Source organism: Streptomyces sp. T028 (assembly GCF_048159505.1).
Taxonomy (GTDB): Bacteria; Actinomycetota; Actinomycetes; order Streptomycetales; family Streptomycetaceae; genus Streptomyces.
The window spans coordinates 1-56,966 of record NZ_JBLRVZ010000057.1; the positions used below are offsets into that span (position 1 = coordinate 1).

The window sequence follows — 56,966 nt, forward strand, 5'->3', positions numbered from 1 at the left end:
CAGCACGCCAGGACTCCCCCATCAGCTCAGATGGGGCCGTGCCACACGTTCCGGGGACGCTAAAAGCGACATCTCGTCACGTACCGCCCTCTGACGTCCTCGGCGCTCCAGCGCAGCCGGTCCGCGTACCGGATGTCGAAGGGCTGACGGCGCGCCATCCGCTCCAACTGCTCGGGCAGTGCGCCCAGATGTGCCCGGATCTCCTCCGTGACCGTCGGCAGGGACTCCGGGCCCGGGACCTCACGGGCCGGCGGCAGCTGGTGCTCGAAGGGGCCTTCCTCGGGTTTGTGAAAGGAGGCGGTGAGATTGAAGATCGTGCGGCCCTGCTGCACGGCGGTGACCCGGCGCGTGGTGAACGACCGCCCGTCCCGCACCCGTTCGACCTGGTACACGATCGGCACCCCCGGTCGTCCCGGGCGCAGGAAGTACGCGTGCAGCGAGTGCACGGGCCGGTCGCCCTCGGTGGTCCGGCCGGCCGCGACCAGCGCCTGGCCGGCCACCTGCCCGCCGAAGACCCGCTGCAGGGACTCGTGCGGGCTGCGACCGCGGAAGATGTTGACCTCGATCTGCTCCAGGTCGAGCAGGTCGACAAGCCGGTCGGCGGGGTTCGTCATCGGTGTGCTTCTCCTGTGCCTCGCGCCGTTCTCACAGTTGGCCCACGTCCGTGACGCGGACGACCGCCCGGCCCTCCGCGTCGGAGGCCGTGAGGTCGACCTCCGCGCTGATGCCCCAGTCGTGGTCGTCGTTCGGGTCGTCGAAGATCTGTCGGACCCGCCACAGACCGTTCTGCGGCTCCTCCTCGATCACCAGCAACTTGGGGCCGCGGGCGTCGGGGCCGGTGCCCAGGTCGTCGTACTCGTCCCAGTACTTGTCCATCGCCTCGCCCCACGCGTCGGCGTCCCAGCCGGACTCCGCGTCCATCTCGCCGAGTTCGTCGACCTGGTCGAGAGCGGCGAGCTCGACCCGCCGGAACATGGCGTTGCGCACGAGGACCCGGAACGCCCGCGCGTTGGCGGTGACCGGCTTGACCTCGTCGGCCTTCTCCTGGGCCTCCTCGGCGGTCATCTCCTCGGGATTGGCGAGCTGCTCCCACTCGTCCAGCAGACTGGAGTCGACCTGGCGCACCATCTCACCCAGCCACTCGATCAGGTCCTGCAGGTCCTCCGACTTGAGGTCGTCGGGGACGGTGTGGTCCAGGGCCTTGAAGGCACTCGCCAGGTAGCGCAGCACGATCCCCTCGGTGCGGGCCAGCTCGTAGTGGGACACCAGCTCCGTGAAGGTCAGCGCCCGCTCGTACATGTCCCGGATGACGGACTTCGGCGACAGGGGGTGGTCGCCGACCCACGGGTGGCTCTTGCGGTACGTGTTGTAGGCGTGGAAGAGCACTTCCTCGAGAGGCTTCGGGTAGGTGATGTCCTGGAGCCGCTCCATGCGCTCCTCGTACTCGACACCGTCCGCCTTCATCGCGGCCACGGCCTCGCCGCGCGCCTTGTTCTGCTGGGCGGCCAGGATCTGCCGGGGGTCGTCCAGCGTGGACTCGACGACGGAGACCATGTCCAGCGCGTACGACGGCGACTCGGGGTCGAGCAGCTCGAACGCGGCCAGGGCGAACGTGGACAGCGGCTGGTTCAGCGCGAAGTCCTGCTGCAGGTCCACGGTGAGGCGGACGATCCGGCCGGTGGCGTCCGGCTCGTCGAGCTTCTCGACGATCCCGCCGTCCAGCAGCGAACGGTAGATCGCGATCGCGCGCCGGATGTGCCGCAGCTGCTGCCGACGGGGCTCGTGGTTGTCCTCCAGCAGATGGCGCATCGCCTCGAAGGCGTTGCCCGGCCGGGCGATCACCGACAGCAGCATCGTGTGCGTCACCCGGAAACGGGACGTCAGCGGCTCCGGCTCCGACTCGATCAGCTTCTCGAACGTGTTCTCCGTCCAGCCGACGAAGCCCTCCGGCGCCTTCTTGCGGACCACCTTGCGGCGCTTCTTCGGGTCGTCGCCCGCCTTGGCGAGCGCCTTCTCGTTCTCGATGACGTGCTCGGGCGCCTGCGCCACCACAAAGCCCGCCGTGTCGAAGCCGGCCCGTCCGGCACGCCCGGCGATCTGGTGGAACTCACGCGCCCGCAGCGTGCGCACCCGGCTGCCGTCGTACTTGGTCAGCGCCGTGAACAGCACCGTGCGGATGGGCACGTTGACACCGACGCCGAGCGTGTCCGTACCGCAGATCACCTTCAGCAGACCGGCCTGGGCGAGCTTCTCCACCAGGCGCCGGTACTTGGGCAGCATGCCGGCGTGGTGGACACCGATGCCGTGCCGTACGTAACGGGAGAGGTTGCGGCCGAACTTGGTGGTGAAGCGGAAGTTGCCGATCAGGTCGGCGATCTGCTCCTTCTCCTCCTTCGAGCACATGTTGATGCTCATCAGCGCCTGCGCCCGCTCCACCGCCTGCGCCTGCGTGAAGTGCACGATGTAGACGGGAGCCTGCTTCGTCTCCAGCAGATCGGTGAGCGTCTCCGTCAGCGGGGTGTAGCGGTATGCGTACGACAGCGGTACCGGCCGGGTCGCCGAGCGGACCACGGCGGTCGGGCGGCCGGTGCGGCGGGTGAGGTCCTTCTCGAAGAAGGACACGTCGCCGAGGGTCGCCGACATGAGGACGAACTGCGCCTGCGGCAGCTCCAGGATCGGGATCTGCCAGGCCCAGCCGCGGTCGCCCTCGGCGTAGAAGTGGAACTCGTCCATGACGACCTGGCCGACGTCCGCGTGCCGGCCGTCGCGGAGCGCGATGGAGGCGAGCACCTCGGCGGTGCAGCAGATGACCGGGGCGTCGGAGTTGACGGACGCGTCGCCGGTCAGCATGCCGACGTTCTCCGTGCCGAAGATCTTGCACAGCTCGAAGAACTTCTCCGACACCAGCGCCTTGATCGGAGCGGTGTAGAAGGTGACCTCGTCCCGGGCGAGAGCCGCGAAGTGCGCGGCCGCCGCGATCATGCTCTTGCCGGAGCCGGTCGGCGTCGACACGATCACGTTCGCCCCGGAGACCACCTCGATCAGCGCCTCCTCCTGGTGGGGGTAGAGCGTGAGACCGCGCTCCTCGGCCCAGGACTCGAAGGCTTCGTACAGGGCGTCGGGATCTGCGGTCGGCGGCAACTGATCGATGAGGGTCACGACCCCATCTTGCCTGCACGCGAGCCCGATGGGGGAATCGGCTGCCGGACCGAAGATCACGGCCGCTACGCTGTGTCGCCGACGGAGCGTCATCGCACCCGGTCAACTGGACAGCGGCACACGAGGAATGGGGCGGGCAACGGCCATGATGGGACCAGCACACTCACTGTCGGGCGCCGCCGCCTGGCTAGGCGTCGGCGCGGCCGCCGCCGCGGCGGGGCACACCATGCCCTGGCCGGTCCTTCTCTGCGGTGCGCTGATCTGCGCCGGTGCGGCGCTCGCACCGGACCTCGACCACAAGGCAGCCACCATCTCCCGCTCCTTCGGCCCGGTCTCCCGATGGCTGTGCGAGATCGTCGACAAGCTCTCCTACGCCGTCTACAAGGCCACGAAGAAGCAGGGCGACCCGCGTCGCTCCGGCGGGCACCGCACCCTCACCCACACCTGGCTGTGGGCCGTCATGATCGGCGCCGGTGCCTCGGCGCTGGCGATCGCCGGTGGCCGCTGGGCGGTGCTGGCGATCCTCTTCGTGCACATGGTGCTGGCGATCGAAGGCCTGCTGTGGCGGGCGGCGCGTGGCTCCAGCAGCGATGTGCTGGTGTGGCTGCTGGCCGCGACCAGCGCGTGGATCCTCGCCGGGGTCCTGGACAAGCCCGGCAACGGCGCGGACTGGCTGTTCTCGGACCCGGGTCAGGAGTACCTGTGGCTGGGGCTGCCGATCCTGCTGGGCGCGCTGGTGCACGACATCGGGGACGCGCTGACGGTCTCCGGCTGCCCGGTCCTGTGGCCCATCCCGATCGGGCGCAAGCGCTGGTATCCGCTGGGTCCGCCCAAGGCGATGCGGTTCCGGGCGGGCAGCTGGGTCGAGCTGAAGGTGCTGATGCCGGTGTTCATGCTGCTCGGCGGAGTCGGCGCCGCGGCCGCGCTCAACGTGATCTGACGCATGTCCGTGGCGGGGGCGACGGCTCAGCCGGTTCCGCCCTCGCCGTAGCGGCGCTCGAAGCGGGCGATGCGGCCCTCGGTGTCCACCGTGCGGGCCTTGCCGGTGTAGAAGGGGTGGCTCTCGGAGGAGATCTCCACGTCCACCACGGGGTACGTCTCGCCGTCGTCCCACTCGATGGTCTGGTCGCTGGAGGCGGTGGACCGGGTGAGGAAGGCGTAGCCGGCGGCGCGGTCGCGGAAGACGACCGGGTGGTAGTCGGGGTGCTTGTCCTGCTGCATGGGTGCTCCTCGTCGTCCTCGTCCTGGTGCTCGGGCGGTGCCGGCCGCGGAACCGGGGGTGGCGGGTCAGCCGGACAGGCTGTCCTCGTCGACGATGTGCATGGCCGCCTCCTCGGCGGACGCGGCCGCGCCGTCGATGCCGACGTCGCTGGCGACCATGGCGCTCTCCTCGTCCTCGTGGGCGCCTTCGTCCGGTGCCACGAGCCGGCCCGACCGGGACGCGCCGACCTCGTTGTCGAGGAGTTCCCCGTCGGTGCCGTCGCAGTCGCCGAGGCCGTCCCCGTCGGGCACGGCGAGGTCGGGCAGCTCCTCGGCGAGCCGCTGGTCCAGGGTCTCGCCCTGGCGGCGCTCCGCGGCCGTCACCCCGGTGTGTTCCACGGCCCAGGGCCGCTCGGGAGGGGACCAGCCGCGGTCGAGGGGGTCTGTGACGCCGTCGTCCACGAGTGTGTCCTCGGCGTCGAGCAGTCCCGAGTCCTCCTGGATGTCGGAGGCGTCGGGCTGGTAGACGTCGTCCCCCCATCCGTCGGCGCTGTTCACGGGTACCTCCAGGGGGTGACCGGCCCGTACTCACCGCGGTCGGCGGTGGGGCACCGCCGCACGGGACACCGGCCGGGCCCGGCGTGCGCCGGACGGATCCGGGCAGGTTCCCACGCGGGTGCCGGTATCCAGCGTTCCATCCCGCTTCGGCACCGCGCAACGCCAGAGTGGGAGCGGATTGCGGATGCGGCCACGGGGGCCGGAGCACAGGGCGGTGCACCTGCGAGGACCCGCGAGCGCCCGGCACCCGGGATGCGCCGGGCACCGAGCCTCGGCCGGCGGGGAGGACCCGCCCGCGGCCTCCCAGAGCGCCTCCGCGCCCCACAGACGCACCCAGCGGGTCCCGGCGGTCTCCTCGTCTCGCACCGCGCCCCACAGATGTGCTCGCCGGGCTCCTTCAGCCGCGCCGCGCCGCACCGCGGGCCGCGGGCATGCTCACCGGCCCCCGCCGGGCCGGACTCACCCGTGCCAGGACCGCCACAGCGCCGCGTACGCACCGTCCGCCGTCACCAGCTCCGTATGGCTGCCCAGCTCGCTGATGCGGCCGTTCTCGACGACGGCGATGAGGTCGGCGTCGTGGGCGGTGTGCAGGCGGTGGGCGATGGCGACGACCGTGCGGCCGTCCAGGACGCGGGCGAGGGACCGTTCCAGGTGGCGGGCGGCACGCGGGTCGAGCAGCGAGGTCGCCTCGTCGAGGACCAGGGTGTGCGGATCGGCCAGCACCAGCCGGGCGAGCGCGATCTGCTGGGCCTGGGCCGGGGTGAGCGCGACACCGCCCGAGCCGACCTCGGTGTCCAGCCCCTCGTCCAGGGCCCGGGACCAGCCGTCCGCGTCGACCGCGCCCAGCGCCGCCCACAGCTCGTCGTCCTCGGCACCGGTCCGGGCGAGCCGCAGGTTGTCGCGGAGGGAGCCGACGAAGACGTGGTGCTCCTGGTTGACGAGGGCCACGTGGGAGCGGACGTGCTCGGCGGTCATCCGGGACAGTTCGGCGCCGCCGAGGGTGATCCGGCCGTCGCGCGGCGCGTAGATCCCGGCGAGAAGACGGCCCAGCGTGGACTTGCCCGCGCCCGACGGGCCGACGAGGGCCAGCCGGGTGCCGGGGGCGACCTCCAGGGACACCTTGCGCAGTACGTCGACGCCCTCGCGGTAGCCGAAGTGGACCCGCTCGGCGAGCACGTCCCGCCCGTCCGGCGCCAGCCCGGTGTCCCCGGCGTCCGGCTCGATGTCCCGCACCCCGACGAGGCGGGCCAGCGACACCTGGGCGACCTGCAACTCGTCGTACCAGCGCAGGATGAGGTTCACCGGGTCGACGAGCATCTGCGCGAGCAGCGCGCCGGTCGTGAGCTGGCCCACCCCGATCCAGCCCTGCAGCACGAACACCCCACCGAGCATGAGGACCGAGCCCAGCACGGTGACGTGCACCAGGTTGATGACCGGGAACAGCACCGACCGCAGCCACAGGGTGTAGCGCTCCCAGGCGGTCCACTGCCGGATCCGCAGCTTGGACAGTTCGATCCGGCGGTCGCCGAGGCGGTGGGCCTCCACGGTGCGTCCGGCGTCCACGGTCTCGGCGAGGGCGGCGGCCACGGCGGCGTATCCGGCGGCCTCCGAGCGGTAGCCGGAGGGCGCCCGTTTGAAGTACCAGCGGCAGCCCGCCACCAGCAGCGGCACCGCGACCAGCACGGCCGGTGCGAGGGGTGGTGCCATGACGACGAGGCCGCCGAGCAGCAGCGCGGCCCACATCACGCCGATCGTCAGCTGGGGCACGGCCTCGCGCATGGCGTTGGCCAGCCGGTCGATGTCCGTGGTGATGCGGGACAGCAGATCGCCGGTACCGGCCCGCTCCAGCACACCGGGCGGCAGCCGCACCGACCGTACGAGGAAGTCCTCGCGCAGATCGGCCAGCATCCGCTCACCGAGCATGGCGCCGCGCAGCCGCACCTGGCGGACGAACGCGGCCTGGACGACCAGGGCGAGCACGAACAGCGTGGCGACGAGCCCCAGATGGAGCTCGCGCGCCCCGTCGGAGAGCCGTTCCACCAGGTCGCCGAGGAGCCAGGGACCCACCATCGAGGCGACCGTGGCGACCGTGTTGACGAGCAGCAGGAGCAGGAAGGCGCGGCGGTGCCGGCGCAGGAGTTCGGCCACGTAGGCGCGTACGGTCGCGGGGGCGCCGACGGGCAGCGTGTTCGCCGTCGTCGGTGCCGCCGGGTCGTACGCCGGTGGCGGCACGCCGATCATGCGGTCTCCTCGATCTCTTCCAGTACGTCCAGCTCGGTCTTGTCCAACTGCGTCAGCGCGTCGTCGAGGGCCGTCTCCTCGTCGGTCTCGCGGGTGACCACGGCCCGGTACCGGGGCTCGGTGTGCAGCAGTTCGCGGTGCTCACCGACCGCCGCGACCTCGCCCTCGTGCACCAGGACCACCCGGTCCGCCCGGTCGAGCAGCAGCGGCGAGGAGGTGAACACCACGGTTGTGCGACCGGCCCGCAGCCCGCGCACGCCCTCGGCGATCCGGGCCTCGGTGTGCGAGTCGACGGCGGAGGTGGGTTCGTCGAGGACGAGCACCTCCGGGTCGGTGAGCAGCGACCGGGCCAGGGCGAGCCGCTGCCGCTGGCCGCCTGACAGGGAGCGGCCGCGTTCGGTGATGCGGGCGTCCATCGGGTCGTCGGCGTCCAGGGAGCCCTGCACCAGGGCCTCCAGGACGTCCTCGCACTGGGCGGCCGCGAGCGCCGCGCGCGCGTCCACGGCACCCGAGGCGGGTACGTCGAGCAACTCGCGCAGCGAACCGGACAGCAGCACCGGGTCCTTGTCCTGGACGAGGACGGCCGTGCGCGCGGTCTCCAGCGGGAGTTCGTCCAGCGGGACACCGCCGAGCAGCACCGAGGGGCCGTCCTCCGGAGGGTGGCCGCCCAGCCGTTCCGCGAGCCGTCCGGCCGCGTCCGGGTCGCCGCACACCACCGCGGTGAGCCGGGCGGCCGGCGCGAGCAGTCCGGTCGCCGGGTCGTACAGGTCGCCCGAGGGCACGTCCCCCGCGCGCGATCCACCGATGTCCGTGACCCGCTCCAGCGACAGCACACCGGCCGCGCGCCTGGCGGACGGTCGCGAGAAGGAGTACGCCATCGCGATCTCCTCGAAGTGCCGGAGGGGATACGTCAGCACCATGACAGAGCTGTAGACCGCGACGAGTTCGCCGACGGTGATGCGGCCCTCGTGGACCAGACGGACGCCGTAGCAGACGACCACGATCAGCAGCAGGCCGGGCAGCAGCACCTGGATGGCGCTGATCAGGGACCACATGCGGGCGCTGCGCACGGCCGCGTGCCGGACCTCCTGGGAGGCGCTGCGGTAGCGGGCGAGGAAGAGTTCCTCGCCGCCGATGCCGCGCAGCACCCGCAGGCCGGCCACGGTGTCCGAGGCCAGTTCGGTGGCGCGTCCCGCCTTCTCGCGCTGGACGTCTGCCCGGCGCGTCGCGTGCGGCAGCAGCGGCAGCACCGCGACCGCGAGGACGGGCAGGCCGACGGCGACGACGATGCCGAGGGCCGGCTGGTAGACGACCAGGCCGATGCAGACCAGCACGACGGTCAGGGCCGCGGCGGTGAAGCGGGAGACCGCCTCGACGAACCAGCCGATCTTCTCGACGTCACCGGTGGACACGGCCACCACCTCGCCGGCCGCGACCCGCCGGGTCAGCGCCGATCCCAGCCGCGCGGCCTGGCGGGCGAGCAGCTGCTGGACGCGGGCGGCGGCGGTGATCCAGTTGGTGACGGCGGTCCGGTGCAGGAAGGTGTCGCCGATCGCGGTGGCCGCCCCGAACAGGGCCATCAGCCCGCCGGCCAGGGCGAGTCGGCTGCCGGAGCGGTCGACCACGGCCTCGATGGCGAACCCGACGCAGAACGGCTGAGCCGAGACGGCGACGAAGTGCAGCAGTCCCCAGGCCAGGGATTTCAGCTGGCCGCCCAGTTGGTTGCGGCCGAGCCACCACAGGAAGTGAGGCCCCGAGCGCGCGTCCGGCACACCCGGGTCGGGATACGGAAGGTCTTGGATCTGCATGACGTCCCAGTGGCTCGTGTCAGGAGGGGAAGGGGGAGGGGAGAGGGGGGAGGGGAGAGACAGGCGGGCGGAGGTACGAGAAGAACCCGCGAGGCGCGGCAACAAACCGTGAAAGGTTCGCGTCGCAGCGTGGTCGGAATCAACTGGTTTTCTGCTGAGGCGCAGGGATCCGGTTGCTTGCCGACACGGCTTCCATGTCCGGGATCTGACGCATATGCCGGGAAAGTGGTGCGAGCATGAGCGGATGCGACATGGCGGTGTGCGGCCCCGGGTGGCCGCGACGTTGGCCGGAGTCCTCCTTCTCGCGGCCCTGTCCGCGTGCGGCGGCGCGGACACGGGACGAAGTGGCGGCAGCAGGGCGGCGGCAGGGGCCGAGGGGAGCGCGGTCGCTTCCGGTGCCGGCGCATCGAGCGCGGCGTCGAGCCCCGCGGCGCCGACCCGGATTCCGGATGTCGGCGACCGGCTGCACCGGCGCATTCCGGCCACTTCCCGCCAGGTTCTGGCGGTGTACGGCGACGGAGCGGACTCCGCCGAGTCCACTGCCGTGCTGTACGCCAGACGGGGCCCGGTCTGGGAGCGTCTGCGCAGCTGGCCCGCACACAACGGCAAGAAGGGCTGGACCCCGGACCACCGTCTCGGGGACAACCGCAGCCCCGTCGGGGTCTTCACGCTCACCGCCGCGGGCGGCGTCCTGGACGATCCCGGGACCAGGCTGCCGTACACGCGGTCGGAGGACTACGCGGCACCGCGCTGGTGGGACGAGTCGCACTGGCACGACTTCGACTACGTCATCGCCATCGACTACAACCGGGTCCCGGGTACGCCGCCCGACGACGGGGAGCAGCCCTTGGGTGAGGAGAAGGGTGGCGGGATCTGGCTGCACCTGGACCACGGTGACGGTACGTCCGCCTGCGTCAGCCTGTCCAAGGAGGCGATGGAGTACCTGCTGATCACGCTCGACCCGGATCACGATCCCGTGGTGGTGATGGGGGACAGGGAAGCGCTGAAGGCGTAGTACCGGCGGGGGAGGCGTCATTGCGGGCGTGGGCCGACTCCCCGTAGAACACCGGCCATGAAGAGACGGTTAATCATGTCCATGCTCGCCGGGGCGACCCTCCTGGTGGGCACCCTCCTCGGGGCGGCTCCGGCTCGATCGGCCGACGTCCCCGCCGAGTTCGGCACCGACTGGCACGACCCGGTGACCGCGGCGCCGCCCGTGGACAGGCCTTCGGGCAGATCCTGCCAAGTCACCATCGCCGAGGCGCAGTTCCGGGACTTCACCCCGTACAAGGGCACCTACACCCCGCCGGACGGCTGCGGCGACCGCTGGAGCAAGGTGGTGCTGCGCCTCGACGGCAAGGTCAAGGGACGCCAGTTCGACCGGCTCGGCTATCTGCACGTCGGCGGCGTCGAGATCTTCCGCACCTCCACGCCGGAGCCCTCGCCCGACGGCATCGCATGGTCCGTGGAGAAGGACGTCACCCGCTACAGCGACACCCTCCGCGGGAGCCAGGACGTCGAGATGCTCATCGGGAACGTCGTCGACGACACCTACACCGGCGTGATCGACGTCAAGGTGACGCTGACCTTCTACGCCGGGAAGCCGGCCGAGATCCCCGACCGCGTCCTCCCCCTGACCGACGGCGCGACCCTCACCACGCCCCGCAACAGTGAACGCGTCGTCGCCGAGGTGTACGCCACCGGCTCCGGCGGAGGCTGCGAGGAGTACTGGTATCTGACGGTGCCCGCGCAGGCGCCGTACTCCTGCCGGGCGGACGACGGCCCGTACCGCGAGGTGCAGGTCAGGGTCGACGGGCAACTGGCCGGAATCGCCACCCCGTTCCCGACCGTGTGGACCGGCGGCTGGTCCAACCCCTTCCTCTGGTACGTGATCCCGGGCCCCCGCGCCTTCGACATCAAGCCGATCGAATACGACCTGACGCCCTTCGCCGGAATCCTCAACGACGGGCGCCCACACCGCGTCGAGGTGTCGGTCGTCGGTGTGCCCGCGGGGCAGAGCGGCTGGAGCACGCCGGTCAACGTGCTCGTCTGGCAGGACCACGGCAAGGCCGTCGTCCCCGGGAAGCTGCTTCGCGGGGACGTGGGTGACCTCGCCAACTCCACGGCCTACACGCCCGGTACGGAGCACCGCCTCGACACCGAGGGCGGGCACCGGCTGACCGTCGCCGGCTATCTCGACACCTCGCACGGCCGGGTGAGGACCACCGTCACCCGCACCCTGGCCAACACCTCCGCCCACCGCTGGACCGACGGTGAGACCGTGGACGGCCTCGACGCCACCTGGACGGACGACGAGAAGGTCACGGTCGACGGCCGAGGACGGACTGTCACCACCCGGATCCACCGCACCTACACGATGAACGGCACGACCACCCTCGGCGCGGACGACCGTCTGCGGACCGTCCTGACACTGGGGGACCGGGCCGGCGCCGTGACGACCCGGAACGGCCGGCGCGCACAGTGGTCGCGGCTCGACGACACGTACACGGGTGACGCCACGTACACCGTCGGAGTGCCCCGCGACCAGCGTCACGCGGTCGGCACGACGAGCGAGCACTACCGGCTCCGCGGCTCGGACGGCTGTCACGACCGCCGACTCACCACGATCCAGGGGGTGCTGACGGAGGATCACAGCGGCTGCTGAGCCGACAGGCGTGCGACGCGTCACGCGCGACGCTTCACGCGCGACGGGATTTACACGGCCGAAACGCGGCGGTCTTGTGCGCGATCAACGGCACCTCCAAAGTGATCGCAGCGGAAGCTGCTTTCCGCATCGCAGAAGTCCCATGTCCCCCGGGGCTTCTGCGTGCCGACGACCCCCCACAAGTCGTCGCCCCAACGAGCCGTCGCCCCCACGTCGTCCCCACAAGGAGTGCCCGTGCCGCCGTCCGTCCCGTCCCTGCCGCGACGCGTCGCACGCATACTGCGTACCTCACTCTTCGCGCAGGTCGCCTGCGCGCTCGTACTCGGCATCGTCGTCGGAAAGCTGTGGCCCGGCGTGGCCACGGACCTCCAGCCGCTCGGCGACGGATTCACCCGTCTCATCAAGACGATCATCTCGCCGCTGGTGTTCTGCGTGGTCGTCGTCGGCATCGCCAAGGCCGGTGACCTCAAGGCGTTCGGCCGGATCGGGCTCAAGGCCCTGATCTGGTTCGAGGTCGCCAGCACTCTGGCCCTCGTCATCGGGCTGCTCGCCGCCAACGTCGTCCAGCCCGGCTCCGGGATGAACGTCGACCCGTCCACCCTTGACACCTCGGCGGTCGACGCGAAGACGGGCGGCGGCTCGCTGCCCTCGACGACCGAGTTCATCGTGAACGCGCTGCCCACCAGTTTCATCGGCGCCTTCGCCGAGAACGCCCTGCTCCAGGTGCTCGTCCTGGCCTGTCTGGTGGGTGCCGCGCTGCTGCACCTCGGACACACGAAGGTGCCGCAGGTGCTGCCCGCGATCGAGCAGGCCCAGGAGATCATCTTCGCGGTCGTCGGCTTCGTCATGCGCCTGGCGCCGATCGCGGTGTTCGGCGCGATGGCCGTCCTGATCGGCAACTACGGGCTCGGTGTCATCGAGACCTACGCCAAGCTGATCATCCTGTGCTACGCGGCCGCCGCCTTCTTCATCGCGCTGCTGGCCGTGGCCCTGCGTCTGGTGACCGGGCTCAGCCTCTGGAAGTTCCTGCGCTACATCCGTGAGGAGATGCTGCTCGCGCTCGGCACCGCCTCCACCGAGGCCGTCATGCCGCGGGTCATGCAGAAGCTGCGCAAGGCGGGCGCCCGCGACGACGCCGTGGGTCTCGTGCTGCCCACGGGCTACTCCTTCAACCTCGACGGCGCCTCGCTGTACCTGTCCATCGGCACGCTGTTCATCGCCCAGGCCGTGGGTGTCGACCTGAGCCTGGGGCAGCAGATCACCGTGATCCTGGTGCTGATGCTGACCAGCAAGGGCATGGCCGGCATCCCCGGTTCGGCCTTCCTCGCCCTGTCCGCGACGGCGTCCTCCCTGGGGGCCATTCCCGCGGGCGCGGTCGCCCTGCTGCTCGGTGTCGACCGGATCATGGACTCGATGCGCGTGGTCACCAATCTGCTCGGCAACTGTGTCGCGGTCTTCGCGGTGTCGCGGTGGGAGGGGGCGCTGGATCTGGGGCGGGCGAAGAAGGTCCTGGACGGCGAGGCCGTCGCGGAAGTCGAGGAGACGTCGGTGTCCGAGCCGACGGCGCCTGTCGCCCCATAGCTCGGGGTGTGCCGGGTCGCGGGCGGCTGCGGGTGGTTTCGTGGCTGGTCGCGCCCATGCGGCGGAGCCGCATATGGATACGGCCCCGCGCCCCTTGTGCGTCGGCCCAGTGGGCCGGCTTTTCAGGGGCGCGGGGAACTGCGCGACCAACCCCCACGCACCCGCAGCCGCCCACGACCCGTCGTGCCCCTACCCGCGGCGCGCGTCCGGCACCCCGTCCACCAGCGTGTCCAGCAACCCGCCCAGCACCTCCCGCTGCCCTCCCGACAGCGGAGCCAGAATCTCCTCGGCTGCCGAACGCCGAGCGGCCCGCAGTTTGCGCAGGGCCTCCCGGCCGTCGTCCGTGAGCTCGATGCGGATCACCCGGCGGTTCGTCGGATCGGGAACCCGCCGCACCTTGCCGCCCGCCTCCAGCCCGTCGACCAGCGTCGTCACCGCGCGCGGGACCACCTCCAGGCGCTCGGCGAGATCGGCCATGCGCGGCGGTGAGCTGTAGCAGGCCAGCGTGCGCAGCAGACGGGACTGCGCGGGCGTGACACCGAGGCCGCGCTGCTCGATGTGCCGCTTCTGGATCCGGTGCACGCGGCGGGTGAACCGCAGCAGTTGCTCGGCGAGCACGCTGTCGGAATCGGGGGTGGTCATGCGGGAACAATATCAGGATGCCGTTCATTGTGAGTATAGGTAACAATGAGCTATGGTCAGCTCGTCCCGCCCGCTCACCTCCCGTAGGAGCCCATGCACCCCGACAAACCAGACTCCTGGATCCCGTCCGCCGAGGCCGAGGGGCACCCCCGGCAGGTCCGCCGCATCCTCGGCCTCTTCCGTCCCTACCGGGGCCGGCTCACGGTCGTCGGCCTCCTCGTCGGCGCCTCGTCACTGGTCTCGGTCGCCACGCCGTTCCTGCTGAAGGAGACCCTCGACGTCGCCATCCCCGAGGGCCGCACGGGTCTGCTGAGCCTGCTCGCCCTCGGCATGATCCTGAGCGCCGTGCTGAGCAGTGTCTTCGGCGTCCTGCAGACGCTGATCTCCACGACCGTCGGCCAGCGCGTCATGCACGACCTGCGCACCGCCGTCTACGGCCGGCTGCAGCGCATGTCCCTCGCGTTCTTCACGCGCACGCGTACCGGCGAAGTGCAGTCCCGCATAGCCAACGACATCGGCGGCATGCAGGCCACCGTCACCTCCACGGCCACGTCCCTGGTCTCCAACTTCACCAGTGTGGTCGCCACGATCATCGCGATGATCGCCCTCGACTGGCGGCTGACGGTCGTCTCCCTGCTCCTGCTGCCGGTCTTCGTGTGGATCAGCCGCCGTGTCGGCAACGAACGCAAGAAGATCACCACCCAGCGCCAGAAGCAGATGGCAGCCATGGCCGCCACGGTCACGGAGTCGCTCTCGGTGAGCGGCATCCTGCTCGGCCGCACCATGGGCCGCGCCGACTCGCTCACCCGCTCCTTCGCCGAGGAGTCCGAGCAACTGGTCGACCTGGAAGTGAAGTCCAACATGGCCGGCCGCTGGCGCATGGCCGTGATCACCATCGTCATGGCCGCCATGCCGGCGGTCATCTACTGGACGGCCGGCATGGCCCTCCAGCTCGGCGGCCCGGACGTCTCCCTCGGCACGATCGTCGCCTTCGTCTCCCTCCAGCAGGGCCTGTTCCGCCCCGCGGTCAGCCTGCTCGCGACCGGTGTGCAGATCCAGACCTCCCTCGCGCTCTTCCAGCGCATCTTCGAGTACCTCGACCTGCCGATCGACATCACCGAGCGCACCGACCCGGTCCACCTCGACCAGGTCAAGGGCGAGGTCCGCTTCGAGAACGTCGCCTTCGCCTACGACGACAAGGGCGCGCCCGTCCTCGACGGCATCGACGTCACCGTGCCGGCGGGCGGCAGTCTCGCGGTCGTCGGTCCGACCGGCGCCGGCAAGTCCACGCTGGGCTACCTGGTGCCGCGTCTGTACGACGTGACCGGCGGCCGGGTCACGCTCGACGGCGTCGACGTCCGCGACCTCGACTTCGACACCCTCGCGCGCGCGGTCGGCGTCGTCTCGCAGGAGACGTACCTCTTCCATGCGACGGTCGCCGACAATCTGCGCTTCGCCAAGCCGGACGCCACCGACGAGGAACTCCGTACGGCCGCGCGGGCGGCGCAGATCCACGACCACATCGCCGCCCTGCCCGACGGGTACGACACAGTCGTCGGCGAGCGCGGCCACCGCTTCTCCGGCGGCGAGAAGCAGCGTCTGGCGATCGCCCGCACCATCCTGCGCGACCCTCCGGTGCTGATCCTCGACGAGGCGACGAGCGCCCTGGACAACCGCACCGAGCACGCCGTGCAGGAGGCCATCGACGCGCTCTCCGCCAACCGGACCACGCTCACCATCGCCCACCGGCTGTCCACCATTCGCGGCGCCGACCAGATCGTGGTGCTCGAGGCCGGCCGCCTGGCCGAACGAGGCACGCACGAGGAGCTGCTGGAGCAGGACGGGCGGTATGCGGCCCTGGTGCGGCGGGATGCCAGCCTGGAGCCGACAAGATGACAATAGGCAAGCCTATGACAGGTTATGCCGGGTTTATAACGATATGAGGGTTACCGTGCCCGCATGCAGATGAACACTCCGCCACGGAGCACGATTCGACTGACGCGCCGGGGCCGGCTCGCCCTCATCGCGACCGGAGCCGTCGTGGCCGGTACCGCCGTGGCGGTGCCGCTGCTGAGCACGGAGCACAAGGCGCCCGAGGCACCGAAGAAACCCACCGCCCTGGTCATCCCGGAGGGCTGGCGCGCGAGCCAGATCTACGAGGCCGTCGACAAGGCCCTCGCCCTGCCCGCCGGCACGACCAGGAAGACGCTGCCCCAGGCCGGACTGAAGCTGCCGGAGGATGCCGAGGGCAACCCGGAGGGCTACCTCTTCCCGGCGACGTATCCGCTGGACAAGAAGACGACCCCCCGGTCGCTGCTCGCCTACATGGTCGACACGGCGAACAAGAGGTTCAACGGAGCACCGGTCACCGCGGGCGCCCAGCGCAACGCGATGAACGTCTACCAGGCCGTCACGATCGCCAGTCTGGTCCAGGCGGAGGCCGCCACCAAGGCGGACATGGGGAAGGTGGCCCGGGTCGTCTTCAACCGGCTGGAGCGCGGCATGCCCCTGCAGATGGACTCGACCATCAACTACGCACTGAACCGTTCGACGGTGCGGACCACGGAGAGCGACACCCGGATCGAGAGCCCCTACAACTCCTACCAGCGCATGGGCCTGCCGCCGACGCCGATCGACAACCCCGGCGAGGAGGCGATGCGCGCCGCCATCCACCCCACCCCGGGCGACTGGCTGTACTTCGTCACGGTCAAGCCGGGCGACACCCGTTTCACTGCGAACTACCAGGAGCACCAGCGCAATGTCGCCGAGTTCAACCGGAACCAGCGAAGCCCGTCGGCGAAGGCGGCCGGATGACGCGCCGGGACGTCAGGCGGCGGCCGGTTCCCGCTCGGGCGCCCCGGCCCCCTCGGCCAGCAGTCGCCTGATGTCCCGTACGGCCGCCCGGCCCGCCCGGTTGGCGCCGATGGTGCTGGCGGACGGCCCGTAGCCGACCAGATGGATCCGCGGATCGGAGACCACGCGCGTGCCCTCGACCCGGATCCCGCCGCCCGGCTCGCGCAGCCGCAGCGGCGCGAGATGGTCGATGGCGGCCCGGAACCCGGTCGCCCAGAGGACGACATCGGCGTCGACACGGTGCCCGTCGTCCCACTCCACACCCTGCGGGGTCATCCGGTCGAACATCGGCAGCCGGTCGAGGACCCCGTCCGCCAGCCCCTGCCGGATCGCGTCGTTCAAGGGCAGCCCCGTCACGGACACCACGCTCTTCGGCGGCAGCCCCTGGCGCACCCGCTCCTCCACGAGCGCGACCGCCGCACGGCCCGCCTCCTCGTCGAACGGCCCCTCGCGGAACACCGGAGGCCGCCGCGTCACCCATGTCGTGGCGGCGGCGTACGGCGCGATCTCCAGCAGGTGCTGTGTACCGGACGCCCCGCCGCCCACCACGATCACCCGCTGCCCGGCGAACGCCTCGGGCCCCGGATACTGCGCGGTGTGCAACTGGCGCCCGCGAAACGTCTCCTGCCCCGGATAACGCGGCCAGAACGGCCGGTCCCAGGTGCCGGTCGCGTTGATCAGCGCCCGCGTCGACCAGGTGCCGTCGGAGGTCTCGACGAGCAGCCGCCCGCCGGACCCCTCGCGCACGGCCCGGACGTCCACCGGCCGCCGTACACGCAGGTCGAAGGTCCGCTCGTAGGTGTCGAAGTACTCGGAGATCACCTCCGAGGACGCCCGCGCCGGATCGGCCCCCGTCAGTTCCATGCCCGGGAGCGCGTGCATGCCGTGCACCTTGCCGTACGTCAGTGAGGGCCACCGGAACTGCCAGGCGCCGCCCGGACCGGGAGCGTGGTCCAGCACCACGAAGTCACGCTCCGGCACGAACCCGGCACGCCGCAGGTGATAGGCGCCGGCCAGTCCCGCTTGGCCGGCGCCCGTCACCACCACCTCGACCCCACGAATGCCGTTCACGCTTCCACCAACAGTGCGGGTCTGGCGGATCTTCCCCGGGCCGGCCCATGGGTCAGGATGGTGGCATGTCAGACGCGTTCACCACCCGAGTACTGCACGTCGCCTCCGGCACCCGGGAGCGGGTCGTCGATCTCACCCAGGACTGCGAGGCCTTCCTGCGGGAGGCCGCCGGCGACCGTGACGGCCTGCTGAACATCTTCGTCCCGCACGCCACCGCCGGGATCGCCGTCATCGAGACGGGCTCCGGCAGCGACGACGACCTCCTCGCCGCCCTGCACACGCTCCTGCCCGCCGACGACCGCTGGCAGCACCGCCACGGCAGCCCCGGCCACGGCCGCGACCACGTCGTCCCGGCCTTCGTCCCACCCCACGCGACCCTGCCCGTCCTGGCCGGGAGGCTCGAGCTGGGCACGTGGCAGTCGGTGTGCCTGGTGGACACCAACATTTCCAATCCCAACCGTCAGGTGAGGTTGAGCTTCCTGGGATGAGCAAGATCGTCCTGGGGGTGGCCGCCGAAACTCCTTACGCTTCGTGCGGAGCAGGAGATGGCGATGCCGATGGTCACCTGGGACGAGACCGAACAACCCTACGGGGCACATCATCGGCTGGGCTGTGCCGCGTTCCGTGTCAGGCCGCGACAGGAGTACCTGTCTTGTCGCGCAGTTCGTCGAGGGTGACCCCAGGTGCCAGTTCGACGAGCCGGCACCCTTCGGGCGTGAGGTCGAGCACGGCCAGGTCGGTGATGATCCGCTGCACCACCCCCTGTCCGGTGAGCGGTAGGGTGCACTCCTCGACGATCTTGTGGGTGCCGTCCTTGGCCACGTGCTCCATCAGCACGATCACGCGCTTGGCGCCGTGGACCAGGTCCATCGCTCCGCCCATCCCCTTGACCATCTTCCCGGGCACCATCCAGTTGGCCAGGTCGCCCGCGACGGAGACCTGCATGCCCCCGAGCACCGCGGTGTCGATGTGGCCACCGCGGATCATGCCGAAACTCTGGGCGGAGTCGAAGAACGACGCCCCGGGGCTGACGGTGACGGTCTCCTTGCCGGCGTTGATGAGGTCGGCGTCGACCTCGTCGGCGGTCGGGTACGGGCCCGTTCCGAGGATGCCGTTCTCGCTGTGCAGGGTGACCCGGACCCCGTCCGGGAGGAAGTTCGGGATGAGCGTCGGCAGGCCGATGCCGAGGTTGACGTACTCGCCGTCACGCAGTTCCCGCGCGGCGCGCGCCGCCATCTGGGACCGGGACCAGCCGGTCCGCTGCTCGCTCGTGGCCTCGCTCATGCCGCACTCTCCCGGACGGTCCGCTTCTCGATGTGCTTGGTCTGCGGGCCGGTGTGGACGATCCGCTGGACGTAGACGCCGGGCAGGTGCACCTCGGCCGGGTCGATCTCACCGGGCTCCACGAGCTCCTCGACCTGCGCGACGCAGATCCGCCCCGCCATCGCGGCGAGCGGGTTGAAGTTCATCGTCGCCTTGTTGAAGACGAGGTTCCCGTCGGTGTCGCCGACCTTGCCGTGGACGAGCGCGAAGTCGGCCACGATGCCCTCCTCCAGGACGTACCGGCGGCCGCGGAACTCGCGGATCTCCTTGGGCGGGGAGGCGACCAGGACGTCCCCCTCCCGGCCGTATCTCCAGGGCAGACCGCCCTGGGCGACCGGAGTGCCCACGCCCGCGGGGGTGTAGAACGCGGGGATGCCGGAGCCGCCCGCGCGCAGCCGCTCGGCCAGGGTGCCCTGCGGCGTGAGCTCCACCTCCAGTTCACCGGAGAGGTACTGGCGGGCGAACTCCTTGTTCTCCCCCACGTAGGACGCCGTGACCCGGCGGATGCGGCCGAGGTCGAGGAGGACGCCGAGTCCGATCCCGTCGACGCCGCAGTTGTTGGAGAAGACCTCCAGGTCGTCGGCCCCTTGGTCGGCCAGTGCCTGGATCAGGCGGTCCGGGATCCCGGAGAGCCCGAACCCGCCGACGGCGAGCGAGCTTCCCGGTGCGATGTCGGCGACCGCCTCAGCGGCCGAGGCCACCGTCTTGCCCATCACGCCTCCTGACGCTTGCTGCTGGTGATCCGGCCGCGGGCCTCGCCGAAACCGATCCGGGTTCCGTCGGCGCCCGGGGCCGTGGCGGTGAGGACGATCTCGTCGCCGTCCTCCAGGAACGTGCGCTGCTGCCCGTTGACCGTGACGGGCTCCTTGCCGCCCCAGGTCAGTTCGATGAAGGCACCGCGCTGGTCCTTCTCCGGTCCGGAGATGGTGCCGGACGCGAACAGGTCACCGGTGCGCGAGGGAGCGCCGTTGACCGTCTGGTGGGCCAGCATCTGGGCCGGAGACCAGTACATCGCGGCGTACGGCGGCCGCGACACGACCTGGCCGTTCCAGGCGACCGTGAGGTCGACGTCGAGGCCCCAGGGCTGCCCCATCCGCAGATACGGCAGAACGGCCGGCTTCTGGACGGGAGTCGGGATCCGGGCGGCGTCCAGGGCAAGCAGCGACACCACCCACGGGGAGACGGTGGAGGCGAACGACTTGCCCAGGTTGGGGCCGAGCGGGACGTACTCCCAGGCCTGGATGTCGCGTGCGGACCAGTCGTTGAAGAGCACCACGCCGAAGATGTGCCGCTCCGCGTCCTCGGCGCCGATGGACTCTCCCATGGCGTTGCCGGTCCCGAGGACGAAGCCGAGTTCGGCCTCGATGTCCAGGCGGGTCGAAGGTCCGAAGACCGGTGCCGGATCCTGGGGGCCCTTGCGCTGCCCGCAGGGCCGGCTGATGTCGGTGCCGGAGACGACGATGGACGCCGCCCGGCCGTGATAGCCGACCGGCAGGTGCTTCCAGTTCGGCATGAGCGGATCGGGATTGTCGGGTCGGAACAGCCTGCCGAGGTTTGAGGCGTGGTACTCGGAGGCGTAGAAGTCGACGTAGTCGGCGACCTCGATCGGCAGGTGCAGCGTCACCGCGCCCAGGTCGTGGACAGCCGCGGTGGGGACCTCGCCCTGGAGCCGCTCGGTGATCGCCGCCCGGACCTCGACCCAGCGGGGGTGGCCCTGCGCCATGAAGGCGTTCAGGCTCGGGCGGGCGAAGACGTCGTCGTCCAGCAGGACGGCCAGATCGATGACGTGGTCGCCGTAGCGGGTCGCCACGCGCGGCTCCTGACAGGGCGTCGAGTAGACGCCGTAGGGCAGGTTGGCCAGGCCGAACAGGGAGTCGGTCGGGACGGTCAACTGGGTGGTGCTGGTCATGCGGACACCTCGGTCAGGTCGGCGATGGTCGAGGCGGGCAGCAGGCCCAGACCGGCCGACTCGGTGGCGGGTTCGGCGATGGAGCAGGTGCCGAAGGAACGGAGCAGGTCACGGACGTCAGGCGGGAGAGTGCGTACCCGCTCGGCGATCGCGTCGCCGTCGCGGTCGGCCAGCAGCTCGACCAGCTCCGCCTCTTCGGCCCCCTTCAGGGCCGCGTTGGTGGCCACGAGCAGGTTGAGGAAGCCGTGCTGCTCGAATCCGGTCTCCGGATCGGTGTTGCGCAGCGCGTGGTGCAACCCCGCGGTCGCCTTGAACGGCACCCCGGCCCGCACGGCGGCCAGAACGGTCGCCGCCAGTTCGCGCTCATCGGGGTAGAGCTCGGCGCGTACACCGCCGGTGCGGAACTTGGCCAGATAGGGGGTCCCGGCGAGCTCGGCGAGCAGCGCCTCGCGCCGGTTGTCGCGCGGCACCTCGACATAGACGGTGAGGCCGGTGTCGTCCTCGACCGCCTCGGCCAGGGCAGGTACGACCGCCTCGGCGGCGACCGCGTCCGGTACGGCGACCTCGAGCCCGACCAGCCGCACGGCCGGGATCCGGAGCGCGGCGGCGACAGCGGCGGAGACACCAGGCAGCGGAACGGTCACGGAGAGGGCGAAAGAGCCCTCGGGGAGGTCGGCGGTCAGCCCGGCGAGCCGGTTGATGTCCTTGGCGGCGAGGACGAACGCGCCTACCAGCCCGGCGTGGGCGCCGCGGGTGTGCTCCACGTGGGCCGGGACGGCCTCCTCGATGGGCAGGCTGCCAGGCGGGAAGACCGCCGCGTCGTCCAACATGCCGGCGAGTACCGGGGGAACCTCCGGTGTCAGCGGGGCGCTCATCGGTTCTGCTCCCAGGAGTAGGCGTACGTCCCGTCGTCCGTCGCGCGGGCGGCCTCGCCGAGTTGCAGGGGACGGAAGGTGTCGACCATGACCGCGAGCTCGTCGAAGAACTCCGCTCCGATCGACCGCTCCATGGCACCGGGCTGGGGACCGTGGGGATGGCCGCCCGGGTGCAGGGAGATCGAGCCCTGGCCGATCCCGGAGCCCTTGCGGGCCTCGTAGTCGCCGCCGCAGTAGAACATCACCTCGTCGGAGTCGACGTTGGAGTGGTAGTACGGCACCGGGACGGCCAGTGGGTGGTAATCCACCTTGCGCGGCACGAAGTTGCAGATCACGAAGTTGTGGCCCTCGAAGACCTGATGAGCCGGCGGTGGCTGGTGGACCCGGCCCGTGATCGGCTCGAAGTCACGGATGTTGAACACATACGGGTAGAGACAGCCGTCCCAGCCGACCACGTCGAAGGGGTGGTTCGGCAGCGTGTGGACCGTCCCCACGACGCCGCCCGGCCCGCGGTGCTTGATGTACACCTCGACGTTCTCGCCCTCGACGAGCTTCGGACCGACCGGGAGGCGGAAGTCGCGCTCGCAGTACGGCGCGTGCTCCAGGAGCTGGCCGTGCTGGGACAGGTAGCGCCGCGGGGGCCCGATGTGCGAGTTGGCCTCGACCGCATAGATGCGTACGGTCCCGTCCGGGACGATCCGGTATGTGGTCGCCCGCGGGACGATCACGTAGTCGCCGTAGCCGACCTCGAGGTCCCCGAAGACCGTCTCCACGCGTGCGCGCCCGTCCTCCACGTAGAGACACTCGTCGCCGATCGCGTTGCGGTAATAGGGGCTCACGGTGTCGGCCACGACATACGCCAGCCGTACGTCCTCGTTGCCCAGCAGCAGCCTGCGGCCGGTCACCGCGTCGACGCCGGACTCGCCGTCGGTGAACAGCTTGTGCGTGGAGAGGTGACGGGGCACCAGGGGATGGTTGGGCACCAGGGACTGGTCCCCGAGGTCCCACACCCGGTACTCCCGCACTGCCGACGGGATGTGCCGGTGGTAGAGCAGCGAGGAGTCGGAGGAGAACCCCTCTTCGCCCATCAGCTCCTCGTAGTAGAGGTTCCCGTCCGGGTCACGGTGCTGGGTGTGACGTTTCGGTGGAACCGCGCCCGCCCGGTGGTAGTACGGCATGTCTCTCTCCTCATGACTCGGAGTCGCGGTGCCGCGTACGATCACGATGCGAATGTGCGCTCAGCGCACATTTTTGTGCGATGGAAGCAACAAAATTGAAGCTAAGTCCCCGGCAGTGGCCCAGTCAAGGTCGCGTCTCGGGCTCCCGGGCGCCGCCCGCAGGTTTGACGTGGCCTAACGTGGCGTCCGGAGAAGATCTGTCGACTTCTGCGGGTGTGGAGAGCAGCCGCGGAATCAGGAGGCGTTGATGGCCACCCTGCAAGGCCTGGACCGTGGGCTTCGGGCTCTGGACCTGATCTCTGTGACGGTCGACGGCCTGACGGTGGCGGACCTGGCGGCGCAGCTGGAGATCGATCGGGCCGTTGCGTACCGGATCGTCCAGACCCTTGAGGCGCACGCGCTGGTCTCCCGGCAGGGCAAGCGCGTGCGGCTCGGTGCGGGTGCCGCCACGCTGGCGGGGCGGTTCCAGCATCAGCTGGTCCAAGCGGCTCAGTCGGTGCTGCAGGAGCTTGCAGACGTCACCGGTACCTCGGCCTTTCTGACGGTGGCACACGGTGCACGGGAGTGCGTTCCGGTAGCCGGAGCGCAGCCGACGGTCCAGCACGGCCCGGTCCAGGTGGGCTACCGCATCGGTGTGCGGCATCCGCTGGAGCGGGGGGCGAACGGCGTCGCCATCCTCGCGCTGCAGCCGCCCCTGCCGGACGAGTCCGAGGAGGTCGTGCGGGCCCGGGAGCTGGGGTACAGCGTCACCTCGGGGCAGCTCCAGCAGGGCGCCACCGGGATCGCGGCGGGGTTCGAGGTCCCGGGCGCGGCGGGCGCCTCGGTCGGCGTCGTGGCCATGCACGAGTTCGACATCGAGTCGGTCGCCGCTCAGGTGAAGGAGGCGGCCGCGCGGCTGGCGTCGCTCAGCAAGGCCTGATCGTGCCGGGCGTCACTGAGGGGCGCGGTACGCCGGTGACCGCCCAGGCGCACGGTGATGGCGAGACAGCAGCAACGGCAGGACTCTGGGCGCCACGACCACCGACAGCACGATCACGCTCGTCGAGCGGGCCACCGTAGGGGAGCGGTTCAGAGCGAGCAGGGTCTCCTGCAGGTCCTCGTGGGACGAGGCCGCCAACTTGCACAGGACGTCAGAGGCCCCCGTAGTCGCGTACGCCTCCAGCACGGTGGGCAGGGCGGCAAGCGGCAGTGACGTCGTCGAGCGCGCCCTGGGCGATCTCCAGGGTCACGAACGCCTGCACCGGAAATCCCGCCGTCCCCACGTTCAACTCGGGGCCGAAGCCGGCGATCACCCCGGTGCGTTCCATCCGGTCGAGCCGTGCCTGGACCGTTCCACGGGCCACCTTCAACGTCCGCGACAGCTCGAGCACACCGGCTCGCGGGTTGTCCCGCAGTGAGCGGAGCAAGTCGATGTCCAATGAGTCCAGCGACTGTGCGTCTGCCATGGTGATCACCCACTCTCAACTAGGCAGATTGTATATATGAAGCGCCCCGGAGGAAGGCAAACTGAGCAGCTTGAACAGCTCAGAAGGTCACTCTTGTGCAGGTGACGAGGCCCGGTGTGTTCTAACCGCCACGCGCTGGAAACAGGCACACCGAAAGGGACGGCACATGCGTATCGAACAGACCCTCACGAGCCAGGAGCGGCTGGCGGAGCTCGACCTCCAGCAGCTCAGGCAGCTGGTCGGACTCGTGGAGTACGACGCCGAGGGCGACCCCTTCCCGGTGACCGGGTGGGACGCGGTGGTCTGGTCGGTGGGCAACGCGACGCAGGCCGCGCTCTACTTCCAGGTGGTCTTCGGGATGGAGCTGGTCGCCTACTCCGGTCCGGAGACCGGCAACCGCGATCACCACGCGTTCGTGCTCCGCTCCGGGGCGATCCGGTTCGTTCTCAAGGGCGGTGTCGACCCGGACAGCCCGCTGCTCGACCACCACCGCCGCCACGGAGACGGTGTCATCGACATCTCCCTTGAGGTGCCCGACGTCGACAAGTGCATCGAGCACGCCCGCGCGGAGGGCGCGACCGTGCTGGAGGAGCCGCGGGACGTCACCGACGAGCATGGCACGGTTCGGATCGCTGCCATCGCCACGTACGGCGAGACCCGCCACACGCTGGTGGACCGCTCCCGCTACACCGGTCCCTACCTGCCCGGCTATGTCGCCCGGACCTCCAGCTATGTGAAGCCCGAGGACGAGCCCAAGCGCATCTTCCAGGCGCTCGACCACGTCGTGGGCAACGTGGAGCTCGGCAACATGGACGAGTGGGTCGACTTCTACAACCGCGTCATGGGCTTCACCAACATGGCCGAGTTCATCGGCGACGACATCGCCACCGAGTACTCGGCGCTCATGAGCAAGGTCGTCGCCAGCGGTAACCACCGGGTCAAGTTCCCTCTCAACGAGCCGGCGGTCGGCAAGAAGCGTTCGCAGATCGACGAGTACCTCGACTTCTACCGCAGCCCCGGTGCCCAGCACCTCGCGCTCGCCACCAACGACATCATCAGGACCGTCGACATTCTGCGGGCCAAGGGCATCGAGTTCCTCGCCACGCCGGAGAGCTACTACACCGACCCCGAGCTGCGCGCCCGGATCGGCAATGTCCGCGTGCCGATCGAGGAGCTCGCCTCGCGTGGCATCCTCGTCGACCGCGACGAGGACGGTTACCTGCTGCAGATCTTCACCAAGCCGATCGGCGACCGGCCCACGGTGTTCTTCGAGTTCATCGAGCGCCACGGCTCCCTGGGCTTCGGTAAGGGCAACTTCCAGGCCCTGTTCGAGGCGATCGAGCGCGAGCAGGAGAAGCGCGGCAACTTCTAGGACCCGTACGGATTCCTGATCATGTGGCGGGGCGGAGGCCGCGCGGCGCGGCGAGCGCGCCGCGCAGCCGAAGCCCCACTCACGCACGCGGCCCCTGCGGAACCGGTACGGGCTCCTCCCTGGCCTCGGCATCCGGCCGCTCCCGGGCGAACCGCCGTGTCAGCAGGCGCAGCGCGTCGGCCCCGACGGGCACCAGGCCCCTTGGGAGGAAGAGCACGGCGAGCACCAGCAGGAGTGCGTAGATCGCGTACGAGAAGACCTGAGGCGCGTGGGCGGGCATGCCGGGCTGTGAGCCGAAGTCGTTCAGCCAGTGCACCAGCAGGGTGATGGACGAGGCGCCGACCAGCGGTCCCCACACGGTGCCGAGGCCCCCCACCACAGCCATGACGACGAACTGGATGGACAGCAGCACCCCGAACGATCCGGGGGCGAGGTACGCCATGAAGAAGGCGAAGATCCCGTCGGCAAGTCCCGCGAACGCCGCCGAGAGGCCGAAGACCGCGAGTTTGTAACGGCCCACCGGGACCCCCGAGGAAGCCGCCGCCATCTCGCTGGTGGCCAGCGCCCGCAGGCCCCGGCCGGGACGGGAGCGTACGACGTTCCTGGTGAGGAGCATGACCACCAGCAGCGCCAGCCAGGCCGCCCAGGCGTAGCCCCGGTACCCGGTGATCTCCTGCGAGCCGATCCCGAGGGCGGGGATTCCACTCAGGCCGATGTCCCCGCCGAGCCAGGACTCCTGCCCGATCACCGCCAGCAGGATGAGCTGGAAAGCCAGCGTCGCGAAGGCGAGGTAGTGCCCGCGCATGCGGAGCAACGGCACGCCGACCAGCAGACCGAGCAGCCCGGCGACGATGGGCGCGCCGGCCAGCCCCAGCAGGGTCGGCCGGCCGTGGATCGCCCCCTGCCGCAGTCCGGACGCCGGCTCGTCGAGCCGCAGGGCCGGTTCCCCGCACAGGGCGCGTGCCACCTGAAGCCGGCGCTGCTGCCCGAGCGGTAGGGACTCGGCGGGTACGTCGGTGAAGTCGGTCAGCCCGACCCGTTCAAGAGCCGCCTCGGCGCGCTCGGTGATCAGCCGCTCCTCTCGTCGGTGCGCCGGCAGCCGGAGCGCGGCCGAGGCGAATCCGTGTCGGGTCCGGGCGTGGGCCCCGACCATGACGTTCTCCAGGGCGGTCATGCCGCGGAACAGCCGGGCGCCCTGGAAGACGATGGCGATGCCCTCGCGGGCGCGGCGGTGCGGTGCCACGCCCGCGAGCGACCTGCCGCGGTAGGTGATCCGGCCGTGGCTGGGCGCCAGGTGACCGGCGATCAGGTTGAACAGGGTCGACCTGCCGGCCCCGTTGGGACCGATGATCCCGCGCAGTTCGCCTTGCGACACCGACATCGTGACGTTGTCCACGGCGAACACCCCGCCGAAGGACCGCGCCAGGTTCTCGGTCGTGAGCATCTCTTCGGCCTCCCGCCGGATCACCGCTACAGGCTGTTCTGGAGCTGCTGCCTGGTCCAGTCGGTCGGGACGATCTGTCCCTTGATGACGGTGTTGACGGCGACCTGGTCGGATCCGAGTCCCGCGCGGTCGCTCGGGGTGTACGTGTAGGTGCCCTGAGGGGTCAGCAGTGTGAGCTCGTTGAGCGCGGTCGCGATCTTCTCGGGATCGGCGCTGTCCGCCTTCTTGATGGCGGCCGCGATGAGTTGAACGGCGCAGTAGCTGTCGAAGGCGAACCCGGGCGGGTACTCGCCGTTGGCCTTCTGGAACGGCTCGGCCCTCTTCACCACGGAGTCCTTGAGCTCGGAATCCGGCAGGTCGTTGCCGATGGCGCTGAGCGCGCTGGCCACGATGATGCCCTCACCCGCGGCGCCCACCGGGTTGGTGAACAGCGAGCTGGATTCGGCGTGGCTGAAGATCAGTTGCATGTCCCCCATGCTCGCGGCCGCGAACTGCTTCGCGAGGATGACCGCCGGTGCGCCGGTGGCCCACACCATCAGGCCCTTGGCGCCGCTGCCCCGCACGTGCTGGAGCACCGCCGTGAAGTCGGTCTGGGTGGTGGTGAACGTCTCGGTGGCCACGAAGTCGATGCCGTACCGGGCGGCCTTCGCCTTCATCTTGTCCCAGCCCGTCTGGGCGGAGGAGCTCTTGGTGTCGTAGGGGACCGCCATCTTGGTCATGCCGCTCGCCTGGAAGTACTTCAGGAGCTGCTCGCCGACGACTCCCGCGGTGGGCGGGGTCATGTAGACGTAGGGAGAGGGCGGCTCGACCTGCTGGTCGGCGGCGGCGGGCGAGACGTAGGGTATTTTCCGCTGTTTGGCCAGCGGCTGGACGGCAAGTGCCGCGTTCGAGAAGGGAGTTCCGATGAACGCGGCGGCGCCGTCGGTGGCGAGGCTGTTGAAGGCGGCGATGGCCTGCTGCGGGTCGCTCTCGTGACTTCCTCGATGTCGTGCGAGTGCGTCCACGACATGGTGCCGACCTGGTGGTCGATCAGCAGCATCGCGGCATTTTCCGGGGTGTAGGCGTCCGGGTACGCCGCATCGCTGTTGGACTCCGGCTCGCCGGAGCGGTGGTCCGAGTGCTTCTTCGACGCCTCGAATGCGGTCGGGGGGCCTCGATGTGGTGGAATGTTGTTACGTCAACTAACATGCGTGTTGGAGTCGGCGTCAGCCATGGCCCGGGCCTTCGAGGAGGTCGTAGGAGATGACCCGACAACCGCAGGAGCTGCTCTTCGGCAGCTTCATCACGCCGAGCGCCGACCACATCGAGCAGGTCGTGGCGCTCACCCAGCTGTCCGAGCGCGCCGGACTGGACCTGGTGGCCACGTTCCAGGACCACCCGTACCAGCCGCGGCTGCTGGACTCCTGGACGCTGATCTCCTATCTCGCCGCGGCCACCAGCCGGATCAGGCCGGCGCCCAACGTGATGAACCTGCCGATGCGTCAGCCCGTCGTGATCGCCCGCAGTGCCGCCAGCCTGGACCTGCTCACCGGCGGGCGCGTCGAACTGGCGATCGGCGCGGGCGGGTTCTGGGACGCCATCGAGGCGATCGGCGGGCGTCGGCTGAGTGCCGGTGAGTCCATCGACGCCCTGGAAGAGGCCGTCACCATCATCCGCGAGATCTGGGACACCGACACCCGTGGCGGAGTCCGGGTGGACGGCACCCACTACCAGGTCGCCGGTGCCAAGCGCGGGCCCGCGCCCGCCCATGACATCGGGGTCTGGATGGGCGCGTACCGGCCCCGCATTCTCCGGCTCGTCGGCCGTGCGGCCGACGGGTGGGTGCCCAGCCTGAGCTACCTCGACGGCGGGCTCGCCGGGCTCGCCGAGGCCAACCGGCACATCGGCGAGGGCGCCGCGGCGGCCGGGCGCGACCCCGCCGCCATTCGCCGGATGCTCAACATCGGCGACCACTTCACCCCTGACGGCTCCTCGACCCTGACCGGTCCGCTGGTCGAGTGGGCCGAACAGCTCGCCGAGATCACCCTTGAGTACGGCATGACCGGCTACATCCTGGCGGGCGACAACCCCACCACCATCCAGCAGTTCGGCGAGGAAGTGGCCCCCGCGGTACGTGAGCTGGTCGCGAAGGCCCGCGCCTGACTCCGGGATGTTGAACGACCGACTGCACCAGGACAGGCCGACCGTGGCCCCTACGGCTCGCACGGTGGGGACCACCGGCGAGGAGCGCGGCGTGGCCTCGGCCCGCCAGGTGCGCACCGGCACCATCGGTGTCCTCCCCATACCCCCGGCACCGATCACCGGGCGCGCGGCCGTACGCCGTGCTCGTCGAACACGGTCCGCGCCAGCTCCTCGACCGACCCGGTCAGCCGCTTCCAGCCGTCCGCGTCCAGTTCGGCGGGTTCCAGCGACGCACCGGTCATCAGGTCCCGGTACATCGCGGGCAGGAACAGCAGGTACGAGGCGCCCGCGGCGGCGGCCAGGCCGGCCACGCGCAGGGCCTCCTCCCGCACCCCGGCGTACTCCTCGGCGCGGTGCAGCGCCCCGCCGACGGTGCCGGCGGACATCTTCAGGCCGCGCTGCCCGAGCTCCGCCGCAAGGGCGGCCGGGTCGGTGGGCAGGTAGCCGTAGGGGCCGAGTTCCAGCCACTCGTATCTGCCCACCGCCGTGGCCGGCAGCCGCGACTTCAAGCTGCCCAACGTCGACGTGATCGCGGAGGACGACGGGCGCGGCGTCGAACTGGTGATGCGCCACCTCTTCGACCTCGGCCACCGCCGGATCGCCCACATCGCGGGCAACCACGCCGCCGTCTTCGACATCCGCCGCCGCGCCTACGAGACGAGCATGCGCGAGCACGGCTACGGCGATCACATCCTCGTCGAGACCTGCGACACCACGGAAGACGGCGGCTACCGCGCGGCGGTCCGCCTGCTCGGCCGCGCCCGTCCCCGGCCCACCGCGCTGTTCGTCGCCAACGACCCCGCCTGCGTCGGCGCGTTCTCCGCCGCCGTGGAACTCGGCCTCTCCGTGCCGGGAGACCTCTCGCTCGCCAGCTTCGACAACAGCTTCCTCGCCAAGATCCGGCACCTCTCCCTCACCAGCGTCGACATCGGTGCTCATGAGGTCGGCCGACGGGTGACCCGCGTCCTCCTGGACCGCATCGCCGAACCCGAACGGACGGCCGTCGAGTACTTGGTGACGCCCACGTTGGAGGTCCGGAGCTCTACCGGTCCGGTGCCGCGCCCGGAAATCGAGCCCGTGGCCGACTGAGCCCGAGGCGGCCCTCGGTCGCCGACGAGGCTGGAAATGGAAAAAACTTTCCGTTGACGAGCCTGTTACGCACCAGGCATCCCGGTGCAACACATAGGCCGTTGTCTGACACATCAACCATCCGGTGCGACGCCGGAGGGAGATGTCGGGCCCAGCACCAAGGAGCAGCACATGACGGCGACGGACAACGCGGACGCGGACAGAACCGCCACACCGCCGGGGTACTCCCCCCGTCTCTACAACGAGGACCTCGCCCCCGCCACCGAGCGCAAATGGGGCGCCTTCAGCATCTTCAACGTCTGGACCTCGGACGTACACAGTCTCTACGGCTACTTCCTGGCCGCCAGCCTGTTCCTCGTCGCGGGCAACACCTTCAAGTTCCTCATCGGCATCGGTGTCGGCTCGTTGGGCATCTACTGGCTGATGACCCTCATGGGCAATGCGGGCGTCAAGACCGGCGTCCCCTACCCCGTCCTCGCCCGCGCCTCGTTCGGCACCTTCGGCGCCAACGTCCCGGCGCTCGCCCGGGCCGTGGTCGCCACCTTCTGGTACGGCGCGCAGACCAGCGCTGCGGCGGGCGCCATCGTCGCCTTCCTCGTCCGCTACGACGGCCCCAGGGACCTGCACGAGACCACGCACCTCTTCGACCACAGCGGCCTCGAAGTGCTGTGCTACCTCGGTGTCTGGGCCGCTCAGCTGCTCATCATCAGCAAGGGCATGGAGACGGTGCGCCGTTTCCAGGACTTCGCCGGACCCGCGGTCTGGCTGATGATGCTGATCCTGGCGATCGCCCTGTCCGTGAAGGCCGGTGCACTGTCCTTCTCGGTCGACATGCCGGCCAAGGACCTGGCCGCACTCGCCAAGAGCGCCACCGGACTCGACGTCAGCCCCGGCTCGTTCGCCGCGATCGCCGCGATAGCCGCCACCTGGATCACCTACTTCGCGGCCCTGTTCCTCAACTTCGGCGACTTCGCCCGCTTCACCCCCGACAAGAAGACCCTGAAGAAGGGCAACATCTGGGGCCTGCCCGTCAACCTGATCCTCTTCTCCCTCGTCGCGGCGATCACCACGGCCGCCGCCAGCAAGGTGTACGGGGAGGTCATCCTCGAACCGGCCGAGATATCCGCCAAGTTCGACAGCGCGGCCCTCGTCCTGCTCGCCGCCCTGACCTTCGCCGTCGCGACGCTCGGCATCAATGTCGTCGCCAACTTCGTCAGCCCCGCCTTCGACTTCGCCAACGTGGCACCGAAGTACGTGACCTTCCGGCGGGGCGGCCTCATCGCCGCCGTCATCGCCCTGCTGCTCTACCCGCTGCACCCCTGGGACAACGCCCCCAGCTTCGTCAACGCCATCGGCTCGACGATGGGCCCGCTCTTCGGCGTACTCGTCGTCGACTACTACCTCATCCGGAAGACTCAGCTGAACGTGCCCGCGCTCTACCAGGAGGACGGGGAGTTCCGCTTCCAGGGCGGCTGGAACGTCCGGGCGCTGGTCGCCGCCGCGGTGGGCTCTGTCTTCTCCAGCATCCTGCCCGTCTACGGCCCCTCCGGATACGGGGACAACCTGGGCCCGTACTCCTGGTTCATCGGCGTCGCCGTCGCCGGAGTGGTCTACCTCGCCCTCAGCAGGGGCAGGAGCCCGCTCGCCGCCCGAACCGCCGAAGCTCCGGCCGCCCCCGGGCAGACGGACGCCGGCACGGGATCGTAGACGACGCGGACCGCAACACATCACGTGGCGCGGGCGCGACCGGTGAGACACATCGGTCGCGCCCGCGCCACGTTTCCCGTCCGTCAGCAGCCGCAGCCCGCTGCGGTGGTGGCAGCGGCCGTGGCCGTGCCGGCGGACTCCTGGTCCAGAAGGATGCGGCCGCGCAGCATGTTCTGCATGACCTTCATGAACAGCTGTGCGCCGGAGGTGCCGATGACGAACGGGTTGTCGGCGCTGTCCGGCGCGGCGCGCAGCTCCTCCATGCGCGCCAGGCCGTGGTCGCAGAATCCGTGGTTGCTCAGTTCGACGTCCACCCGGGCCCGCTTCATCCGGGAAGCGAAGGTCTGCGCGGAGGCGAGGTAGGTCTCCTTGTCCGCGGTGGCGGTGGGAGGGTTCGTCCCGCCCCACACCATCGCCCTGTGCGCCCTGCCCTGCCAGTGGGCGGGGAAGATCGGGGAGACGCTGCCGGGTGTGTGGCCCGGGGTGTGGTGGAGCGTGACCGTGGTGTTCCCGAGGGTCAGTTTCTGGCCGTCGGTGATGTCCAGGTCGCGGGTGGGCGCGTTGGCCGGCTGGTTGGCGGCGAGCATGTCCCAGTCGGCCGGGGCCATCATGACGCGGGCGCCGTAGGTGTCGGCGAGGTACTGGGCGCCGCCGAAGTGGTCGCCGTGACCGTGGCAGACGACGACGTACTTGATCGTCGCCGGGTCCAGGCCGAGGGCCTGCAGCCCGGGGACGAGGGTCTGCTGGGCGGTGGCGGGAGAGGTCAGGGCGTCGATGAGGATGATGCCGTCCGAGGTGAGGATCGCCGTGGCGGACACCCAGCCGATGCTCAGCACGGCCACGTCGTCGAAGATCTTCAGCGGCGCGGGCGCGGGAGGGAAGGGAATGCTGAATCCGGCGGTGAGCCCGGCGACGAGGTCGGTGAGGATCGGGTTGTCGCCGGCCAGTGCGGCCGCCCGGTCGAAGTAGTACTGGGAGGTCTTGCTCCTGGCCGCCGTGGCACCCCGGTGGCCTGTCCCGGAAGCAGGACCGTCGCCCCCGCGCTCAGCGCCGCGGCGGTGCCGAGCTGCCAGAAGCGGCGGCGGGTGAGGGATCCGTCGCTCGCGGGGCTGGTCGGGCGGTTCGTGTCGGCATTCGACTCGTTCACGGCTGCGACTCCTTGCGGGGGGATCGTGGTGCGGGTTGGACGTCCGGTGCAGGAGCATGGGTGGGGGACCGTCGGGGAGCCAATATCGAGGCAGACAGTGAATGTGGCCTGCCATCACGCGTGCCGACCGCTCGGGGTCCACCGCGGTGAGCGGCAGCGTCGTGGACGCCTCGCCGGTGACGGGGTCGGACCAGCCGGTCTGTCCGGCCCGCAGTTCCCGGTCGCCGATCAGCAGGCGTCCGCTCATGACGTACGCGAACAGGCGGTGTTCGGCGGGGACGTGGAGGTCGTAGGAGGAGCCGGGGTCGAGGGTGGCGACGACGCCCTGGACGGGGTGGTGGGTGTCGGCGGTGCCGGTGACGCCGTCGACGGTGCCGGCGTGGACGTCGATGCTGACGCCGGGCGTGTGCACCCGGGCCATGGAGGTGCTCCTCAGGTCCTGGTAGCGCGACGGTGTCAGCTTCTTGGCCCTGGGGAGGTTGAGCCACATCTGCAGGGTGTGGGCGCGTTCGTCGCGGTAGGCGAGCTCGCGGTGGACGATGCCGTTCCCGGCGGTCATCCACTGCACCTCGCCGGCTTCCAGGGCGCCGGCGTGGCCGAGGTTGTCGCCGTGTTCCAGGACGCCGTCGATGACGGTCGTGACGGTCTCCAGGCCGCGGTGGGGGTGCCACTCGAAGCCGGGGGTGGAGAACCAGTCCTCGACCAGGACGAGAAACGGATCAGTCAGTGCCGGGTCGGAGGGAATGAAGACCAGGGCCTTGTCGTCGACCTGGGCGTCGGGGCCCAGGTGCTGCTTGGTGGTGATACGGGCGAGGGTCCGTCGGCCCGTCAACTGTGAGGTCATCACTGCTCCGTGAAGGGGTGGGGGCACGTCATGCGACGCGTACGGCGACCTTGCCGCGCCGCAAGACAGGTGGGGGTGGCCGCCGCCGGGACGGCCACCCCCACCGCATGTGTCACATCCAGACGCGGCCGATGGTCACCCAGCGCTAGTTGCCGGTTCCGGTGGAGCCTGTGTCCAGGACGCGACCTGCGAATTCTGGGTGCTGCTCTCGCAGTAGTAGCCCGAGTAGGTCAGCGTGGTGGGGGATGCTCGGGAGGGGTCCACGGTCACGTCGGGGAAGCACATGTTGCGACTGTCTGTGGTGAAGGTCGCGCACTGGCCGTTCACGCTGATGCTGTGGACCTGGCCGTCGGCTCCATTGGTGACGGCCACGCATGCGGAGCCCGCATCGGCCTGGCACTCGGGCGGCGTGCTCGCCGCCTGTGCCGGGCCCGTGGTCACGGCCAGTGCCGCGACTGCCGCGCCGCCTGGGGTGATCGCGCTGATGAGTTAAGTTGATGCGTCATCTCTGGCGAGTTGGGTTGAGGCGGCACGCCAACTCGCCGTCTGCGCGGCTACCGAGGCTCCTGCCCCGAGTACGCCACCGAGTGTCAGGGGTCCTCGACGCGCTGGAGGAACTGCCGTCGAGATCTCCGCGATGCTTCCCCCTGTCGTCCCGGGCTCGATAGCACCGCCGGTCGCCACATAGCCCCCGCACGCCGCCGCCCGGGCGATCGCCAGGCCCACGTGTGACACCACGCCCGGCTCTCGCGGGCACTGAGACCTTGCGGGCCGAGCCAGGTGTCACGCGTCCTTCAGGACGACGTTGGTGCACACGCCGAGGCCGTCGATCTCGGTCACGACCGTCTCCCCGCCGGTCAGATAGACCTTCGGGTCGCGGGCGTGGCCGACCCCGGCCGGGGTGCCGGTGGCGATCAGGTCGCCGGGGCGCAGGGTGATGATCGTCGAGATGTACTTGACCAGGAACACCGGGTCGAACAGCAGCGTGCCGGTGTTGTCCGACTGCATGACCCGGCCGTCCACCAGAGTGCGGACCTGCAGCGCGGGTCGGATGCCGCCGACCTCGTCGGGGGTGACCAGGTACGGGCCGACCGGCGTCGAGGAGTCCCAGATCTTGCCCTGCGTCCACTCGACGGTGCGGAACTGCCAGTCGCGCACCGAGATGTCGTTCATGACGGTGAAGCCGGCGATCGCCGCCTCCGCCTGGGCGTCGTCGGCGCGGCGGACCTCCTGGCCGATGACGACCACGAACTCGACCTCCCAGTCCAGGGCGTCCGTCTCGGCCGGTTTGACGATCGGGTCGTTCGCGCCGAGCAGGGTGTCGGCGTACTTGGGGAAGAGGGTCGGGTACGACGGCAGCTCCCGCCCCATCTCCTTGATGTGGTTGGAGTAGTTGTGGCCGACGCAGACGACCTTCGAGGGGTTCGGGACGACGGGCGCGAAGTCGGCGCCCTCGACGTCGTACGTCGGGCGCTCGGCCCGCTCCGCCGCGGTCCGCCACGCGGGGTCGGCGAGAAAGGTGCCGAGGTCGGGCGCGCCGAGGTCGACGAGCGTGTCGGCGCCGTCGAGGGAGACGAGCTTGACGGCGCGGGTGCCGCCTGCGGTGCGGATGGTCGCGAGCTTCATCGCTGAGGGATTCCTTACTTGTCGAGCTGGGTGCGGTTGAGCCGGAGCGCCTCGAAGACGGGTGCGTCGCAGAAGCGGAACAGATCGAGGGCGCCCGAGTCGGAGTCGGTCGAACCGGCCTCCGACCGCGCGGAGAACGGCTCCCACGACGGGACGACGAAGAGGTCGCCCCGGGTGACCGACCAGGTCCTCTTGCCGACGGTGATCACGCCCGAGCCGTCGAAGACCTGGTAGACGCTCGACCCGGTCTCGCGCACGGGAGCGGTCGCGGTGCCGCGCACGATCCGGTGGAACTCGGCGCGGACGGTGGGCAGTACGTCGGTGCCGTCGGCCGGGTTGCTGAAGCGCACGGCCGCATGGCCGGGCTCCACCGTGCCGGCGTACCCCTCCTTCGCCAGCGCGAGCTGGTCGGCCAGCGCGCGGTCGGTGTGCTCCCACTTGTAGGCGAGCAGCGGTGAGCCGGGCGTGGTGTGGGCGACGCCGACCGGACGCAGGCCCGGGTGACCCCAGAGCCGCTCGGAGCGTGAGTACTCGGGCGTGATCCGCTCGCCCTCGGAGATCTCGTCGCGGCCGAACTCGAAGAACTGCGACTCGGTGACGTACTGGAAGGGGATGTCGAGGCCGTCGATCCAGGCCATCGGCTGGTCGGAGGCATTGTGGTGGGCGTGCCAGTTCCAGCCGGCCTGCGGCAGGAAGTCGCCGCGGTTCATCGGCACCGCGTCGCCGCCCACGACGGTCCACACGCCGGAGCCCTCCACGACGAAGCGGAAGGCATGTTGCGTGTGGCGGTGCTCAGGGGCGTCCTCACCCGGCATCAGGTACTGGATCGCGGCCCACAGCGTGGGTGTCGCGAACGGACGTCCACCCAGCGAGGGATTCGCCAGGGCGATCGCGCGCCGCTCGCCGCCACGGCCGACCGGAACGATGTGCCCGGCCCGATCGGCGAGGCGGACGAGGTTCTCCCACTTCCATCGGTGCGGCACCGCGCGGGAGTGCGGGTGGGCCGGCATGAGGTCGCCGATCTCGGTCCACAGCGGCACGAGCAGTTCCTGCTCGAAGCCGCGATACAGCTCTTCGAGGGCGGGGGTGACGTCCGGCTGGTCAGGGGCATCGACTGCGTGGAGCTGGACGGGGGTCTCGACGGGTGTCGCGGTCATGGGTGTACGGTGGCCGTCGACGCCGACGCAGAAAAGAAGATTCTGGACAGCAGAATGGAGCCGGTGGTGGACAAGCCGTCCAAGCAGCCGCCGCCGTACGCGATCACCAGCGTCGACAACGCGCTGCGCATCGCCGCGATGCTCCAGCTCGAGGGCACTCTCAGCGTTTCGGAGGTCGCCCGTCGGCTGGGCGTGGCCGCCTCGACCGCGCACCGCCTGCTCTCGATGCTCGTCTACCGCGACTTCGCCGTGCAGGACGAGGGCAGGGCGTACCGGGTCGGTCCCGTGCTCGAACTCGCCGCCCACTCCCGGTCGGCCACGTCACGACTGCGTGCCGCCGCTCTTCCCCATCTGCGCCGACTGGTCGACCTGCTCGACGAGTCGGCCAACCTCACCGTCCGCACGGGCGACGCGGTGCGGTTCGTCGCCAGCGTCGAGTCGGGCCAGGCGCTGCGGGTCGGCAACCGCGAGGGCATGGTCTTCCCGGCCCACCGCACCACCGCCGGGCTGCTGCTCCTGGCCGAGCTGACACCCGAGGAGCTCGCGACCCTCTACGACCAGACGCGGTTCGAAGACCGGCCGGGCGAGCTGCCCGACCTGGCCTCGCTCCGGGCCGACCTGGCCAAGGTGCGCCGCAACGGCTTCGCCCTCAACCGGGAACGCTCCGAACGCGGCGTCGTCGCCATCGGCGTACCGGTGCACACACCGGACGGCGAGGTCTCCGCCGGCATCGCCGTGTCGATGCCCAGCGTCCGGTACGACAAGGAGCACCTGCCGCGGCTGGTCGCGCTCCTCAGGTCGGTGGCCGCGGACATCGAGCACGACCTCGCGACCTAGCGCTTCGCGTTCCGTGGCACCGTTGGCGGCGATGACGGCATGGGGACCGATACGTCCAGCAGTGCCGGCACGCTGCGTGGCGGGCGGCCCGTGACGAGTACGACGGGTATTCCGGCTCTCTCGGCCGCCGACAACGGGGCTCGTGTGCGCTGCGACAGCGTGCCGTCACTGTGCAGGAGCGTGCCCTCCAGGTCGGTCGCGACCAGCTTCGGAGTGGTCATGGAGTCGGTACCTCCTGGGTCGGGCTCGGCGAGGGCGCGTCGTCCGCTTCGGCAGAGGATTCGAGTAGGCGCCCACCGGCGCTTTCCGCGGCGGTCGCGCAGGTGCCGCTCAGTGGCAGCACGGTTGGGACCTGGCACCCGCGGTCAGCGTCAGAAGCGCGATGTACACGAGAACGGTCACGGCCACTCCCACGGCCCAGCGTCGCGCGGTGTGCAGTCCTGCGGCCCTTCGTGGTCACGGCAGGTTCCTGATCGGGTGCGAGTACACCGTCACATTCGGGCGGTGGGTACGGCGAGGAGCCGGTGCGCCCAGGCGCAAGCCGTCATGGGGCCTTCCTCCTGCCATCCCGCGGTCGACGTGCCCTGAGCGCCCCATCCGGTGGCCCTGACCGGAGAGGCGACGGTTGCCTGCCGGGCTCTCGAGCGATGCCATGCGCGATCGAGGGCCGCCCAGGTGACCGGCGTGACGCCTGCCTGGGCCATGTGCGCAACGGCCAGGTCGTGGGTTTCGGCCGTCACGCCTCCGCAGGCGTCGACGACGACGTACACGTCGAGCCCTTCGGCGGTCGCCCGCAGCGCGGACATGGTCACGGCGGCCTCCGTGTGCAAGCCGGCGACGACCAGCTTCGTGCGCCCGGTGGTCGCGACGGTGTCCCTCACGCGGTGGTCGTCCCAACAGGTACGGGAGCGGCTGGTGGTCGATCAGCAGCAGGACGCTCTCACCGGGCATCGGCGACGGGCTCATGGCATCTCCTCGGGCGGTATGGGGGTGTCCGCCTCCCAGGAAGATGACACATCAACAAGGATTGATATGTCAACCACTGGACAGTGGATTGAATGTTCATATAGAAAGATGATGCATCAACTTCCTGCTCGCTTCGCATGAGGCGCACACCGAGGAGACAGCCATGAGCACGTTGCCGAAGACCGGTCTTGATGCCCTGCTCACGCCCGAGGAGAGCGTTCTGCTGCTGATCGACCACCAGCCGTACCAGTTCGCCAACCTGCACAGCCACGAGCCGGCGCTCGTCGCCAACAACGTCATCGGGCTGGCCAAGGCCGCCAAGGGCTATGGCGTCCCGACGATCCTGACGACGGTCATGGAGGAGCGCGGCGGCAATCTGATCCAGCCGCTCCGGGACGTCTTCCCGGACCAGAAGCCGATCAACAGGTCGTGGATCAACACCTGGGAGGACCAGCGTGTGGTGGACGCCGTGAAGGCCACCGGGCGCAACAAGCTGGTCATCGCCGGCCTGTGGACGGAGATCTGCGTGGCCATGCCCGCCCTCCAGGCGTCCGGGGAGGGCTTCCAGGTCTACGCCGTCACCGACGCGTCCGGCGGCGTGTCGACGGAGGCCCACGAGATGGCCGTACAGCGCATGGTTCAGGCCGGGATCGTCCCGATCACCTGGATGGCCGTCACGGGCGAGTGGCAGCGCGACTGGGCCCGGACGGACGCCATCAAGCCCGAGGACCAGCTGGCGGCTCTGGGGCACACCGGCGCCACCGGGATCGTGACCGCCTGGGAGTTCCAGCTCCTCAACACCCCGGTTCCCGACACGGCCGAGGCGTAAAGGCGGACCAGCGGTGGGGGGCGGCACCCGGAACGGTGCCGCCCCTCACCGCTGGTCGTGGGCGGCTGGGGCGGGATCCTCGCCGTGCGGCTACCGCTGTTCCACCGCCACCTGCAGGGGAGCTCGGAACGACAGCAGACCCAGCATGGGCGAGTCCGCCGCTCCCGCCGCCTGCTGTATCCGTGGCAGCCGGCGGGCCGCCGCCCGGAGGGCCACCGCCGCCTCCGTACGGGCCAGGGAAGCGCCCGGGCAGCGATGGCGGCCGACGCCGAAGGCCAGGTGGTGGCGGATGTTCTCCCGATGCGGGCACATCCGTTCCGGCTGGGGGAAGACCTCCGGATCGGAACCGCTGCCCAGCAGCATCAGCAGCAACTGCGCACCAGCCGGCAGGCGTACCCCGCCCAGTTCCGTGTCCTGCGCGGCGACCCTGCGCCAGGTGGTCACCGGCGGCTCGCGCCTGAGGACCTCTTCCACCCAGGCCTCGGCCGGACCCGCCTCTCCCGCCACGCGCGCCCACATGCCGGGCTCGGCCAGCGCCCGGCGCAGCACGGTGGCGATGAGCTGCCCGGTGGTGGACTGACCGGCGATGAAGACGAAGAAGCACATGCCGACCGCGGTCTGCACGTCCAACGGCCTGCCGTCGGGCAGGCGGTGGCGGGGGAGTGCCTCGATGAAGGAGTCGGCAGGGGCGGAACCGTCGCGCACGGTCTCGGTGAGCCACTGGTGGAAGGCCACGACGAGCTCCGCGAGCTCCAGTTGCCGTGTCGGTGCGGGCCTGCCCCAGAACAGTTCCAGCGAGGCGTCGCTCCAGCGGATGAGCGTCGCCGGGTCGACGCCCTCGATGCCGAGGAGTTCCATCAGCACGCGGCAGGGCAGCACCTGGGCGAACGAAGCGAACAGGTCGGCACCGCCGGTCGCGTCGAGCTCGGACCGCACCGGCTGCAGCAGCTCGTCGGCGATCCGCTGGATCACCGGTACGGCGGCCGCGACGCGCCCCGCGTTGAAGAACCGGGTGACCAGTCGGCGCAGGCCGGGATGGCTCGGGGTGCCGTTGTTGGCGAGCGCGGGAGGCAGCGTGAAGCCGCCCCGGACGAGGACCCGCAGCACGGGGACGGGCAGCGGGGCGACGGCGTTCTGGGCGTTGTCGCAGAGGAAGACACCCGGCTCCAGGAGCACCTGCCGCACGTCCTGGTGCCGGCTGACCAGCCACAGCCCCGTGCCGGGGTCGTGGTGCACCGGCGACTCGGACCGCAGCAGGTCCAGCCAGGGGTACGGGTCCTGGACGAACGGGGCGCCGAACAGGTCGAGCAGACCGAGCGGATCACGGGGGTCGGCAGATCCGGGGCCGGCCGCCGCGGCGGCTCCTGCCGCTCCGCCGCGGGGTGCGGGTACATCCAGAGCCGGGAAGATCACGGCCGGACGCTAACACGGGGTCGGCGCAGCTCAGGACCTATGTGCGCGGCATCACCAGGCCATCAGGGCGAAAAGCGGATGCCGAGCCCGGTGATACCGGACCCGGCATCAGGACAGACCGCGTCAGACGGTGACGGTCGCCGCACGCAGCGGGGCCAGGGCCCCGCTCCAGGCCACGACCTGGTCGAGCAGGGTGCCCAGGGCGCCGCCCGCATCCGCCCACGTTGTAGTCGCCGGGCTTGAAGACGCTGAAGTTCTCGAACTCCGTCATCAGCGACAGCGCCACCTGCTGGCGCACGTCGGCCATCTGGAGCTCGCCGGCGACCAGGCGCAGGTGCTCCACGGCCCGGGCGCCGCCGACGCCGCCGTAGGACACGAAGCCGGCCGCCTTGTTGTTCCACTCGTTGTAGAGGTAGTCGATGGCGTTCTTCAGCACGCCGGAGGTGCTGTGGTTGTACTCCGGGGTGACGAAGACGAAGCCGTCGAAGGAGGCGATCTTCTCCGCCCACTTCTTGGTGTGCTCGCCCTGGTACTGGCCCATCGACGGGGGCAGCGGCTCGTCCAGGTGCGGCAGCGGGTAGTCCCGGAGGTCGACGGCCTCGAACTCGGCGTCACCGCGCCGGGATGACGCCGAGGCGGCCCGCCTGGTAGTCCTCGAAGGCCTGCTGCACCTCTTGGGCGGTGTTCATCACGAACGGGCCGTACTGGACGACCGGTTCGCGGATGGGCAGACCGCCCAGCACGAACAGCTCCAGCTTGGGTGCGCGGGACTCCTGGACGCGGTCGGCCGTCAGCCGCAGTGCGTCACCCTCGCCGAAGACGGCGAGTCGGCCCTCCTGGAGCGGGCGGCCTTCGGCGCCGACCGTGCCGTGGCCCGCCAGGGCGTAGACCAGCGCGTTGTAGTCCGGGTTCCACGGCAGGTCGACCTGGGCGCCGGGCTCGAGGGTGAGGTGGGCGACGGTGATCGGGGTGTGGGTCACGCCGGGGCCGGTGTGCCCCGCGATGTCCCCGGCGATCACCCGGATCAGCGCGCCGCCGTCGGGGGTGGTGAGCAGTCCGGTGTGCTTGCCGCGGATGTCCTGGTAGCGCGGCGGGCTCATCTTCTTGGCCCGGGGCAGGTTGACCCACAGCTGCACGCCGTGCAGGACCCCGCCGCTCCTGACCAGCTGCTCCGGCGGCTGCTCGATGTGCAGGATGCCGGCTCCCGCGGTCATCCACTGGGTGTCGCCGTCGCTGAGCCTTCCGCCGCCGCCGTTGGAGTCCTGGTGCTCCACGGCGCCGTCGATGAGGTAGGTGACGGTCTCGAAGCCGCGGTGCGGATGCCAGGGTGTGCCCATGGGTTCGCCCGGCGCCATCTCGACCTCGCCGAGATGGTCCATGTGCACGAACGGGTCCAGTTCCGGCAACGGCACACCGGCGAAGGCCCGGCGCACGGGGAAACCCTCGCCCTCGAACCCCCGCTCGGCCTTCGCCAGGCGGCGGACGGGCCGGTAGCGGGTCGCGGCCGGGTCCAGCTCCGGCAGTCGCGGCAGGACGAGTACGTCGTCCACGGTGATCGCAGGCATGGGTTTCTCCGTTTCTTGCGGTTGCCGTCAGAAGGAGTGCGGACCGAAGCGGCCCCAGGCCTCGAACACGGCCAGGGCGAGCAGGACCACGGGGACGGCGATGTTCGGGTACTCCTTGCGGCGGCCGTGCTCGATCGCGGCGCCGATCATGACCAGGGCCAGGCCGGTGGCGGCCAGGGGGACGAAGAATGTGGCGACGTCCACCGCGGGCGGCAGCAGCAGGCCGATGGCGCCCAGGACCTCCGCGGTACCGATGAACCTGATCATCCCGGGCGAGAAGTCCTCGGCCCAGGCCATGTTCGGTCCCGAGGCGAGGATCTTCTCCTTCGACTGGGTGAGCTTCATGGCGCCGGCGCCGAGGAAGACGAGGGAGAGCAGGGCCGCGACGACCCACAGGGCGACGTTCATGGGATACCTCTTTGAGAGCTGGGTGTGCGGACCCGCCGGGGCAGGCCTCACAGGTGTACTTGATGTATCATCCAAATTAGCGTGAGACTAGATGACGCGTCAACGGACTAGTCGAGGGTGGTGCCGGTGGGCCCGGAGGCGTGGCGCGGACAGTCAGGGCAGGACAGGTCACGCCGCGCCCCCGGAGCAATGGCGGGCTCCCATCAAAAGAGGGCAGTCCGGAGGGGTGCGCTTGGTGAACTGTCAACCACGTCTACACTTTCTGCATGGAGGAAAACGTGCGTTGGTTGACGACGGAGGAGCAGCATGCGTGGCGGAACTTCGTCCGGCTGCATGAGAAGCTCGGAGGTCGCCTGTCGCGCTTGCTCCAGACGGAGTCGAGTCTGTCGGCCGCCGACTTCGCGGTGCTCGTCAATCTGACGGACGTGCCGGAGGGGCGGCAGCGTTATCAGGATCTGGCTCGTACCCTGGAGTGGGAGAAGAGTCGGATGTCCCATCACATCGCGCGGATGGCCGGACGGGGTCTGGTCGTCCGGGAGGAGTGCCTCGAGGACGCGCGGGGCGCCTTCGTGGTGATCACGGAGCAAGGGCGCGCGGCGGTCGAGGCGGCGGCTCCGCTCCATGTGGAGGCCGTGCGGGGGTTGTTCCTCGACCATGTCACTCCTTCGGAGCTGCGCACGCTGGGCCAGATCTCCGAGCGGGTGGTCGAGAAACTGGACGAGGACGCGTCCTGATCTGACGACCTGACCGCGCGAGCGGTCAACCTTTTCCTGGGCTGCACCCGGAACTCTAGGAGTCCGCGGTTGACGCGTCAACACCCGGGACGGCCGCTCGGGTGTCGACCGTCAGGTCGGGCAGCTCATATCACCGGTGGTAGATGATGAGTCAACCAACGGGTATTCTCGTTGTATGGCTCAACAACCGAGATGGCTGACCCCAGAGTGGGAAAAGAGCAGGATGTCCCATCAGGTCACCCGTATGGCGAAGCGGGGACTGGTGACTCGGCAGGAGTGTCCGGAGGACGGACGCGGTGCCTTCGTGGTCATCACCCCTCAGGGCATGGGGACGATCAAGGCGGCTGCGCCACGCCATGTGTAGGTCGTCCGTGAGCTGTTCGTCGACCTCCTGACGCCCCTACCGGATGCGCGGTGAGCTCGTGGTGGAGCAGCCACAGCAGCGTCGTCTTCCCGGTGCCGGGCTCTCCGGTCAGGCACGCCGAGCGGCCCTTGTCGAGCAGGTCGAGCAGGTCCCGTTCCAGGTCCCTGGGGACGGCGAGGGCCGTCAGGTCAAGGGGCGGCGTGTTGGTGCCCGACGCACCCTGGTGTCCCGCGGCGACGACGGCGGTGCGACTGTACGCCTCCAGGCGCCGGAGTTCCTCGGGCGGGCCCGAGGCCGCACCCCCGGGTGTCCCTGAGGTGGTCCTCGAGGCCCACACGTCGTAGAGGCCGCCTTTGGCGATGTCCTTGCAGGTGTCCAGAGCGGCCGGACCGAGCCGCCGTGGACTCCGTTGCGAGCCCAGTCCATCAGCGCCTTGGACGCCCGCGCGTCGTCGAACAGATGCTCCAGGCCGTCCGCGTTCTCCACCGCGCCTTCCCCCGGTCCGTGTCCCGTCCGCGCGCGATGCGAGCTCGGTCGTCTCCGTGAAGGGGCCCGGGCTCCGGGCCGGTGCGGGGCCGCGCTGACGGTACATCACTCTGTCGGACCGGCACCGACGTCGGCGGTGCCACAATGGCTCCGATCAACCCTGACGAACCTGTCCGGCGTGCCGACGCCTCAGCGCGGGAGAGACGATGACCGAGCTCGCTGAGCTGACCACCTGCCTGGGCGACGAGCACGCGGCACGGGCACTGCTCCAGTGGGCAGACGACCTGGGGACGACGGTCAAGCCGGTCAACCCGCGCTGGAAGCCGTCGGGGAAGGGCTACACGGGCGCCGCGCTCGCGGCCGTGACCGTCGCCCCGGGGCCCGGAACCGTGGTGGTCAAGTTGTGTCCCACCGCTCAGCGCGCCGAACACGCCGCCCACGAGCGGGCCCGGCGCGCCTCCCGGGACTTTGCCGCGCGGCACCTGACCGAGCCGGCCTTCCCGCCCTACCCCGTGGGCGACGGACGGCTGCTGACGTTCCAGAAGCCCGCCGGCGGCAGCCTGCGAGGTGTGGAGACGATGGCCCGTCTGGACGGAAACGATCTGATGTCCGCCTTCCGGGCCGTGGTCAAGGGACTGGTGACCGACTGGAACGGGGGAGTCGAGGACCGGCACGCCGATGACGTCCACCTCTCCCGGTTCCTGCGGGACGAACTCGGCGAACTCCTCGCAGACGGCGGTGAGGTACGGGTCTACGCCGCCGGGGTCGACGCGCTCCTGCTGGACGCGGCACGGGCGGCGTGGATCGAGGTCGACGGCACGGTCGTACCGAACCCGCTGCTCATGGCCCTGGGGGACCACCGGCTGCCCGATCCGCGGTTCCCGGTGGTGCGCGGTCTGACCCACTCCGACCTGCATCTGCAGAACGCCATGGTGCCCCGCCGCAGGGGGACGCTCCGTCCGGACGCCTATGAGCTCATCGACCTGGCCGACTTCGACGAGGCGGCCCCGCTGACACGGGACTTGGCGACGCTGACGCTCTCGGTTCTGGCCGACAAGGTGTCCGCAGGCCTCGATGCGGATCAGGAACGCGCGCTGCTGGCCCATGTGGTGAACCCCCAGGACGCCCATGGTGATCATCTCGTCCCGCCATTGATGCGGCTCCTGGACGGCATGCACAGCGCCTGCGCGGACGTCGTCCCGGACAGCTGGCGGGATCTGTGGGCGGATCAGCTGCTCCTGTCCGTCCAGGCCACGGCGTTGCGCTTCACGACGTACGAGGACCTGCGCGACGCCCGCAGGTGGCGGTTCTTCCGCCTGGCGGCCTGCGCAGGCGGAGAGTTACTGGCACGCCACGACGTGACACCGCCGCCCAGCGCACAGCGGATCGAACCGCCGCCCTCGACGGCTGACGTGGCCGTGCCCACCGGGCTCCGCCGTGTACGCCCCACGACGGCGGTGCCGAGCCCCGACCGTCCTCTCGCAGAGCAGCCGAGGCCCAGGGCCATGCCGCACATGGCCCCCGCCGTCCCCTCACACTTCGTCGAACGGCCCGAAGAGGGCGACGACTTGGTGAGGTCACTGCTCAAAGCCGCCACGGCGGAGGGGGACGCCGGCGTTGCCGCCGCGGCTTCCGCCGTCGGTCTGTCCTCGTCCGTCACCGGCGTTCAGGGCACCGGAGGGTTCGGCAAGACCACCCTGGCCGCCTGGGCCTGTCACCATCCGGACGTGCTGGCGGCCTTCCCCGACGGTGTGCTGTGGGCACAGCTCGGCCGCGACGTGCCGCAGCAGCGGATCATCACCGTGGCGCGCGACCTGGTCAGGCTTCTCACCGGCGCCGAACCCCCGGCCTACGCGACCGTGGAGGCGGCCGGTGTCGACCTGGGGGCCGCACTGGACGGACGGCGCGTCCTGTTGGTCGTGGACGACGTGTGGCGGCGGGAGGACCTGGAGCCGTTCCTGCGCGGCGGCAGCGGCTGCGTGCGACTGGTGACCACGCGCAGCCGCGGGATCCTGGACCCGTCGGCGCCGCTGGTCCGCATCGACCGGATGTCCTTCGCCCAGTCGCTGAGCCTGCTGACATCGGGGATCGACACGGCCGAGAACACCACCGTACTGCCGCTGTTCGAGCGCTCCGGCCGTTGGCCGCTGGCCCTGCGCCTGCTGAACGGAGTGCTGCGCAGCATGGTGCAGCGCCTCGGCATGAGCCTGGCCGACGCAGTGCGCGAGATGGCCGACGAGCTGGACCGCCGCGGACTGCAGGACGCACTCGACGAGTACGCCGACCCGCACACGCGCACCGTGGAAGCCACCGTCGACCTCAGTTTCGAAGAACTCGCCCGGATCCCGCGCACCGGCCGCAACTCCCTGGCCAGGCTGCTGGCCCTGGCCTGCTTCCCGGAGGACCAGCACATCCCGTACCGCTGGCTCGCCCGGCTCTGGGGAGTCACCGAACTGACCGCCCGGCGCGAGTGCGCCCGCCTGGACGACCACTTCCTGCTGGCCCAGATCGACACGGAGGGCGTACGGCTGCACGACATCATCCGCGACGTCCTCCAACGCCGCGACCCGCGCGCCGTACGGCAGGCGCATCGCACCCTCCTGGACGCGCACGTCCCGCTGTGCGCCGGAACGGGCTGGCACGCCCTGGCCGGGCCCGACGCCGACCCCGAGTTCCTGGACATCGTCACCTACCACCTCGCCGCCGCCGACGACGGCAACGGTCTCCACCACACCACCACCGACTTCCGTTTCCTCGTCGCCCGGGTCTGGCGCAGCGGCCCCACGGCCCTGGAGGCGGAGGCGGGCCGCCGCAGCCGGGTCTTCCTGCCGCTGGGCATGGACCCCTTCGCGCGGGAACTCGGTCTGCTGGTCTACGGGGAGGCCCATCTGCTGTCCGGGCACGCGCGGCGCGTCGACCTCGCCGTCACCCTGTACAGCCGTTGCCTGGCCCTGGGGGAGGTGAGGGCGCGGCTGCACCACACGCGTGAGGTCCTGGCCGGGGGACTGGTAGCGAAGGCACCCTTTCCCGATGGTCCGGACGAGCGGCTGTGGCGGGTGCTGACCGGCCACACGGGGGCGGTGGACGCCCTGTGCTGGCGGCCGGACGGCCGGCTGCTGGCCACCGGCAGTGACGACGGCACGGTGCGGATCCACCGGGTCGAGGAGGACGGGGAACCGGACCTGGTGGTGGACGCGGCGGCCGGCGCCGGGGTGGTGACCGGCCTGTCGTGGAGCCGTGACGTGGTGTTCCTGGCCGTGGGCACCGACCGGGGCGAGGTGCTGCTGGTGGACCCGTCCGATGGGCGGATCGTACGGCGGCTGGACCTCGGCGAGGGCGACCGTCCCCCTGTCCGGGTGGCCTTCGCTCCCGACTCCCGAACCCTCGCCGTGGCCTGCGGGAGAGACGTACGGCTCTGGCACGCGCCGTTCACCGAGGGCAGTCTGGGACCGCCCTTGCCCGGCGTGCGCGAGGCCGCCTGCACGGTACTGGGCTGGCACGGACGCGGAGGGCTGGCGGCCGGGCTCGCGGACGGCCGGGTCCACCGGTGGACGGGGGAGCCGGAGGGCGAACCGGCGGTGCTCGACACCGGTCAGTCCGTGGTCCAGGCCCTGGACTGGCACCCGGACGGGAACGTGCTGGCCGTGGCCGGTCGCTCGGCGAAGGTGACGCTCATCGACTGTTCCGGCGCCGAGGCCACGGGCCGGGTCTTCGGGGACGAACACAGCGGGGCCGCCTGGCTGCAGTCGCTTGTGTGGGCGCCGTCGGGCGACACCCTGCTCACGGGGGACAACGACGGCACCGTCTTCGTCTGGAAGGTCTCCCGCTGGGGGAGCACCCCTCGCCTCCAGCTCACCGACAGCTTCTCCGCCCGTGGCGTTCAGGTGAGGGCGATCGCTCCCCATCCGCGGGGGGACAGAATCGCTGTCGGCACCCGGCAACCCGTGGTGCGTCTGTGGATCCCCGACCGGCAGGACGACCCGGACGCCGGACTGGCCGACCGGGTGAACACCGTGGCCTGGTCCTCCAGGGGTGCCCTGGCCGCGGGGAACACCGGCGGTCAGCTGATGGTGACCGAGGCCGGACTCGCGGACCTCCCGGTCTGGTCGCGGTACGCCGTGTCCGCGCACGAGGGAGATCTGCGGGCCCTCTCCTGGGCACCCGACGGGCGGTCTCTGCTGAGCGTCGGCGACGACGGCCGACTGCTGCTGTGGGACGCCGAACAGCACGAGGTGGTCCGCGTGCCGGCCCGGACGCTGACCTACCCGGGCGCCGTCGCCTGGAGTCCCGACGGCCGCTGGGTGGCCGCCGGGGACAGCAGCGACGTGCTGCTGTGGCGCACGGCGGACTGGCAGCGGGTCGGCACCTTTTCGGTGGGCGCCAGTGTCAACGCCCTGGCGTTCGCACCCGGCGGCTCACACCTGGCCGCGGCCACCACGTCCATGGAACTGCGGGTCGTTCCTCTCGACGACGCCGGTCGCCCCACAGGGCCGGTCGAGGAGTGGGACGGCCATGTCGGTTCGATCGGTGCGGTGTCCTGGTCACCCGACGGCCGGCACCTGGCCACCGGCGGGTACGACGGTTACGCGCTCCTGTGGGATCCGGCGACCCGACTGCCCCGCCGCGTGCTCGAAGGCGACGGGACGGCGGTGTGGTCCGTGGCCCTGTCGCGGGACGGAAGCCGTCTGGTCGCCGTCACGATGGGAGGCTCCGCCTTCCTGTGGGACACCGAGTCGGAGGCCCAGGTGTGCCGGCTGAGGGTCGACAACCACCTGTCCTCCTGTTCCTTCCACCCGCACGACGACCGCGTCGTCCTCGGCGGCTCGGCCGGCCTCTACCTGTGCCGCACCGCCTCATAGCAGCGGAGCAGCAGCACCCGGGTCCATCCCTGCGACGCGGGCCGCCCTGCGCAGCTGTCGTGCCGGTGCCAAGCTGGAGCCATGTCGGGCAACGGGCCGGCCCTCTCCCGCGCGGAGTTCGACGCCCTCTTCGAGGCGGTGCGCACCCGGGGTGACCGGGACCGGGACCGGGACCGGGTCGATCGCGGTGCGTGGAACCGGGTGACCGCGGACCATGTGCGGCGGGCCATGGCCGAGGTGCGGTCCGGGACGGTCGTCCCGACGGCCCTTCCCTGGAACACCCGGCCCGACCCCGACAACCCCAGGCCCGCCCTGCACCACATGACCGACCTGGGCGATGTGGAGCGCCCCGAACCCGCCGCCCACAAGGACTTCATCGCCGTCGACTACCACGGCAGGGGCGTCACCCATCTCGACGCGCTCTCCCACATCGCCTACCGGGGGCGGCTCTACGGCGGCCGTACGGCACGCGAGGTCGTCGACGCCGGTGGCGCCCGCTTCGGCGCGGTGTCGGAGCTGGGACCTCTGGTGACGAGGGGCGTGCTCCTCGATCTGCCCGCCGTGCTAGGGGTGCCCTGGCTGGAGCCGGGGCGGGCAGTGCACGCGCCGGAGGTCGCCGCCGCGGAGCGGGCCCTCGGTGTGACGGTCGGCGAGGGGGACGCGGTGCTGCTGCGCACCGGGCACGTCCGTCGCCGTACGGAACTCGGTCCGTGGGACTCCGGCGCGGTGAGCGCGGGCTTCCACGTGGACGCCGTACCGCTGCTGGCCGAGCGGGGTGTCGTGCTGCTCGGCAGCGACGGTGACAGTGACGTACGGCCCTCGCCGGTGGCGGGTGTGCACTCGCCCGTCCACGTCCTGGCCGTCACCGCGATGGGGGTGCCGTTGCTGGACAACCTCGACCTGGAGGCCCTGTCGGCCGCGACGGCCCAGGCGGGCCGGTACGCGTTCCTGCTCGTCGTGGCGCCGCTGAACATCCCCGGCGGGACGGGCTCGCCCGTCACTCCGGTCGCAGTTCTGTGACGGTCGGGCACTGCCCTGTCACCACATGTGAGGGCGCCCCCTGGTGGCCGTCGTTCCGACAGTCCGGGCGGGCCATGACTCACGCCTTGTATGTCCGTATGCTCGTCAATGTCGGATTCTTTAGCGAAAGGTGGGCGAGTCGCAGGTGAGTGAACGCGGGTGCGAGTGAGGCGAGGCGTGGTTCGATCCGGAGGAGAACAATCGACGGTGGGGCGTGCCACGGACGGCACGGGGCCCACGCGTTTCCGCGAGCGCTTTCTGCAGGGAGAACCGGTCGACAGGGGCGTACGGGCCTCGATCCTGGACTCCTGGCAGCGCTGCCGGACCCTGGGGCTCTCACCCGACCAGTCCGATCTTCCCTTCCGGGAGGACTTCGAGGCGGACGGCCGTATCGTCCGCGCCGCGGTGCCGGTGCTCGACCGGCTGGAGTCCCTGTTCTCCGGCAGCAAGATCAATATCTCCGTCGCCGACGCGAACGGGACGGTCCTCCTGCGGCGCTTCGGCGAGGCCTCCCTCGCCCGCAGTCTTCCGGCGATCCAGCGCGTCCCGGGCTTCGTGTTCGCCGAGCAGGTCGCCGGCACCAACGGCATCGGTCTGGCCCTGGCCGAGCGCCGCCTGATCCGGGTCTACGGCGCCGAGCACTTCGCGGAGCGCTCCCAGGCGAGCGCCTGTGTGGCGCTGCCCGTGCGCGATCCGCTCAGCGGCGGCATCGAGGGCGTCCTGTGCTTCGGCTATCCCCGCGGCTTCGAGACCCCGGCGCTCGGTGCCGTGATCCGCAAGGCGGCCCGCGCCGTGGAACGGCGGCTGCTGGGGCAGAGCTCCGCGCGGGAACGCGCCCTGCTGCGGGCGTACCTGGCCACCGGGGCCGCATCCGACACGGCCGAAGGGGAGGTGCCGGCTCTGCGGCTGCGCGACAGCGACCGTGCGCTCCTCATGGAGAAGGCCACCGAGCTGATCTCGCGCGCTCAGCGGGCCGCCGTGGACGTGTCGCTGCCCGACGGGCGCCGCGTGACGCTGGTGAGCCGTCCGATGAGAAGCGCGTCGGGGGTGGAGGGTGTCGCCATCGAGGCCGTTCTGCCCGGCTCCGCTGCCGGAGAGCCCCTCGCCTCGTCCGTCCGGGAGCCCCTCGTCCCGTCTCCCGGGGAGCCCCTGGCCGTTGCGGGCCGGGACGACCGGTTGCCGGGCTTCCCCGTCCAGCCCGCCGTCGTCGCCGCCGTCTCACACCTCGCCCGGCTCTCCGTCGCGCCACCCGCCGGGCATGCGCCGGACCGTGCCGACGGCGGGGAAGCAGGCGCGGGCAAGGGTGAGGGCGAGGGTGCCCCCGTCGGTGCCGCGGACGGCACCCGCACCGCCGCGAACGGTTCCCCCGAACCGCCGCCCTCCGCGCGGAGCCTCGTCATGGTGGGGGAGCCGCAGGTGGGCGCGTACGCCCTGGCCGCGCGCCGCAGGCTGGAGCTGCTGTCCGAGGCCAGCGCCCGCATCGGTACCACCCTGGACGTGCGCCGCACCGCCGAGGAGCTCGCCGAGACGGCCGTCCCGCGGCTGGCCGACTACGTGACCGTCGACCTGCCCGATGCCGTCCTGCGCGGCGAGGAGTCCGCCGACCCCGTCGGCGACCTGCGCCGGATCGTGGTCCACGGCATCCGCGACGACCTGCCCTTCACCCCGGCCGGCAAGCGGACCGACTTCGGCCCGACCGCGCCCCAGCGGCGCTCGCTGACCGGCGGACAGGCGGTGCTGGAACCGGACCTGGCGAGCGCCGCGGGCTGGCTTGCCCAGGACCCCGAGCACACCGGGACGCTGCTCGCCCATGTCCACTCCCTCATAGCCGTCCCCCTGGTGGCGCGCGGGGTCGTGCTCGGAGTCGTCAGCTTCTACCGCGCCCAGGAACCCGCCCCCTTCGGGGACGACGACCGCTCGCTCGCCCAGGAACTCGCCACCCGCGCCGCTCTCTCCATCGACAACGCGCGGCGCTACACCCACGAGCGCGCCATGGTCCTGGCCCTGCAGCGCCGGCTGCTCCCGCACGGGCTGCCCGACCAGGAGGCGGTCGAGGTCGCCCACCGCTATCTGCCCGCCGAGGCCGACGTGGGCGGGGACTGGTACGACGTCATCCCGCTCTCCGGCGCCCGGATCGGCCTCCTGGTCGGCGACGTCGTCGGCCACGGCATGCTCTCCGCCGCCACCATGGGCCGGCTGCGCACCGCCGCCCGCAGCTTCGCCGAGCTCGACTTCCCGCCGGACGAGGTCCTCGTCCACCTCGACAACCTCGTGGGGCGCCTGGACCGGGAGGATCCCGACGGGGAGGGTGCGGGCATCATCGGCGCGACCTGTCTGTACGTCGTCTACGACCCGACCTCGCAGCGGTGTGTCATGGCCCGCGCCGGACACCCGCCGCCCGCGCTGGTCCGCCCCGACGGCAGCGTGACCTATCCGGACCTGCCCGCCGGGCCGCCGCTCGGCCTCGGGGGGCTGCCCTTCGACGCCGTCGAGATCGACCTGCCCGAGGACAGTCAGCTGGTCCTCTACACCGACGGACTCATCGAGGACCGGCACCGTGACGTCGACGTGGTCCTCGACCAGCTGCGCGGGGCCCTGGCCCACCACCCCGAGCGCACGCCCGAGGACACCTGTGACGCGATCCTGGAGGCGGTGGCGCCCGCGCACCCGTGCGACGACATCGCCCTGCTCGTCGCCCGCACCCACGCCCTGGACCCCGGCCGGATCGCCACCTGGGAGCTGCCCGCCGACCCCGCCCGCGTCGGCGAGGTCCGCGCCTCTGCCCTGAGGCAACTGGCCGACTGGGGACTCGACGAGACCGCCTTCGCCGCCGAGCTGATCCTCAGCGAGCTGGTCACCAACGCCATCCGCCACGGCACCGGCCCCGTCCGGGTACGGCTGCTGCACGACCGTTCCCTGATCTGCGAGGTCTCCGACACCAGCAACACGGCCCCGCATCTGCGCCGGGCGGCCAGCACCGACGAGGGCGGACGCGGCCTCTTCCTCGTCGCCCAGCTGTCCCGGACCTGGGGCACGCGCTATCTCCCGGAGGGCAAGGTCATCTGGGCCGAGTGCGGGCTCGACGGCGCGTGAGTCACACAGCCCACATCGACGGCCCACGTCGAATGCCTGAATCGAATATCCGAAATGACATGAAAGATCCAGATAGGATCGCCTCATGTGTGACGCTCCCGACACGTCTGCGAAGGCGGCCGCGCCCCTCGCGTCGGAGCCCCTGGTCCGCATCCGAGGGCTGAGCAAACGATTCGGCGGGACCGTCGCCCTGGCCGGTGTCGACCTCGACGTCCACGCGGGCAGCGTCCTCGCCCTCCTCGGGCCCAACGGAGCCGGGAAGTCCACGCTCATCAAGGTGCTCGCCGGCGTCCACCACGCCGACACGGGACGGATCACGGTGGACGGGCACCCGCTCGGCAGCCACGCCGCCACCCGCGCCATGTCCTTCATCCACCAGGATCTCGGTCTCGTGGAGTGGATGACGGTCGCCGAGAACATCGCCCTGAGCACCGGGTATCCACGCCGCGCCGGGCTGGTCTCCTGGCGGCGCACCCGCGAGCGGTGCTCCGACGCCCTGCGCACCGTCGCCGCCCACCTCGACCCCGACGCCCCCGTCGCCCGCCTCGCGCCCGCCGAACGGTCCCTCGTCGCCATCGCCCGGGCCCTCGCGGCCCGCGCCCGGCTCATCGTCCTGGACGAGCCGACGGCCCGCCTCCCCGCCCCCGACTGCGCCCGGCTCTTCCGCGTCCTGCACGACCTGCGCGACCGCGGCCACGCCCTCCTCTACGTCAGCCACCGCCTGGACGAGGTCTACGAGGTCGCCGACACCTTCGCCGTCCTGCGCGACGGCCGGCTCGTCAGCCACGGCCCACTGGCGGGCCACAGCCCCGCCCGCCTGGTGCACGACATCGTCGGCTCCGAGCCGCCGGACCACGGCCCCGCACCGGCCCCGGCCGTCGGCCCGGTCCTGCTGCACCTCCACGCCGTACGCACCGTTGGCGCCGGGCCCGTCGACCTGGAGCTACGGGCGGGCGAAGCGGTCGGCCTGGTCGGGCTCTCCGGCGCCGGACACCTGGACCTGGGCCGGGCCCTCGCCGGCTCCCGGCCCCTGCTCACCGGGGAGGCCAGGCTCGGCGGACGGCCGTACCGCCCCCGTACGGTCGCCGACGCCGTACGGCACGGCGTCGGATTCGTGCCCGGCGACCGGCTGCGGGAGGGCTGCCTCGCCGAGCTGACCGTACGGGAGAACCTCTTCGCCAACCCCGCCGCGGGAAGCCGCCCCGCCCCCCGCTGGATCGGCCCCCGACGGGAACGCACAGCGGCCGCCGCGCTCATCGACCGGTTCTCAGTGCGCCCCCGTGACAGCGAGGCCCCCCTCGCGACCCTGTCCGGCGGCAACCAGCAGAAAGTCATGATCGGCCGCTGGCTGCGGGCGGACCTGCGGCTGCTGATCCTGGAGGAGCCGACCGCGAGCGTGGACATCGGCGCGAAGGCCGCCGTCCACCGCCTGCTCGACGAGGCGCTGGCCGCGGGCCTCGCGGTCCTGCTGCTCTCCACCGACTTCGAGGAGGTCGTGAGCGTGTGCCGGCGCGCCCTGGTCCTCGTCGGGGGAGCCGTCACCGCCGAGCTGAGCGGCGCGACCCTCACGGTCGCCGAGCTGACCCACGCCGCCTCGGCCATGCCCCCGCCCCGGACGGGGACGAGCTCATGACGGCGGCGCCCCGGCCCCGCCGACCGGGCGGCCACCTCGTCGGCGCGTACGGCCTGCTCGCCCTCACCGCCCTGCTCTTCCTGGTCTTCTCCCTCGCCCTGCCCCGCACGTTCCCCACCCTCGACACCGTCGACTCGATCCTGTCCACCCAGTCGATCCCGGCGATCCTCGCGCTCGCCGCCATGGTCCCCATCGTGACCGGCGCCTTCGACCTCTCCATCGGCTACGCCCTCGGTCTGGCCCACGTCATGATGATGCGGCTCGTCGTCGACGAGGGCTGGCCCTGGCCGCTCGCCGCTCTCACGGTGATCGCCGGAGGGGCCGCCGTGGGCATCCTGAACGGAGTCGTCGTCGAGTTCGGGCGGATCGACTCCTTCATCGCCACCCTCGGCACCGGCAGCATGCTCTACGCCGTGACCGGCTGGGTCACCGACGGCGGCCGGATCGTCCCCGGCCCAGGCGGCCTTCCGCCCGCCTTCACCGACCTCTACGACTCCACGTTCCTCGGCCTGCCGGTCCCCGCCTTCTACGTCCTCGCCCTCACCGCCGCCCTCTGGCTGGTCCTGGAACGGCTGCCCCTCGGCCGGTATCTGTACGTCGTCGGCTCCAACCCGCGCGCGGCCGACCTCCTCGGCATCCCGACCCGCACGTACACCGTCTACGCCTTCACCGCCTCGGGCCTGATCGTCGGCATCGCCGGGGTGCTGCTCGCCGCCCAGCAGCAGATCGGCAATCCCAGCGTCGGCCTGGACTATCTGCTCCCCGCCTTCGCCGGCGCCCTCCTCGGCGCCACCGCGATCAAGCCCGGCCGGCCCAACGCCCTCGGCACCCTGGTCGCCGTCGCCGTCCTCGCCGTGGGCCTCACCGGCATCGGCCAACTGGGCGCCGACTTCTGGACGGTCCCGCTGTTCTACGGCGGCACCCTCCTCATCGCCGTGGGCCTCGCCGGCTACGCCGCCCGCCGCCGGCTGAGCGCCGGCGTCTACGCCGCCCGCGACGCACCGCCCGCCGAGCCGCCTCCCACCGGGCCTCCCGGGCCCCCGCCCGCCCCACCCCCCTCCCCGCAGCGGGACGGCGGGCCGACGGACCCCGCCCCCTGACCCGCGGCCGGGGCGCCCACCCCGTGCCCAGGCCCCGCCCCCACCCCCGCCGCAACCTCCGCCCGTCCCCCCGCGAGGAGCCCCCGTGCACGGCAACCGCAGAGCCACCCCCGGCGCCCGCGCCAGCCGGCTCACCTCCTGCGCCCTGCTGGCGGCGGCGATCCTCCTCGCCGGCTGTGAACGCGGGTCCTCGGACGCCCCGGGGGAGACCCCCACAGGCCCGAACGGCTGTCCGGCCGTCCACGCGACGGCGCAGGCCGCCGTCCTGCGGGCGGAGCAGACCGACGTCCCCTGGGGCGGGCCGACCACCGGACCCAGGGCGGTGACCGGCAAGAGGACCCTCGTCTACGTCGCCCAGACCATGACCAACCCCGGAGTCGCGGGCGCCGCGAAAGGCGTACGGGAAGCCGCACGGGTCATCGGCTGGAACGTCCGGGTCGTCGACGGCGGAGGCACCCCCGCCGGCATCCAGGCGGCGATGAGCGAGGCTGTCGCCCTGCGGCCCTCGGGCATCGTCATCGGCGGCTTCGACCCCAACTCGACCTCACGCCAGGTGGCACAGGCCGAGCGGGCGGGCATCCCGC

The 56,966-nt window shown here is 71.0% G+C and carries 46 protein-coding genes and 4 pseudogenes (1 of these 50 running past the window's edge); 22 read left to right on the plus strand and 28 right to left on the minus strand.

Annotation, left to right across the window (positions count from 1 at the left end; translation table 11 throughout):
- Positions 1-86: 86 nt before the first annotated feature.
- Positions 87-614: pseudogene (locus ACLZN2_RS42585) on the minus strand (acyl-CoA thioesterase); the annotation flags it as partial.
- 31 nt (positions 615-645) lie between these two features.
- On the minus strand, positions 646-3,159 hold the full coding sequence (locus ACLZN2_RS42590) for a DEAD/DEAH box helicase (protein ID WP_416985150.1): 2,514 nt from the start codon (positions 3,157-3,159) through the stop codon (positions 646-648).
- Between the two features lie 145 nt (positions 3,160-3,304).
- Between ACLZN2_RS42590 and ACLZN2_RS42595 the strand changes: the two genes are divergently transcribed.
- Positions 3,305-4,099 carry a metal-dependent hydrolase gene (locus tag ACLZN2_RS42595; protein ID WP_416985151.1) on the plus strand — a complete coding sequence of 265 codons (795 nt, stop codon included), beginning with the start codon at positions 3,305-3,307 and terminating at the stop codon, positions 4,097-4,099.
- Positions 4,100-4,125: 26 nt separating this feature from the next.
- Here ACLZN2_RS42595 and ACLZN2_RS42600 read toward each other — a convergent pair whose 3' ends face one another.
- The 4 genes from ACLZN2_RS42600 to ACLZN2_RS42615 form a co-directional block, all read right to left on the minus strand.
- Entirely contained in the window at positions 4,126-4,380 is a 255-nt protein-coding gene (locus ACLZN2_RS42600) for a type B 50S ribosomal protein L31 (RefSeq protein WP_416985152.1), read from the minus strand.
- A 66-nt stretch (positions 4,381-4,446) separates the two neighbouring features.
- Positions 4,447-4,917, minus strand: a complete 471-nt coding sequence (locus ACLZN2_RS42605) for a DUF5709 domain-containing protein (RefSeq protein ID WP_416985153.1) — start codon at positions 4,915-4,917, stop codon at positions 4,447-4,449.
- A gap of 459 nt (positions 4,918-5,376) precedes the next feature.
- Positions 5,377-7,158, minus strand: coding sequence for an ABC transporter ATP-binding protein (locus tag ACLZN2_RS42610; protein WP_416985154.1), 1,782 nt, complete (start codon positions 7,156-7,158; stop codon positions 5,377-5,379).
- On the minus strand, positions 7,155-8,966 hold the full coding sequence (locus ACLZN2_RS42615) for an ABC transporter ATP-binding protein (protein WP_416985155.1): 1,812 nt from the start codon (positions 8,964-8,966) through the stop codon (positions 7,155-7,157). The genes ACLZN2_RS42610 and ACLZN2_RS42615 overlap by 4 nt, the downstream gene beginning before the upstream one ends.
- A gap of 244 nt (positions 8,967-9,210) precedes the next feature.
- Here ACLZN2_RS42615 and ACLZN2_RS42620 point away from each other — a divergent pair, with 244 nt between their 5' ends.
- The 3 genes from ACLZN2_RS42620 (at position 9,211) to ACLZN2_RS42630 (ending at position 13,212) form a co-directional block, all read left to right on the plus strand.
- Positions 9,211-9,981 carry a L,D-transpeptidase family protein gene (locus ACLZN2_RS42620; protein WP_416985156.1) on the plus strand — a complete coding sequence of 257 codons (771 nt, stop codon included), beginning with the start codon at positions 9,211-9,213 and terminating at the stop codon, positions 9,979-9,981.
- Positions 9,982-10,038: 57 nt separating this feature from the next.
- The gene (locus ACLZN2_RS42625) at positions 10,039-11,631 is read left to right on the plus strand and encodes a peptide-N4-asparagine amidase (RefSeq protein ID WP_416985157.1); all 1,593 of its coding nucleotides are present in this window, start codon (positions 10,039-10,041) and stop codon (positions 11,629-11,631) included.
- Between the two features lie 234 nt (positions 11,632-11,865).
- Positions 11,866-13,212 (plus strand): cation:dicarboxylate symporter family transporter, encoded by a 1,347-nt coding sequence (locus ACLZN2_RS42630; RefSeq protein ID WP_416985158.1) that lies wholly within the window; start codon positions 11,866-11,868, stop codon positions 13,210-13,212.
- A gap of 189 nt (positions 13,213-13,401) precedes the next feature.
- Here ACLZN2_RS42630 and ACLZN2_RS42635 read toward each other — a convergent pair whose 3' ends face one another.
- Entirely contained in the window at positions 13,402-13,854 is a 453-nt protein-coding gene (locus tag ACLZN2_RS42635; RefSeq protein WP_416985159.1) for a MarR family winged helix-turn-helix transcriptional regulator, read from the minus strand.
- Positions 13,855-13,947: 93 nt separating this feature from the next.
- On the opposite strand from ACLZN2_RS42635, the gene ACLZN2_RS42640 reads away from it, so the two are divergent.
- Positions 13,948-15,750, plus strand: coding sequence for an ABC transporter ATP-binding protein (locus tag ACLZN2_RS42640; RefSeq protein ID WP_416985160.1), 1,803 nt, complete (start codon positions 13,948-13,950; stop codon positions 15,748-15,750).
- A gap of 63 nt (positions 15,751-15,813) precedes the next feature.
- Entirely contained in the window at positions 15,814-16,668 is an 855-nt protein-coding gene (gene mltG, locus ACLZN2_RS42645) for an endolytic transglycosylase MltG (RefSeq protein ID WP_416985161.1), read from the plus strand.
- Between the two features lie 12 nt (positions 16,669-16,680).
- Here the strand turns inward: mltG and ACLZN2_RS42650 are convergent, their stop codons facing one another.
- Positions 16,681-17,778 (minus strand): NAD(P)-binding domain-containing protein, encoded by a 1,098-nt coding sequence (locus ACLZN2_RS42650; RefSeq protein WP_416985162.1) that lies wholly within the window; start codon positions 17,776-17,778, stop codon positions 16,681-16,683.
- A 65-nt stretch (positions 17,779-17,843) separates the two neighbouring features.
- On the opposite strand from ACLZN2_RS42650, the gene ACLZN2_RS42655 reads away from it, so the two are divergent.
- Complete coding sequence (locus ACLZN2_RS42655) at positions 17,844-18,266, plus strand: secondary thiamine-phosphate synthase enzyme YjbQ (RefSeq protein WP_416985163.1); 423 nt, start codon at positions 17,844-17,846, stop codon at positions 18,264-18,266.
- Between the two features lie 139 nt (positions 18,267-18,405).
- Here the strand turns inward: ACLZN2_RS42655 and ACLZN2_RS42660 are convergent, their stop codons facing one another.
- The 5 genes from ACLZN2_RS42660 to ACLZN2_RS42680 are packed head-to-tail and all read right to left on the minus strand — an operon-like array spanning position 18,406 to position 23,063.
- Entirely contained in the window at positions 18,406-19,062 is a 657-nt protein-coding gene (locus ACLZN2_RS42660; RefSeq protein WP_416985164.1) for a CoA transferase subunit B, read from the minus strand.
- Positions 19,059-19,814: a CoA transferase subunit A gene (locus ACLZN2_RS42665; protein WP_416985165.1), complete on the minus strand. Its 756-nt coding sequence runs from the start codon at positions 19,812-19,814 to the stop codon at positions 19,059-19,061. Before ACLZN2_RS42665 ends, ACLZN2_RS42660 begins: the two co-directional genes overlap by 4 nt.
- A complete protein-coding gene (gene fahA / locus ACLZN2_RS42670; RefSeq protein ID WP_416985166.1) occupies positions 19,814-21,010 on the minus strand; it encodes a fumarylacetoacetase in 1,197 nt (398 codons plus the stop codon). The genes ACLZN2_RS42665 and fahA overlap by 1 nt, the downstream gene beginning before the upstream one ends.
- Positions 21,007-21,885 (minus strand): hypothetical protein, encoded by an 879-nt coding sequence (locus ACLZN2_RS42675; protein WP_416985167.1) that lies wholly within the window; start codon positions 21,883-21,885, stop codon positions 21,007-21,009. The genes fahA and ACLZN2_RS42675 overlap by 4 nt, the downstream gene beginning before the upstream one ends.
- Positions 21,882-23,063: a homogentisate 1,2-dioxygenase gene (locus ACLZN2_RS42680; RefSeq protein ID WP_416985168.1), complete on the minus strand. Its 1,182-nt coding sequence runs from the start codon at positions 23,061-23,063 to the stop codon at positions 21,882-21,884. The genes ACLZN2_RS42675 and ACLZN2_RS42680 overlap by 4 nt, the downstream gene beginning before the upstream one ends.
- 247 nt (positions 23,064-23,310) lie before the next feature.
- Between ACLZN2_RS42680 and ACLZN2_RS42685 the strand changes: the two genes are divergently transcribed.
- Positions 23,311-23,982 (plus strand): IclR family transcriptional regulator, encoded by a 672-nt coding sequence (locus ACLZN2_RS42685; RefSeq protein ID WP_416985169.1) that lies wholly within the window; start codon positions 23,311-23,313, stop codon positions 23,980-23,982.
- Positions 23,983-23,994: 12 nt separating this feature from the next.
- Here the strand turns inward: ACLZN2_RS42685 and ACLZN2_RS42690 are convergent, their stop codons facing one another.
- Together ACLZN2_RS42690 and ACLZN2_RS42695 are read right to left on the minus strand one after the other, a co-directional pair.
- Complete coding sequence (locus tag ACLZN2_RS42690; RefSeq protein WP_416985170.1) at positions 23,995-24,228, minus strand: Lrp/AsnC ligand binding domain-containing protein; 234 nt, start codon at positions 24,226-24,228, stop codon at positions 23,995-23,997.
- Positions 24,194-24,508 carry an Lrp/AsnC family transcriptional regulator gene (locus ACLZN2_RS42695; RefSeq protein ID WP_416985171.1) on the minus strand — a complete coding sequence of 105 codons (315 nt, stop codon included), beginning with the start codon at positions 24,506-24,508 and terminating at the stop codon, positions 24,194-24,196. The genes ACLZN2_RS42690 and ACLZN2_RS42695 overlap by 35 nt, the downstream gene beginning before the upstream one ends.
- A gap of 166 nt (positions 24,509-24,674) precedes the next feature.
- On the opposite strand from ACLZN2_RS42695, the gene hppD reads away from it, so the two are divergent.
- On the plus strand, positions 24,675-25,880 hold the full coding sequence (hppD, locus tag ACLZN2_RS42700; protein ID WP_416985172.1) for a 4-hydroxyphenylpyruvate dioxygenase: 1,206 nt from the start codon (positions 24,675-24,677) through the stop codon (positions 25,878-25,880).
- Between the two features lie 79 nt (positions 25,881-25,959).
- Here hppD and ACLZN2_RS42705 read toward each other — a convergent pair whose 3' ends face one another.
- The gene (locus tag ACLZN2_RS42705; RefSeq protein ID WP_416985173.1) at positions 25,960-27,324 is read right to left on the minus strand and encodes an ATP-binding cassette domain-containing protein; all 1,365 of its coding nucleotides are present in this window, start codon (positions 27,322-27,324) and stop codon (positions 25,960-25,962) included.
- Positions 27,325-27,350: 26 nt separating this feature from the next.
- Positions 27,351-28,328, minus strand: coding sequence for an ABC transporter substrate-binding protein (locus ACLZN2_RS42710; protein WP_416985174.1), 978 nt, complete (start codon positions 28,326-28,328; stop codon positions 27,351-27,353).
- Between the two features lie 238 nt (positions 28,329-28,566).
- Here ACLZN2_RS42710 and ACLZN2_RS42715 point away from each other — a divergent pair, with 238 nt between their 5' ends.
- Positions 28,567-29,466: an LLM class flavin-dependent oxidoreductase gene (locus ACLZN2_RS42715; RefSeq protein ID WP_416985175.1), complete on the plus strand. Its 900-nt coding sequence runs from the start codon at positions 28,567-28,569 to the stop codon at positions 29,464-29,466.
- A gap of 155 nt (positions 29,467-29,621) precedes the next feature.
- Here the strand turns inward: ACLZN2_RS42715 and ACLZN2_RS42720 are convergent, their stop codons facing one another.
- Entirely contained in the window at positions 29,622-30,014 is a 393-nt protein-coding gene (locus ACLZN2_RS42720; protein ID WP_416985176.1) for a hypothetical protein, read from the minus strand.
- On the opposite strand from ACLZN2_RS42720, the gene ACLZN2_RS42725 reads away from it, so the two are divergent.
- Both ACLZN2_RS42725 and ACLZN2_RS42730 read left to right on the plus strand, forming a co-directional pair.
- Positions 29,992-30,594, plus strand: a complete 603-nt coding sequence (locus ACLZN2_RS42725; protein ID WP_416985177.1) for a LacI family DNA-binding transcriptional regulator — start codon at positions 29,992-29,994, stop codon at positions 30,592-30,594. The two genes, ACLZN2_RS42720 and ACLZN2_RS42725, sit on opposite strands and share 23 nt — an antisense overlap.
- 171 nt (positions 30,595-30,765) lie before the next feature.
- Entirely contained in the window at positions 30,766-32,301 is a 1,536-nt protein-coding gene (locus tag ACLZN2_RS42730; protein ID WP_416985178.1) for an NCS1 family nucleobase:cation symporter-1, read from the plus strand.
- A gap of 83 nt (positions 32,302-32,384) precedes the next feature.
- On the opposite strand, the gene ACLZN2_RS42735 is transcribed toward ACLZN2_RS42730, so the two are convergent.
- From ACLZN2_RS42735 to ACLZN2_RS42745, 3 genes are all read right to left on the minus strand, one after another.
- Entirely contained in the window at positions 32,385-34,292 is a 1,908-nt protein-coding gene (locus tag ACLZN2_RS42735) for a pirin family protein (RefSeq protein WP_416985179.1), read from the minus strand.
- Positions 34,293-35,075: 783 nt separating this feature from the next.
- Positions 35,076-35,918: a fumarylacetoacetate hydrolase family protein gene (locus ACLZN2_RS42740; RefSeq protein WP_416985180.1), complete on the minus strand. Its 843-nt coding sequence runs from the start codon at positions 35,916-35,918 to the stop codon at positions 35,076-35,078.
- A gap of 14 nt (positions 35,919-35,932) precedes the next feature.
- A complete protein-coding gene (locus ACLZN2_RS42745) occupies positions 35,933-37,075 on the minus strand; it encodes a cupin domain-containing protein (RefSeq protein WP_416985181.1) in 1,143 nt (380 codons plus the stop codon).
- A 66-nt stretch (positions 37,076-37,141) separates the two neighbouring features.
- On the opposite strand from ACLZN2_RS42745, the gene ACLZN2_RS42750 reads away from it, so the two are divergent.
- Complete coding sequence (locus ACLZN2_RS42750) at positions 37,142-37,912, plus strand: IclR family transcriptional regulator (protein WP_416985369.1); 771 nt, start codon at positions 37,142-37,144, stop codon at positions 37,910-37,912.
- On the opposite strand, the gene ACLZN2_RS42755 is transcribed toward ACLZN2_RS42750, so the two are convergent.
- Entirely contained in the window at positions 37,909-38,133 is a 225-nt protein-coding gene (locus ACLZN2_RS42755; RefSeq protein ID WP_416985182.1) for an HAD family hydrolase, read from the minus strand. The two genes, ACLZN2_RS42750 and ACLZN2_RS42755, sit on opposite strands and share 4 nt — an antisense overlap.
- A gap of 270 nt (positions 38,134-38,403) precedes the next feature.
- Positions 38,404-38,799 (minus strand): annotated as a pseudogene (locus ACLZN2_RS42760) (isochorismatase family protein); the annotation flags it as partial.
- Positions 38,800-39,041: 242 nt separating this feature from the next.
- On the opposite strand from ACLZN2_RS42760, the gene ACLZN2_RS42765 reads away from it, so the two are divergent.
- Positions 39,042-39,707 carry a hydrolase gene (locus ACLZN2_RS42765; RefSeq protein ID WP_416985183.1) on the plus strand — a complete coding sequence of 222 codons (666 nt, stop codon included), beginning with the start codon at positions 39,042-39,044 and terminating at the stop codon, positions 39,705-39,707.
- A 90-nt stretch (positions 39,708-39,797) separates the two neighbouring features.
- Here the strand turns inward: ACLZN2_RS42765 and ACLZN2_RS42770 are convergent, their stop codons facing one another.
- The 4 genes and pseudogenes from ACLZN2_RS42770 to ACLZN2_RS42785 all read right to left on the minus strand — a co-directional run bounded on the left by ACLZN2_RS42770 (position 39,798) and on the right by ACLZN2_RS42785 (position 43,093).
- The gene (locus ACLZN2_RS42770) at positions 39,798-41,120 is read right to left on the minus strand and encodes a cytochrome P450 (protein WP_416985184.1); all 1,323 of its coding nucleotides are present in this window, start codon (positions 41,118-41,120) and stop codon (positions 39,798-39,800) included.
- 123 nt (positions 41,121-41,243) lie between these two features.
- A pseudogene (locus tag ACLZN2_RS42775) lies at positions 41,244-41,742 on the minus strand (NADPH-dependent FMN reductase); the annotation flags it as partial.
- Entirely contained in the window at positions 41,732-42,685 is a 954-nt protein-coding gene (locus tag ACLZN2_RS42780; protein WP_416985185.1) for a pirin family protein, read from the minus strand. The gene ACLZN2_RS42780 and the pseudogene ACLZN2_RS42775, both read right to left, overlap by 11 nt.
- Before the next feature lie 27 nt (positions 42,686-42,712).
- Entirely contained in the window at positions 42,713-43,093 is a 381-nt protein-coding gene (locus ACLZN2_RS42785; RefSeq protein WP_416985186.1) for a DoxX family protein, read from the minus strand.
- Positions 43,094-43,359: 266 nt separating this feature from the next.
- Between ACLZN2_RS42785 and ACLZN2_RS42790 the strand changes: the two genes are divergently transcribed.
- Together ACLZN2_RS42790 and ACLZN2_RS42795 are read left to right on the plus strand one after the other, a co-directional pair.
- Entirely contained in the window at positions 43,360-43,827 is a 468-nt protein-coding gene (locus ACLZN2_RS42790) for a MarR family winged helix-turn-helix transcriptional regulator (protein ID WP_416985187.1), read from the plus strand.
- Between the two features lie 205 nt (positions 43,828-44,032).
- Positions 44,033-44,188 (plus strand): annotated as a pseudogene (locus tag ACLZN2_RS42795) (MarR family winged helix-turn-helix transcriptional regulator); the annotation flags it as partial.
- Here the strand turns inward: ACLZN2_RS42795 and ACLZN2_RS42800 are convergent.
- Positions 44,163-44,528, minus strand: a complete 366-nt coding sequence (locus tag ACLZN2_RS42800) for an ATP-binding protein (protein WP_416985381.1) — start codon at positions 44,526-44,528, stop codon at positions 44,163-44,165. The pseudogene ACLZN2_RS42795 and the gene ACLZN2_RS42800 overlap by 26 nt on opposite strands.
- Before the next feature lie 355 nt (positions 44,529-44,883).
- Between ACLZN2_RS42800 and ACLZN2_RS42805 the strand changes: the two genes are divergently transcribed.
- The 6 genes from ACLZN2_RS42805 to ACLZN2_RS42830 all read left to right on the plus strand — a co-directional run.
- Positions 44,884-49,536, plus strand: a complete 4,653-nt coding sequence (locus tag ACLZN2_RS42805) for an NB-ARC domain-containing protein (RefSeq protein WP_416985188.1) — start codon at positions 44,884-44,886, stop codon at positions 49,534-49,536.
- A gap of 81 nt (positions 49,537-49,617) precedes the next feature.
- Positions 49,618-50,556 carry a cyclase family protein gene (locus ACLZN2_RS42810; RefSeq protein WP_416985189.1) on the plus strand — a complete coding sequence of 313 codons (939 nt, stop codon included), beginning with the start codon at positions 49,618-49,620 and terminating at the stop codon, positions 50,554-50,556.
- Between the two features lie 207 nt (positions 50,557-50,763).
- Positions 50,764-53,649, plus strand: coding sequence for a SpoIIE family protein phosphatase (locus ACLZN2_RS42815; RefSeq protein ID WP_416985190.1), 2,886 nt, complete (start codon positions 50,764-50,766; stop codon positions 53,647-53,649).
- Between the two features lie 85 nt (positions 53,650-53,734).
- Positions 53,735-55,282: a sugar ABC transporter ATP-binding protein gene (locus tag ACLZN2_RS42820; RefSeq protein ID WP_416985191.1), complete on the plus strand. Its 1,548-nt coding sequence runs from the start codon at positions 53,735-53,737 to the stop codon at positions 55,280-55,282.
- Positions 55,279-56,382, plus strand: a complete 1,104-nt coding sequence (locus ACLZN2_RS42825) for an ABC transporter permease (protein ID WP_416985192.1) — start codon at positions 55,279-55,281, stop codon at positions 56,380-56,382. Before ACLZN2_RS42820 ends, ACLZN2_RS42825 begins: the two co-directional genes overlap by 4 nt.
- Positions 56,383-56,467: 85 nt before the next feature.
- On the plus strand, positions 56,468-56,966 hold the 5' end (the start) of the coding sequence (locus ACLZN2_RS42830; RefSeq protein WP_416985193.1) for a substrate-binding domain-containing protein. Its footprint extends 668 nt past the window's final position; 499 of the gene's 1,167 nt are visible here — the first part of the coding sequence; its start codon is at positions 56,468-56,470; its stop codon lies beyond the right edge, outside the window.

What these genes read in the sequence shown, in the direction of transcription:
- ACLZN2_RS42595 (WP_416985151.1), top strand. Translation starts at nt 3,305, where the DNA reads ATGATGGGACCAGCACACTCACTGTCGGGCGCCGCCGCCTGGCTAGGC.
- ACLZN2_RS42600 (WP_416985152.1), bottom strand. Translation starts at nt 4,380, where the DNA reads ATGCAGCAGGACAAGCACCCCGACTACCACCCGGTCGTCTTCCGCGAC.
- ACLZN2_RS42610 (WP_416985154.1), bottom strand. Translation starts at nt 7,158, where the DNA reads ATGATCGGCGTGCCGCCACCGGCGTACGACCCGGCGGCACCGACGACG.
- ACLZN2_RS42615 (WP_416985155.1), bottom strand. Translation starts at nt 8,966, where the DNA reads ATGCAGATCCAAGACCTTCCGTATCCCGACCCGGGTGTGCCGGACGCG.
- ACLZN2_RS42620 (WP_416985156.1), top strand. Translation starts at nt 9,211, where the DNA reads ATGCGACATGGCGGTGTGCGGCCCCGGGTGGCCGCGACGTTGGCCGGA.
- ACLZN2_RS42625 (WP_416985157.1), top strand. Translation starts at nt 10,039, where the DNA reads ATGAAGAGACGGTTAATCATGTCCATGCTCGCCGGGGCGACCCTCCTG.
- ACLZN2_RS42635 (WP_416985159.1), bottom strand. Translation starts at nt 13,854, where the DNA reads ATGACCACCCCCGATTCCGACAGCGTGCTCGCCGAGCAACTGCTGCGG.
- ACLZN2_RS42640 (WP_416985160.1), top strand. Translation starts at nt 13,948, where the DNA reads ATGCACCCCGACAAACCAGACTCCTGGATCCCGTCCGCCGAGGCCGAG.
- mltG (WP_416985161.1), top strand. Translation starts at nt 15,814, where the DNA reads ATGCAGATGAACACTCCGCCACGGAGCACGATTCGACTGACGCGCCGG.
- ACLZN2_RS42655 (WP_416985163.1), top strand. Translation starts at nt 17,844, where the DNA reads ATGTCAGACGCGTTCACCACCCGAGTACTGCACGTCGCCTCCGGCACC.
- ACLZN2_RS42660 (WP_416985164.1), bottom strand. Translation starts at nt 19,062, where the DNA reads ATGAGCGAGGCCACGAGCGAGCAGCGGACCGGCTGGTCCCGGTCCCAG.
- ACLZN2_RS42665 (WP_416985165.1), bottom strand. Translation starts at nt 19,814, where the DNA reads ATGGGCAAGACGGTGGCCTCGGCCGCTGAGGCGGTCGCCGACATCGCA.
- fahA (WP_416985166.1), bottom strand. Translation starts at nt 21,010, where the DNA reads ATGACCAGCACCACCCAGTTGACCGTCCCGACCGACTCCCTGTTCGGC.
- ACLZN2_RS42675 (WP_416985167.1), bottom strand. Translation starts at nt 21,885, where the DNA reads ATGAGCGCCCCGCTGACACCGGAGGTTCCCCCGGTACTCGCCGGCATG.
- ACLZN2_RS42680 (WP_416985168.1), bottom strand. Translation starts at nt 23,063, where the DNA reads ATGCCGTACTACCACCGGGCGGGCGCGGTTCCACCGAAACGTCACACC.
- ACLZN2_RS42685 (WP_416985169.1), top strand. Translation starts at nt 23,311, where the DNA reads ATGGCCACCCTGCAAGGCCTGGACCGTGGGCTTCGGGCTCTGGACCTG.
- ACLZN2_RS42695 (WP_416985171.1), bottom strand. Translation starts at nt 24,508, where the DNA reads ATGGCAGACGCACAGTCGCTGGACTCATTGGACATCGACTTGCTCCGC.
- hppD (WP_416985172.1), top strand. Translation starts at nt 24,675, where the DNA reads ATGCGTATCGAACAGACCCTCACGAGCCAGGAGCGGCTGGCGGAGCTC.
- ACLZN2_RS42705 (WP_416985173.1), bottom strand. Translation starts at nt 27,324, where the DNA reads ATGCTCACGACCGAGAACCTGGCGCGGTCCTTCGGCGGGGTGTTCGCC.
- ACLZN2_RS42715 (WP_416985175.1), top strand. Translation starts at nt 28,567, where the DNA reads ATGACCCGACAACCGCAGGAGCTGCTCTTCGGCAGCTTCATCACGCCG.
- ACLZN2_RS42730 (WP_416985178.1), top strand. Translation starts at nt 30,766, where the DNA reads ATGACGGCGACGGACAACGCGGACGCGGACAGAACCGCCACACCGCCG.
- ACLZN2_RS42735 (WP_416985179.1), bottom strand. Translation starts at nt 34,292, where the DNA reads ATGACCTCACAGTTGACGGGCCGACGGACCCTCGCCCGTATCACCACC.
- ACLZN2_RS42740 (WP_416985180.1), bottom strand. Translation starts at nt 35,918, where the DNA reads ATGAAGCTCGCGACCATCCGCACCGCAGGCGGCACCCGCGCCGTCAAG.
- ACLZN2_RS42745 (WP_416985181.1), bottom strand. Translation starts at nt 37,075, where the DNA reads ATGACCGCGACACCCGTCGAGACCCCCGTCCAGCTCCACGCAGTCGAT.
- ACLZN2_RS42755 (WP_416985182.1), bottom strand. Translation starts at nt 38,133, where the DNA reads ATGACCACTCCGAAGCTGGTCGCGACCGACCTGGAGGGCACGCTCCTG.
- ACLZN2_RS42765 (WP_416985183.1), top strand. Translation starts at nt 39,042, where the DNA reads ATGAGCACGTTGCCGAAGACCGGTCTTGATGCCCTGCTCACGCCCGAG.
- ACLZN2_RS42780 (WP_416985185.1), bottom strand. Translation starts at nt 42,685, where the DNA reads ATGCCTGCGATCACCGTGGACGACGTACTCGTCCTGCCGCGACTGCCG.
- ACLZN2_RS42785 (WP_416985186.1), bottom strand. Translation starts at nt 43,093, where the DNA reads ATGAACGTCGCCCTGTGGGTCGTCGCGGCCCTGCTCTCCCTCGTCTTC.
- ACLZN2_RS42790 (WP_416985187.1), top strand. Translation starts at nt 43,360, where the DNA reads ATGGAGGAAAACGTGCGTTGGTTGACGACGGAGGAGCAGCATGCGTGG.
- ACLZN2_RS42805 (WP_416985188.1), top strand. Translation starts at nt 44,884, where the DNA reads ATGACCGAGCTCGCTGAGCTGACCACCTGCCTGGGCGACGAGCACGCG.
- ACLZN2_RS42810 (WP_416985189.1), top strand. Translation starts at nt 49,618, where the DNA reads ATGTCGGGCAACGGGCCGGCCCTCTCCCGCGCGGAGTTCGACGCCCTC.
- ACLZN2_RS42820 (WP_416985191.1), top strand. Translation starts at nt 53,735, where the DNA reads ATGTGTGACGCTCCCGACACGTCTGCGAAGGCGGCCGCGCCCCTCGCG.
- ACLZN2_RS42825 (WP_416985192.1), top strand. Translation starts at nt 55,279, where the DNA reads ATGACGGCGGCGCCCCGGCCCCGCCGACCGGGCGGCCACCTCGTCGGC.